Origin of the sequence: Brevibacterium sp. Mu109 (genome assembly GCF_900169375.1) — a bacterium.
Taxonomy (GTDB): Bacteria; Actinomycetota; Actinomycetes; order Actinomycetales; family Brevibacteriaceae; genus Brevibacterium; species Brevibacterium yomogidense_A.
Genome location: NZ_FXZF01000021.1, coordinates 1 through 57671, shown reverse-complemented (window position 1 = coordinate 57671; position 57671 = coordinate 1). Strand labels below are relative to the sequence as shown.

41 protein-coding genes and 1 riboswitch (1 of these 42 running past the window's edge) are annotated in these 57671 nt (G+C 69.4%); of the genes, 23 read left to right on the top strand and 18 right to left on the bottom strand.

The annotated features are described in order from the left end of the window. A protein-coding gene (locus BSP109_RS12745; RefSeq protein WP_101601119.1) for an NAD(P)H-dependent oxidoreductase crosses the window boundary here: on the top strand, positions 1-175 show its 3' end. 689 nt of this gene lie to the left of the window's left edge; the window shows 175 of its 864 coding nt (coding positions 690-864); its start codon lies beyond the left edge, outside the window; its stop codon occupies positions 173-175. A 117-nt stretch (positions 176-292) separates the two neighbouring features. On the opposite strand, the gene BSP109_RS12740 is transcribed toward BSP109_RS12745, so the two are convergent. Next, positions 293-1423, bottom strand: coding sequence for an NAD(P)-dependent alcohol dehydrogenase (locus tag BSP109_RS12740; RefSeq protein WP_101601117.1), 1131 nt, complete (start codon positions 1421-1423; stop codon positions 293-295). A 131-nt stretch (positions 1424-1554) separates the two neighbouring features. Continuing rightward, a riboswitch (SAM riboswitch) is annotated at positions 1555-1666 on the top strand. A gap of 30 nt (positions 1667-1696) precedes the next feature. Here BSP109_RS12740 and BSP109_RS12735 point away from each other — a divergent pair. The 4 genes from BSP109_RS12735 to BSP109_RS12720 all read left to right on the top strand — a co-directional run bounded on the left by BSP109_RS12735 (position 1697) and on the right by BSP109_RS12720 (position 6759). Beyond that, positions 1697-2509 carry a hypothetical protein gene (locus BSP109_RS12735; protein WP_101601115.1) on the top strand — a complete coding sequence of 271 codons (813 nt, stop codon included), beginning with the start codon at positions 1697-1699 and terminating at the stop codon, positions 2507-2509. A gap of 213 nt (positions 2510-2722) precedes the next feature. Next, positions 2723-3400, top strand: coding sequence for a TetR/AcrR family transcriptional regulator (locus tag BSP109_RS12730; protein WP_087003104.1), 678 nt, complete (start codon positions 2723-2725; stop codon positions 3398-3400). 241 nt (positions 3401-3641) lie between these two features. Beyond that, the gene (locus tag BSP109_RS12725; RefSeq protein WP_101601114.1) at positions 3642-5171 is read left to right on the top strand and encodes a hypothetical protein; all 1530 of its coding nucleotides are present in this window, start codon (positions 3642-3644) and stop codon (positions 5169-5171) included. Beyond that, on the top strand, positions 5146-6759 hold the full coding sequence (locus BSP109_RS12720) for a hypothetical protein (protein WP_101601112.1): 1614 nt from the start codon (positions 5146-5148) through the stop codon (positions 6757-6759). Before BSP109_RS12725 ends, BSP109_RS12720 begins: the two co-directional genes overlap by 26 nt. Positions 6760-6867: 108 nt before the next feature. On the opposite strand, the gene BSP109_RS12715 is transcribed toward BSP109_RS12720, so the two are convergent. Both BSP109_RS12715 and BSP109_RS12710 read right to left on the bottom strand, forming a co-directional pair. Then, complete coding sequence (locus BSP109_RS12715; RefSeq protein WP_101601110.1) at positions 6868-8106, bottom strand: acyl-CoA dehydrogenase family protein; 1239 nt, start codon at positions 8104-8106, stop codon at positions 6868-6870. A 125-nt stretch (positions 8107-8231) separates the two neighbouring features. Next, on the bottom strand, positions 8232-8816 hold the full coding sequence (locus BSP109_RS12710) for a TetR family transcriptional regulator (protein WP_101601108.1): 585 nt from the start codon (positions 8814-8816) through the stop codon (positions 8232-8234). Positions 8817-9199: 383 nt separating this feature from the next. On the opposite strand from BSP109_RS12710, the gene BSP109_RS12705 reads away from it, so the two are divergent. Together BSP109_RS12705 and BSP109_RS12700 are read left to right on the top strand one after the other, a co-directional pair. Next, positions 9200-10153 carry a cyclase family protein gene (locus BSP109_RS12705; RefSeq protein WP_087004197.1) on the top strand — a complete coding sequence of 318 codons (954 nt, stop codon included), beginning with the start codon at positions 9200-9202 and terminating at the stop codon, positions 10151-10153. Next, complete coding sequence (locus BSP109_RS12700; RefSeq protein WP_101601107.1) at positions 10150-11781, top strand: class I adenylate-forming enzyme family protein; 1632 nt, start codon at positions 10150-10152, stop codon at positions 11779-11781. Before BSP109_RS12705 ends, BSP109_RS12700 begins: the two co-directional genes overlap by 4 nt. A 186-nt stretch (positions 11782-11967) precedes the next feature. Here BSP109_RS12700 and BSP109_RS12695 read toward each other — a convergent pair whose 3' ends face one another. The 4 genes from BSP109_RS12695 to BSP109_RS12680 all read right to left on the bottom strand — a co-directional run bounded on the left by BSP109_RS12695 (position 11968) and on the right by BSP109_RS12680 (position 17714). Then, a complete protein-coding gene (locus BSP109_RS12695) occupies positions 11968-12453 on the bottom strand; it encodes an META domain-containing protein (RefSeq protein WP_101601105.1) in 486 nt (161 codons plus the stop codon). Between the two features lie 213 nt (positions 12454-12666). Further along, positions 12667-14682, bottom strand: a complete 2016-nt coding sequence (locus BSP109_RS12690; RefSeq protein ID WP_257944688.1) for a S1 family peptidase — start codon at positions 14680-14682, stop codon at positions 12667-12669. Positions 14683-14868: 186 nt separating this feature from the next. Next, positions 14869-16551: an AMP-binding protein gene (locus tag BSP109_RS12685; protein WP_101601102.1), complete on the bottom strand. Its 1683-nt coding sequence runs from the start codon at positions 16549-16551 to the stop codon at positions 14869-14871. Continuing rightward, on the bottom strand, positions 16548-17714 hold the full coding sequence (locus BSP109_RS12680) for a thiolase family protein (RefSeq protein ID WP_101601100.1): 1167 nt from the start codon (positions 17712-17714) through the stop codon (positions 16548-16550). Before BSP109_RS12680 ends, BSP109_RS12685 begins: the two co-directional genes overlap by 4 nt. Positions 17715-17912: 198 nt before the next feature. Here BSP109_RS12680 and BSP109_RS12675 point away from each other — a divergent pair, with 198 nt between their 5' ends. Both BSP109_RS12675 and BSP109_RS12670 read left to right on the top strand, forming a co-directional pair. After that, entirely contained in the window at positions 17913-19085 is a 1173-nt protein-coding gene (locus BSP109_RS12675) for an acyl-CoA dehydrogenase family protein (protein ID WP_101601098.1), read from the top strand. Between the two features lie 194 nt (positions 19086-19279). Further along, entirely contained in the window at positions 19280-20065 is a 786-nt protein-coding gene (locus tag BSP109_RS12670; protein WP_087003135.1) for a crotonase/enoyl-CoA hydratase family protein, read from the top strand. A 162-nt stretch (positions 20066-20227) separates the two neighbouring features. Here BSP109_RS12670 and BSP109_RS12665 read toward each other — a convergent pair whose 3' ends face one another. Next, on the bottom strand, positions 20228-21067 hold the full coding sequence (locus tag BSP109_RS12665; RefSeq protein WP_101601097.1) for an acyl-CoA thioesterase II: 840 nt from the start codon (positions 21065-21067) through the stop codon (positions 20228-20230). A gap of 183 nt (positions 21068-21250) precedes the next feature. Between BSP109_RS12665 and BSP109_RS12660 the strand changes: the two genes are divergently transcribed. From BSP109_RS12660 to BSP109_RS12630, 7 genes are all read left to right on the top strand, one after another. Beyond that, the gene (locus tag BSP109_RS12660) at positions 21251-22756 is read left to right on the top strand and encodes an acetyl-CoA hydrolase/transferase family protein (protein ID WP_101601135.1); all 1506 of its coding nucleotides are present in this window, start codon (positions 21251-21253) and stop codon (positions 22754-22756) included. Positions 22757-23000: 244 nt separating this feature from the next. Next, positions 23001-24836 carry a class I adenylate-forming enzyme family protein gene (locus BSP109_RS12655; protein WP_101601095.1) on the top strand — a complete coding sequence of 612 codons (1836 nt, stop codon included), beginning with the start codon at positions 23001-23003 and terminating at the stop codon, positions 24834-24836. Positions 24837-24982: 146 nt separating this feature from the next. Continuing rightward, the gene (locus tag BSP109_RS12650) at positions 24983-25309 is read left to right on the top strand and encodes a rhodanese-like domain-containing protein (protein WP_087003144.1); all 327 of its coding nucleotides are present in this window, start codon (positions 24983-24985) and stop codon (positions 25307-25309) included. A gap of 4 nt (positions 25310-25313) precedes the next feature. Next, positions 25314-26642: a hypothetical protein gene (locus BSP109_RS12645; RefSeq protein ID WP_101601093.1), complete on the top strand. Its 1329-nt coding sequence runs from the start codon at positions 25314-25316 to the stop codon at positions 26640-26642. Between the two features lie 75 nt (positions 26643-26717). Then, entirely contained in the window at positions 26718-28358 is a 1641-nt protein-coding gene (gene pgm, locus BSP109_RS12640) for a phosphoglucomutase (alpha-D-glucose-1,6-bisphosphate-dependent) (protein WP_101601091.1), read from the top strand. Positions 28359-28481: 123 nt separating this feature from the next. Beyond that, complete coding sequence (locus BSP109_RS12635; protein WP_101601090.1) at positions 28482-29738, top strand: MFS transporter; 1257 nt, start codon at positions 28482-28484, stop codon at positions 29736-29738. 235 nt (positions 29739-29973) lie between these two features. Continuing rightward, complete coding sequence (locus BSP109_RS12630) at positions 29974-31095, top strand: glycerate kinase (protein ID WP_101601089.1); 1122 nt, start codon at positions 29974-29976, stop codon at positions 31093-31095. A gap of 196 nt (positions 31096-31291) precedes the next feature. Here BSP109_RS12630 and BSP109_RS12625 read toward each other — a convergent pair whose 3' ends face one another. Next, positions 31292-31975 carry a copper resistance CopC family protein gene (locus BSP109_RS12625; RefSeq protein WP_257944687.1) on the bottom strand — a complete coding sequence of 228 codons (684 nt, stop codon included), beginning with the start codon at positions 31973-31975 and terminating at the stop codon, positions 31292-31294. A 122-nt stretch (positions 31976-32097) separates the two neighbouring features. Here BSP109_RS12625 and BSP109_RS12620 point away from each other — a divergent pair, with 122 nt between their 5' ends. Next, on the top strand, positions 32098-34077 hold the full coding sequence (locus BSP109_RS12620) for a M13 family metallopeptidase (protein WP_101601087.1): 1980 nt from the start codon (positions 32098-32100) through the stop codon (positions 34075-34077). Positions 34078-34188: 111 nt separating this feature from the next. Here BSP109_RS12620 and BSP109_RS12615 read toward each other — a convergent pair whose 3' ends face one another. The 3 genes from BSP109_RS12615 to BSP109_RS12600 form a co-directional block, all read right to left on the bottom strand. Continuing rightward, positions 34189-35643 carry a DUF1684 domain-containing protein gene (locus tag BSP109_RS12615; RefSeq protein ID WP_180959731.1) on the bottom strand — a complete coding sequence of 485 codons (1455 nt, stop codon included), beginning with the start codon at positions 35641-35643 and terminating at the stop codon, positions 34189-34191. 119 nt (positions 35644-35762) lie between these two features. Continuing rightward, on the bottom strand, positions 35763-37163 hold the full coding sequence (locus BSP109_RS17005; RefSeq protein ID WP_146001157.1) for an MFS transporter: 1401 nt from the start codon (positions 37161-37163) through the stop codon (positions 35763-35765). 188 nt (positions 37164-37351) lie between these two features. Beyond that, positions 37352-39349, bottom strand: a complete 1998-nt coding sequence (locus tag BSP109_RS12600) for an HNH endonuclease signature motif containing protein (RefSeq protein WP_101601084.1) — start codon at positions 39347-39349, stop codon at positions 37352-37354. A gap of 346 nt (positions 39350-39695) precedes the next feature. Between BSP109_RS12600 and BSP109_RS12595 the strand changes: the two genes are divergently transcribed. Next, positions 39696-41114, top strand: a complete 1419-nt coding sequence (locus BSP109_RS12595; RefSeq protein ID WP_101601082.1) for a M18 family aminopeptidase — start codon at positions 39696-39698, stop codon at positions 41112-41114. Between the two features lie 132 nt (positions 41115-41246). Here BSP109_RS12595 and trxA read toward each other — a convergent pair whose 3' ends face one another. Then, entirely contained in the window at positions 41247-41738 is a 492-nt protein-coding gene (gene trxA / locus BSP109_RS12590; protein ID WP_101601080.1) for a thioredoxin, read from the bottom strand. A 147-nt stretch (positions 41739-41885) separates the two neighbouring features. Further along, positions 41886-44144, bottom strand: a complete 2259-nt coding sequence (locus BSP109_RS12585; RefSeq protein ID WP_101601078.1) for a thioredoxin domain-containing protein — start codon at positions 44142-44144, stop codon at positions 41886-41888. 119 nt (positions 44145-44263) lie between these two features. Here BSP109_RS12585 and BSP109_RS12580 point away from each other — a divergent pair, with 119 nt between their 5' ends. Both BSP109_RS12580 and BSP109_RS12575 read left to right on the top strand, forming a co-directional pair. Continuing rightward, positions 44264-45841, top strand: a complete 1578-nt coding sequence (locus BSP109_RS12580) for a CPBP family intramembrane glutamic endopeptidase (protein WP_257944686.1) — start codon at positions 44264-44266, stop codon at positions 45839-45841. 152 nt (positions 45842-45993) lie between these two features. Then, complete coding sequence (locus tag BSP109_RS12575; RefSeq protein ID WP_087003167.1) at positions 45994-46797, top strand: family 1 encapsulin nanocompartment shell protein; 804 nt, start codon at positions 45994-45996, stop codon at positions 46795-46797. Positions 46798-46993: 196 nt separating this feature from the next. On the opposite strand, the gene BSP109_RS12570 is transcribed toward BSP109_RS12575, so the two are convergent. Then, on the bottom strand, positions 46994-47875 hold the full coding sequence (locus tag BSP109_RS12570; RefSeq protein WP_218777881.1) for a class I SAM-dependent methyltransferase: 882 nt from the start codon (positions 47873-47875) through the stop codon (positions 46994-46996). A 75-nt stretch (positions 47876-47950) separates the two neighbouring features. Further along, positions 47951-48733, bottom strand: a complete 783-nt coding sequence (locus BSP109_RS12565) for a class I SAM-dependent methyltransferase (protein ID WP_087003170.1) — start codon at positions 48731-48733, stop codon at positions 47951-47953. Between the two features lie 520 nt (positions 48734-49253). Between BSP109_RS12565 and BSP109_RS12560 the strand changes: the two genes are divergently transcribed. Next, positions 49254-50741 (top strand): ATP-binding cassette domain-containing protein, encoded by a 1488-nt coding sequence (locus BSP109_RS12560; protein WP_374700164.1) that lies wholly within the window; start codon positions 49254-49256, stop codon positions 50739-50741. On the opposite strand, the gene BSP109_RS12555 is transcribed toward BSP109_RS12560, so the two are convergent. Both BSP109_RS12555 and BSP109_RS12550 read right to left on the bottom strand, forming a co-directional pair. Further along, positions 50733-52745 (bottom strand): ABC transporter ATP-binding protein, encoded by a 2013-nt coding sequence (locus tag BSP109_RS12555; RefSeq protein ID WP_101601076.1) that lies wholly within the window; start codon positions 52743-52745, stop codon positions 50733-50735. The two genes, BSP109_RS12560 and BSP109_RS12555, sit on opposite strands and share 9 nt — an antisense overlap. Then, a complete protein-coding gene (locus BSP109_RS12550) occupies positions 52742-54559 on the bottom strand; it encodes an ABC transporter ATP-binding protein (protein WP_101601075.1) in 1818 nt (605 codons plus the stop codon). The genes BSP109_RS12555 and BSP109_RS12550 overlap by 4 nt, the downstream gene beginning before the upstream one ends. A 121-nt stretch (positions 54560-54680) precedes the next feature. Between BSP109_RS12550 and BSP109_RS12545 the strand changes: the two genes are divergently transcribed. Together BSP109_RS12545 and BSP109_RS12540 are read left to right on the top strand one after the other, a co-directional pair. After that, positions 54681-55877 carry a PLP-dependent aminotransferase family protein gene (locus tag BSP109_RS12545; protein WP_257944684.1) on the top strand — a complete coding sequence of 399 codons (1197 nt, stop codon included), beginning with the start codon at positions 54681-54683 and terminating at the stop codon, positions 55875-55877. An 87-nt stretch (positions 55878-55964) separates the two neighbouring features. Further along, the gene (locus BSP109_RS12540; RefSeq protein WP_101601071.1) at positions 55965-57425 is read left to right on the top strand and encodes a sodium:alanine symporter family protein; all 1461 of its coding nucleotides are present in this window, start codon (positions 55965-55967) and stop codon (positions 57423-57425) included. Positions 57426-57671: the final 246 nt, after the last annotated feature.

Sequence of the window (57671 nt, the reverse complement as noted above, 5' to 3'; positions counted from 1 at the left end):
CGACTACGACGAGGAGCTCGTCCTCAGACCGGCACTCGCACCCGATCATTCGGGACTCGCAGTCCACTCCACGCGTCAGCCCGGCACAGACGAGGCGGGACCTGCACGATCAGAACCCACCCCGTCAGAACTCACCCCGTCAGAGTTCGCCTCGTCGGGCCTGCGAGTCGGGTGACGCTGCTGTCCTGCCGCGAGGGACGCCTCTACGGTTCGAGGGCCGGGCGCACACGCCCGGCCCTCGAACCTTCAGCCCGTCCCTCGCGGAAGAGTGGAGCGAGACGGGCCGCTCACGTCAGCCGACCCGGGCCTCGACGGACGTCGCCTCAGCACTATCCGCCTCAGAGCCGACCGCCTCAGCACCCTTCGCGCTGTCGAACGTCGACGTGTCGATGACGAAGCGGAAGAGCACGTCACCCGCCACCACGCGGTCGTAGGCCGCGTCCACATCGTCGACGCCCACCTTCTCGATCCACGAGCCCAGTCCGTGCTCGGCACAGAAGTCGAGCATCTCCTGCGTCTCGCGGATGCCGCCGATGTTGGAACCGGTGAGCACCTTCCCGCCGTTGATCAGCGCGCCGAAGCCCACTGGCTGCTTCTCCGGCGGCAGTCCGACGACCGCCATGACGCCGCGCGGGCGCAGCAGACCGAGGTACTTGTCGAGGGGGATGTCCGCGCTGATCGTGTTGAGGATGAAGTCGAACTCGCCGCGGTGGGTGCGGAAGAAGTCCTCCTCCGTCGTCGCGAGCACGCGTGAGGCGCCCAGCTTCAGCGCGGTCTCCTCCTTCTTGAGGGTGCGGCTCAGCACGGTCACGTCCGCGCCCTTCGCCGCAGAGATCTGGACGCCCATGTGGCCCAGACCGCCCAGGCCCAGCACAGCGACCTTCGTGCCTTCGCCCACGCCCCAGCGGGCGATCGGCGAGTAGGTCGTGATGCCGGCGCACAGCAGCGGCGCCGCACGGTCGAAGTCCAGCGCGTCGGGAATGCGCAGGACGAACCGGTCGTCGACGACGACCTTCTGCGCATAGCCGCCCTGTGTGATGGAGCCGTCGACGTCGACGGAGTTGTACGTGCCCACCTTCTGGCCCTTGCCGCCGGTGCACTCCTGCTCCTCGCCGTCGGTGCACGCCGCGCACTCGCCGCACGAGTTGACGAGGCAACCCACGCCCACGCGGTCGCCGACTGCGTAGTCCGTGACCTCCGAGCCCACCGCCTCGACGAAGCCTGCGATCTCGTGGCCCACCGCGAGCGGGAAGTGCGCCTCGCCCCACTCGTTGCGGATCGTGTGGATGTCGCTGTGGCAGATCCCGGCGGCCCTGATGTCGATGAGGACGTCGCGGGGACCGACATCGCGACGCTCGAGGTCCGCCACGCGGAACGGCTGGTCGGGACCGGTCTTCTGCAGTGCCTTGACGGTGATGGTCACAGTTCCTCCTGGGGTGGGACATATGCGTCCCCGACAGTATGTCAGCGGGACGCCGGGCGGCTCGGCCGTGTGACGGACGGTGACCCGGCCTCGGCCTCCGTGTCCGCTCCCCTCCTTATACTCTGAAACACGTTCCAGAGATGCGGTCGAAGGCCTGGCTGACCGCGCGGCAACCCGATGATCGGCCGGGTGCCCCCAGGCGGAGAACGGGCCCGCGGTGCCCCCCGCGGGCAAGATTCGATGCGAGGCTCAGCCTCGGGGAAGCAGGACCCCATGTCCTCACCATCCACTCACGACCATTCGAACCCCACCACGGATCCCTGGGAGGGGTTCACCCACGACGAGGCCCTCGCGTGGGCACGGGTCACCCTCCGGTACCTGCCGCGGCCGTCCGGAGCGGGGATCCTCGGCATCAGGTCGTCCAGCCTCACCGCGGGCCGGGTCCCGCCATCCGCCGAGCAGGCCGGCAGAGCCAGGATCGCGGTCGCCCTGGGATTCACGCCCGCGACCTTCGCCGCATGGATCGTGTCGCTGCGGTGGGTGCCGGCCACGCGGTACGCGGCGCACCCGCACAACCACACGGTCGAGCACCCGTTGAGCCAGCCGGGACACACCTTCGACGCCGAGGTCTGCGCCGGCTGGCCGTTCCTCCTCACCCGGGGCCTGTCGCCCGAAGCCGCGACGCACTACGCGCTCCTGCGCGCGGAGGAGCGCGGATTCGACCCGACGGCGTCGGACGCATACGACACGGCGCGCGTGTACGCCGCACGCTACGACGCGGTCCTGGCCCGGCGCCGCGCGCGCTACGGGCTCGATCCGCACACGGACCCGAAGCGCTGGAGCAATGCGGATTCGCGCGAGCGGGACCGGCGCCGCCGATCGGTCGACGAATCGTCGCAGACCTTCCGCGAGCGCTCGATCCGTGACCGCGCGGAGGCCGAGGCCGCACATACCCTGCTCGAAGTCCGCGACGGCTTCGACAGCGCGCAGCGCAGGTGGGCGGATGCGCGAAGGCGGGCGGACGAGCTGCGGGACGCCGTGGAGAACGGCGGCGTGCGGGGCGAGAACCGCCGACGAAGGTGGTGACGCCCCGACGACGCGCCGTGAATCACAGTCGGCAGGGCACCTCATCCATGCCACCCGCTCAGAATTTCGGGTAGTGTCTCAATATGTTCTTACCGAACGATCACTCAGATCGGTGAGACCGCAGACCATAGCTCGTCCGAAGAGCCCACGCGCGGCAGTGTCGCCGTCACGTGGAAGCGCTTCCGACAGCGGATGACGAAAGAGGAGTTCGACGTGGCGACCACCAACGGACGCGCTGAGATCCTGCGCGCCGCGCGGATCACCTTCGCACGGCACGGATTCGACGGTGCGTCGATCCGCGACATCGCGCAGGAGGCGGGGCTCAGCCTTTCCGCACTGTACTACTACTTCCCGTCGAAGCAGGATGCACTGCACGAGCTCATCCACAACGCCTTCACGTGGTTCAGCGAGCGGGCGCGTGCCACCGTCGACGCAGCGGGGTCGGATCCGATCGACCGGCTCACCGTGCTGGTCCGCTTCACGGTTCGCTACCGGTCGATGTACCGCCAGATCAGCCGTGTGATCCTGCGGGACACCGAGCGCCTGAACCCTGAGAGCTTCGGGACGATCCGCGAACTCCAGAAGGAGTCCCGCAACATCTTCGCCGACGTCGTCGAAGAGGGCCGGGCCTCCGGCGTCTTCGCAGTCGAGAGCTCTGAGACCGCGTCGCGCGCGATCCTGTCGATCATCAACGCGATCCCCCTGTGGTTCTCCACGGACGGCGACATGACCGTCGACGACCTGGAGCGGGAGTACACGCGCTTCAGCCTGCGCCTGCTGGCCCATGACCCGGACGACGCAGAGCTCGAGCGCCTGCTCGCCCTCCCCCTCGAGGACATCGCGGACTTCAGCGGCCGACTCGACGGCACCGCGGCCCCCATCAAGCGCTGACGCTGATGCTGAGGCGGGCGTCCGCCTCAGCACGGCGGGTCCACGACCAGCTCACGACCGACGCGCAGCCAGCTCACCGCTGGCCTGAACCCGGCCCCCGTCCGCGGTCGTGCCTGATCCGCCACACATGTGCGGCTTCGGGCACGACGGCGTCATCGTCGGCGGCCCCCGCCTCACGCAAACTGGTCATATGACCAGCACGCGCACACCCCGCCGCCGAGGCCCCTGTCCGGTCCGAGACATGCCTGCCGGTCTCCGCGCCCCCGCGCTCCTGAGCGGCCTCGCCCTCGTGCTCACCGTCACCGCCTGCGGCGAGGTCGGATCCGAGCCGGAGGTCGACTACGAGGCCTTCGCCGAATCCGTCGCCGAACTCCCGGCCGTCGAGTCGGTCGACACCGACGGGGACGGGGAAGCGTTCACCGCCGAGATCTCCGCTGAGGCCGACGAGGCCGCGCTCCGGACGACAGGCCGTCGCATCATGCGGCTGCTCGGAGACGCCGGAGTCGGCTATGACGCCTCGCCCCTCACGATCGTCAGCGGACCGTACACCCTCGAGGGCGCGTACGGCTACAGCGATCCGGACACGGGCACATACCGATCGGACCGCCTGGACCTGACGGATCTGCCGCACCTCCATGCGCTGCCGGACGTCGCATCGGGGATCCTGCGCAACGGCACTGCGACCGTCACCCTCGCGGAGGGGGCGGACCTGCGCACCTGGGTCGAGGATGCCGTCACCCGGGACGGGCACACACGCGTGCACGCCTATCCCGCGGAGGAGGACTCACAGGAGACGGAGGGCCCCGACGACACCCCTGGGGCAGACGGAGGAACGGACGCGCAGACAGCCGCCGGCTCCGCTGCCGGCAGCTCGGCGGTCGACCGCAGGTGGGTCCCCGCGGACTCCGACGACCTCGAGGAATCATTCAGGTTCCACCTGGGCTCCGAGGCGAACACCGAGGCCGTCCAGAAGCTGTTCACAGCTGCAGACGCCGCGGACGCGACGGTCGTCACGGCGGAGGTCTACACCGAGGGAGACGTCGACGCCGACCTGGAGCTCCAGTCGCTCGACGCGCTCGAACAGCTCGATGACGTGTTCACCGACGAGTACGACGCACTGACCGGCTTCACGTTCCACACGGGCGACGGGCTCCGTCTGGACTACGGCTCGTCCGTCGAGAGCCACTACAGCCCGAGCGCTCCCTCGATCGACGACGTCCTGTCCGCCCACGAGCAGATCGAAGACCTGGGCGCTTCGCTGACCTCGGTGTCCGCGGGACTGCGGGAGGCTGAGGTGGAAGCACCCGACACCGGTGTCCTCCGGGACGTCGCGGACGCAGTGTCCTCGTCGTCGTGGCCGCTGGAGCCCACGGAGCGCGTCTCGCTGCACCACCCGGACTCACCGGATGCGGACTCCTCCCTCGCTGCTGAGTGGTGGGGCGAACGCGTGGACGTCCTCGCATCGCTGTGGGACGCGGGCTTCATCGACGCGACGGAGCGCGGCGAATCGGCCACCGATGTCACGATCCATCGCGGCCAGGGACCGGACTTCACGACCGCTGCAGGTCGCGACGCCCTCATCGCAGCGCTCCGCGGCGCCGACTGGCAGGCCAACGCACGCATCACCCTTGAGGACTCCCAGCACCTCACGTTCGAGTCGACAGCCGACGGCAAGGCGCTGAACCCGCACAACCCCCAGGGCGACGCCTCCGCCGAGCTGTCCGAATGGGCACAGGAGTTCGTCGATGCCTGGGACGCGACGGCAGGCTGAGCGCATGCAGGCCCGCCGCTCCCCCGCCATCGTCGCCTCGATCGCTGCGCTGCTGCTTGTCGCGACGGGCTGCGGCCTCGCAGACGATCGTCCCGCCTCCGACTACGGGACCGCCGCCGAGGCCCTGCGCGCCCTGCCTGCCGTCGCCTCGGTCGACGGCCCGCACCTGCCCACGGACGAAGCGCATGGCGCGGACGACACCACCGCTACCGCCTTCACCGTCGCCCTCGACGAGGAGGCCGATGCGGCCGCGCTCCGCTCGACGGGGGACGACGCCTTCGCGCTCGTCAACGACCACCGCTATCCCGACGGCCCACCGCACGTGACGATCTCGAGCGGCCCCTTCACCGGTGAGGTTCCCGTTGACACCAGCACGAGCTGCAACTGCGTCCCCGAATCGGAGAACATCGACCTGAGTCTCCTCCCGCGCCTCCTCACGCTTCCGGATGTGAGTGCCGGCAGCCTCGGCGAGATCGGCGGCACGACGCAGATCGAACTGGACGACGGCACCGACGTGCACGCATGGGCCCAGGAGGCGGCAGACACCGCCGCAGAGACTGCAGAGGATAGCGGGGTCGTGCAGGTCGAGGCTGCGCCCGCGGACGATGGCGGCCCACGCTATCGGCTGGACCTCGGTGCCGTCGCAGTGTCCGAGGCGGCGCGCACACTCCATCGGGCCGCAGCAGACACCGGTACCGAGGTCGTCAGAGCTGAGATCACCGTCGAGCATCCCGACAGCAAGCACCCCGACGCGGACGTTTCAGACTCTGTCGATTCCGGCGACGCCGCGAGTGAGACGACCGGCACCACCGCGGACGAGAACGACTCCGACCCGGCCGCCGAGCACCCGCCTGTCGTCACGGAGGGCACGCTCACGGTCGCAGAGGACGCAGACGCGGTCCCCGCCCACCGAACGCTCCTCGAGCACTTCGATGACCAGACGATCGGCACGTTCACCGTCGAGGCCGACTCGGGACTCTCGATCGACGGTCTCGGCGACTCCGGCGACCTGGACGATGTGGCGGACGCGCTGGCCGCACTCGCGGATGCAGAGGTGGCGACGGCCTCGGCGGATGCCGTGGATGACACGCTCACCGCCCACGCGGCCGACGCGGACGGACTGCGCGCGGCTGCACGGCTCGTCTCCTCGCCGGACTGGCCGCTGGAATCCGACGCAGACGTCACCGTGAAGCACACCAGCGGAGCGGGGACCGGCTCCGTCTTCCGCGCCGCAGACTGGCCGGACCACATCGAGCTCGTCGCAGGACTCTGGGAGGCCGGCTTCACCTCCGTCGACGTCGAGGAGATCTCGCACGCGGCGGACCTGCGGATCCGCCTCGGCCGATCGACGGGACCCGACCCGCGCAGCGACGACGGTCGCACCGCCCTCGTGAGCGCACTGCGCACCGCAGGGTGGGACGGCACCGCAGAGATCATCTTCGTCGATGACGACCATCTGGCCTTCACATCCACCGCAGACGGGACCGCACAGGAGGCCGCGAACAGGCTCGCCGGCGCCGACCGCACGCCTCGCGGATGGGAACGGGAGTTCCTCGACGCGTGGGACGCGAGCGCGACAGCCGGCTGAGGCGCCGAGGCGTGGGTCGTCTCCCCCGCCTCGGCGCCTCTGACTCAGCGCAGCTCGCGCTCAGATCACCTCGTGGTCAGCGCAGTTCTTGGTCAGCGAAGCGCTCAGTCAGCGCAGTTCGCGCTTGGCGAGCGTGCGCAGGTGCACTTCGTCCGGGCCGTCGAAGATCCGCATCGCGCGGTGCCAGCCGTACATCGCGGCCAGCGGCACGTCGTCGCTCACACCCGCACCGCCGTGGACCTGGATGGCACGATCGATGACCTGCAGAGTGGCACGCGGGACGGCGACCTTCGCGGCAGAGATGAGCCCGGCAGCCGCCTTGTTGCCATGCATGTCGATGGTGCGAGCCGCGTGCTGGCACAGCAGTCGCGCCTGATCGATCGCGATGCGCGATTCGGCGATGTCCTGCTGGACCCCGCCCTGCTCCGCGAGCGGCTTGCCGAACGCGATCCGGTTCTGCGACCGGTCGACGAGCAGCGACAGCGCCCGCTCCGCCGCGCCCAGCGCACGCATGCAGTGGTGGATGCGACCCGGGCCCAGGCGCGCCTGGGCGAGCGCGAAGCCGGAGCCCTCCTCGTCCAAGAGGTTCGCCGCGGGCACGCGGACGTCGTTGAACTCGACCTCGCAGTGGCCGTGCTGGTCGTGGTGGCCCATGACCGGAAGATCGCGCACGACTGTCACACCGGGAGTGTCCATCGGCACGAGGATCATCGACTGCTGCTTGTGCTTCTCCGCATCCACATCGGTCTTGCCCATGACGATCATGATCTTGCAGCGCGGGTCCTTCGCCCCGGACGTCCACCACTTCCGGCCGGAGATGACGTACTCGTCGCCCTCGCGGCGGATCGTCGTCTCGATGTTCGTGGCATCCGAGCTCGCGACCGCCGGTTCCGTCATCGCGAACGCGGAGCGGATCTCACCGTTCAGCAGCGGCTGCAGCCACTGCTTGCTCTGGTCCTCCGTCGCGAACATGTGGAGCAGCTCCATGTTGCCGGTGTCCGGCGCCTGGCCGTTCGTGGCCTCCGGAGCCAGGTGGAGGCTCCACCCGGTGATCTCCGCGAGCCCCGCGTAGTCGAGCTGGCTGATTCCCGATTCGGACGGCAGGAAGAGGTTCCACAGTCCGCGCGACTTGGCCTCCGCCTTGAGGGTCTCCACGACGGGCGGCACGGACCCGTCGCGCGGGTCGCGCTCGGCCCGGTATGCGTCGTACTCGGCCTCCGCCGGGAACACGCTGGCATGCATGAAGTCGACGAGCTCCTCACGCAGCTCGAGTGCACGCGCCGAGGGGCGCAGGTCCAGGGAGTCGACGTCCGGTCTCACGGGCATCGCCTTCAGCTGATCGGTCATGATCTCTCCATTCTGTGTACGGCTGTCTGTGTACGAGTTCTTCGGTGCACGGCTGTCCGAGTACAGCTGTGTCTGGCTTGTCTGCTGTGTCTGGCGCGACTGCGGTGCCCGGTGCGGTCGCTGGTTCATCGACCCGACTCGACGGTCGCCGCCGCGAGTCGCACGTATCTCTCCGCCATCTGCTCCGGGGTGAGCTCGCCGTCCGGGCGGTACCAGGACGGGACCGATGTGCCCATCGTGATGAGCGCTCTCACGGCGTCTGCCGGATACGGAGTGGCGAACGCTCCGTCTTCGACGCCCCGCATGACGACGTCGCGGAACATCGCTTCCTGCTCGTCCCGCAGCGCGACGATCAGACGGCGACCGTGCGCATCGAGGCTGCGGATCTCCGATGCGCCGACGAGCGCCTCCGCCCTCCGTTCGGTGTGGAAGAGGAGCCACGCGTGCATCAGTGCGCTCAGCTGCTCATCCGGTCGGGGCCCTGCGCGGAGCACTGCGCTGCGGGTGAGGGCGAGCCCATCGCTGAGCACGCGCACCATGATGTCCTGCAGCATCTGCTGCTTCGAGGGGAAATGGCTGTAGATCGAGGCGACTGTCAGGTCTGCTCCCCGGGCGATGTCGCGCATGGTCGTCCCGTGGTAGCCGAGGCGCTCGAACCGATCCACGGCGGCGTCCAGGATCGCGTCCCTGGTCGACCTCGTCCGTGCCATCGTCTGCTCCTTCGCACTGCTGGCCGCAGCATTCGCCGATTCGCCCACGGCACCGGCTGATCGACACGCTACGCACCGAACGCTTGTTCGTCAACGACCAGCCTGCAGCCCTGAGAGAGCACCGTGCACACCCAGTCGTCCTGACAGCTGGCCATTCTCTCCAGCAGCTGCCCCACAGGCACCCATTCCGCACAGCGGCCATGACCCCGAACGTGCGTTCGCCTCGAAAGCCCGCGCACCCCTTGACACCCCGCCAGGCGACGGCAATGCTGGCGGCACCGGCCAACGACGACCGGCACGCCCCGCGCACCTGATCATCCTCGCGGCCCCCACGGCGGATCCGCATCGCGCAGGCGTGAACCCTCCCGAAAGGCGTGACGATCATGTCCGATGCTCCGGATCTCAACGACCTCCTCGCAGACGCCCCGAAGAACTGGGGACGCTGGGGTGACGACGATGAGGTGGGCTCCCTCAACTTCCTGACGAACGACCAGGTCCTGCGCGGCGTCCGCAGCATCCGCGGCGGCGAGGTCCACACGCTCCAGCGCCTCATCGGCGATCCGAAGGGCGATCCGGTCTGGCCGTCACGGCTCCCCGCCGAGCGCGAGATGGTCATCGACGAATCCGCGTGGGACGGCGACGACGCCCCCGCCTTCCCCGGCGGCCTCCACTACGCGGACGACAAGCTCGTCGCGTTCCTGCAGGGGTCCACGCAGTACGACGCGCTGGGCCACGTCTGGTACGGCGGACAGATCTGGAACGGCTACGACGCGCGCACGACGATCGGCGGCCTGGACAAGGCCAGTGTCGAGCCGATCGCCCAGCGCGGCGTCGTGGGACGCGGTGTCCTCATCGACATGGCGCGGCACTTCGGCGTCGAGGCGATCGAGTCCAAGCGCACCTTCGACCACACCGACCTGCTCGCCGCCGCCGAGGCTCAGGGCGTGACCATCGAGAAGCACGACATCCTGCTCATCCGCACGAACCACCTGCAGCTGTTCTTCGAGCAGGGCGACGCGTTCTATGAGGACTTCTGCGAGCCGGGGCTCCAGTACAGCCCGGAGCTCGTGACGTGGTTCCATGAGATGGAGATCCCCAACCTCGTCACGGACACGATCGCGAACGAGGTGACGACCGACCCGGACACCGGTGTGGCGCTCACGCTCCACAACGCGCTCATGCGCAACCTCGGCATCGCGCTCACGGAGATCTGCGACCTGGAGGAGCTGGCCGCCGCGTGCGCTGCGGACGGCCGCTGGGACTTCCTCTACGTCGCGGCACCGCTGAAGATCCACCGGGCGACGGGGTCGCCGGTCAATCCGGTGGCCATCCGATGAAGGCGCTGACGGAATCACTCACACCGGCCTCTCCCACGATGCTCGACGCGTGGGAGCACCGGGTGGGGGAATCCGCGGACCAGCCGTTCCTGCATCCATTCGGCGAGACGCTGAGCTTCGGCGAGGTCGACGAACAGGCGGCTACGCTCGCTGCATCGCTGGCCGGCCACGGCATCGGCGTCGGAGACCGGGTCGCTCTGTACACGCAGAACGATCCGCTCTTCGCGGTCGGTGTCATCGCGGCGTGGAAGCTCGGGGCCGTGGGCGTTCCCATCAACCCGATGAACACCGCCCGCGAACTGCGCTATCACCTGCAGGATTCCGGCGCGAAGGCACTCGTGACCCTGACGACCCTGTGGGACGACGTCGCCGCCGAGGCCGTCCCGGACTCCTCCGTCGGCGTCACGGTGATCGGCGGCTTCCTCCGCTGGCAGCCTGACGGCGACGGGATCCGGGTCGAGGCCGTGGCAGCGGACGTGGGAGCGGCTCGACCTGCTCCCGAGGGCACGGTTCTGCTGTCCCTCGACGACCTTCCTCGAGGGGAGGCGGCCGCGGACCGGCCGGGGACCTCGGCGTCGGATCCGGCATTGCTGACGTACACATCGGGCACGACGGGCAACCCCAAGGGCGCGATCAACACGCACGGCAACATCGCGTTCAATGCGGAGACGTATGTGCAGATGGGCGGGCTCGAGCCGGGCCAGCCGATCCTGGCCGTCGCGCCGCTCTTCCACATCACGGGGTCGGTGGGGCATCTGGCGTACGGCATCCGAGCCGGGTGTCCGCTCGTCCTGAGCCACCGATTCCACCCTGTCGCAGTGATCGAGTCCATCCGGCAGTGGCACCCCGTGTTCACCATCGGCGCGATCACCGCGCTCATGGCGATCGCGGACTCGCCGGAGCTGCGGGACGGTGACCTCGACAGCCTGGAGGTCATCTACACGGGCGGCGCCCCGGTGGCCCCGTCGCTGTCCGATCGACTGGAGAAGGTGTACGGCTCCTACATCCACAGCGCGTACGGGATGAGCGAGACAGCGTCGCCGATCACGGTCGGGCCGGTCGGTGAGCGGTCACCGGTCGACCCGGACTCGGGCTCACTGTCCGTGGGACGCGCCGTGTACGACACGGAGCTGCGGATCGTCGACGACGCCGGTGCAGACCTGCCGGACGGAGAGTACGGGGAGATCTGGGCGCGCGGACCGCAGATCACCCCGGGCTACTGGCAGAACGACGCGGCCACGGCCGCGGAGATCACGGATGGCGGCTTCCTCCATACGGGCGATGTCGCGTTCCGGGACGCCGAGGGGTGGATCTACCTCGTCGACCGGAAGAAGGACATGATCAACGCGGCGGGGTACAAGGTGTGGCCGCGGGAGGTTGAGGGGGTCCTCTACGATCATGCGGCGGTGTCCGAGGCCGCGGTCGTCGGGGTCGCGGACGATTACCGGGGCGAGACGGTCGCCGCATACGTCACCGTCAAGACGGGCCAGTCCGTCACGGAGGAGGAGCTCGTGGCGCACTGCCGCGAGCAGCTGGCCGCCTATAAGATCCCGCGCAGCATCGGGATCCTCGACGAGATGCCGAAGACCGCCACCGGCAAGATCATGCGCAGAGCGCTGCGGGACTAGGCGAGAGGCACCGCGCGGGGCACAGCGCGGGTGGGCCTTCCGCTGGGCGGCTATGGCCGACGCCGACCCGGTGCGGGGCCGACCCGTTGCGGGGCCGACCCGTTGCGGGTCGGAAAACCGTTGGAGACGGCTGTGGGCCGGAAGGATGAGGATCCTTCCGGCCCACAGCCGTCTGTCGCGCTGGGTTCAGCTGTCGGAATCCTCTGCTTCGTCGATCGAGGCTCCCGCGCTGCCGGTCGGAGTCGGGGTGGCGGCGCCTCCCTCATCACGCGTCAGCACGCCGAGCTCGTCGCCCTCGTCGTCCTGGATGTGCATCGTGTCCCCGTCGACCACGACCACGGTCACTCCGCTGAGCCACGTGTCGACTCCGGGGCAGCCCTTGAGCGTGCCGGCGCCCCGGTCGATCTCTGCGGTGTCGCCATCGATGCGGAACTCCCCCTGGAGTCCGTTGCACCCGTCGGATCCGCCCATCGTGCCGCCGCCTTCGTCGACCTCGGTGAACTCGAGGAACGCGTCGTCAGGGTCCTCTGCGACCCAGCGACCTTCGAAGACAGGATCCGCGGCGGGAGCGTCCGTTGTGGGGTCCTCCCCGGGGCCTCCGTTCGTCCCGCATCCGGTGAGCGCGAGTGCGGTGAAAGCGGTGAGTGCTGCCAGGCGGATCGGTACCTTCATGGGTCCCTCCGTGGGGTAAGGGGTCGGGCTGACTCATGCTAACGGGCGAGGCTGAGGGGCACCCGAATGCCGCTCGACCTGCCGTTTCATGGCGGTGAGGTGCGTCGGCTCTGTCCGGCGATGACGAAGGGGCACTCGCGTGTGCGAGTGCCCCTTCACCAACCGTCAGTGCCCCGTCTCAGGAAGTCGGAGCGCCTCCGGGCTCAGCTGTGCTCAGGCCCTGCGGCGACGAGCCACGTAGACCAGTGCGCCGCCCAGGGCGACCAGTCCGGCTGCGCCTGCAGCCAGCGGAGCGGTGGTCGAACCGGTGCGCGGCAGGTCGTCCCCGCCCTCACCGTTGTCGCCGTCATCCTGGCCGCCGTCGCCGCCGTCTTCACCGACGACCTCGAACGAGCTCTCGAGCGTCTCGCCCTCAGCCGTCACGATGACCTCGTAGTCACCGATGTAGGCCTCGGCCGGTGCGGTCGGCAGGCCCCAGACGCGGGACGACGCGTTGCCGTCTTCGTCAGCGGTCACCGTGACCGACTTGGCCGGTGCATCGTCGGAGTCCTCAGCCGGCGCCTCTTCCGAGCCCGCGTTGGCGGATGCGGAATCGGTCGACGCGTAGGTGTCGAACGTGACGTCCGAACCGGGCTCCACTCCTGTGACGGAGTAGGTGACGCCGCGGTCCTCGTCGATGGCCTGGTCTTCGTCCTCGGCGAGGAACTGCTCAGCAGCGATCTCGCGCGGGTCGACGGTCAGCTCAGCGTCCTCGTCCGCCTCTTCCGTCTCAGACGGGGTCGGCGCCGGGGTCGTGGGCTCGTCGGTAGCAGTCTCCGTGGGCTCCGGGGAGTCCGTGTCCGTCGGAGTCGGTGCCGGCGTGGTCGGGTCCTCGGTGGGCTCGTCCGTCGGCTCCTCGGTCGGCTCGTCCGTCGGGTCCTCGGTGGGCTCCTCGGTCGGCTCCTCAGTGGGCTCGTCCGTCGGGTCCTCGGTGGGCTCCTCGGTCGGGTCCTCGGTCGGCTCCTCAGTGGGCTCGTCCGTCGGGTCCTCGGTGGGCTCCTCGGTCGGGTCCTCGGTGGGCTCCTCGGTCGGCTCGTCGCCGGCGGTCTTGACCTCGTAGCCCTGCGGCATGTGGTTGAGGGCCTCATCAAGCTCAGCGACCCAGATCCAGTCGCCCTCGCCGGTAGCCGGGTCGTAGTTCGAGCCGGAGGTCACGCCGACCGCCTGGTCGCCCATCATGACGGCGCCACCGGAGTCGCCCGGGATGCCCAAGGCCTGGGCTGCGAATCCGTGGACGACCGCGATGTCTCCGGTCACCGGGTCCCCGATGAGAGAGTATCCGTCAACGATGTCACCGATAACGCCATCGTTCTTACCGCCGATGGTGCCTTCCTGCATGGCCGAGGTCCGACCCGAGCGCCACATCGGCTCGCCGACGTCGTCCATCGAGACGTCGCTGACGCCAGCGACGGGCTTCGTCGATGCTGACAGATCGTCGCCCGAAGCGGTCGTCCAGTCGGTGACCTCGGCGTGCGTCGTGATCGAGTCGTCGTTGAGCGTGATGATGCCGAAGTCCATCGTCGACGCGGGATCGTACGACTCAGGATCGTTCCAGTCCGCCGGAGGATTGTCCGGATCGATGAGCGTGTCCGCCCATGCAGAGTACGTGAACGTACCGACCGTCTCAGTCGTGAGCCAGTCGAAGGTGAGCTCACCGGTGTAGTCGCCCGTGCCGGCGTTCGACGTCGACGGGCGCTCGAGGTAGACGTCGTTGCCCTCCTCGGAGCAGTGCCCTGCCGTGATGAGCGCGTCCTCGCCATCGGGGCCGGTGGCGGGGAACCCGATCGAGCACAGCCCGGCGGCCTGCTGAGAGCCCGGCTCGTGGACGACGTATCCCGCGCCGCCGACGACGTCCTCCGAGTTCACCGTGGAGTAGCCGTTCGCGATCTCGGAAACGACGGGCTCGCTGCCTGTCTTCGCCTTGGCGAATGCCGTGACCGCCTCGAGTGCATCGTCGTCTGCGTCGACGCCCGAGCCCTCGACCACCTGCACGGCGATATCGCCTTCGGCGTTGTATCCGACGGCTGCGACGCCGGCATCGGACGTCAGCGCGGCGGTCGCCGCGACACCCAGATCCTTCGGCACGTCATTGCTTGCCATGGCGGGGACCGTGAGGGCCACTCCGCCGAGTCCGATGGCAACGGCCGCGCTCAGCGCGACGAACCGCTTGCCCGTCTCAGGATTCTTCATACTGTTCTTCCTCTGATCTCTCATGACATCGAGTCGAAAATCTCCGACATCGCACAGCTGAACTACACGACGCTCAGTGGACACTGTGCCAAAGATCGCGGCTGCGTAACACTTCTGACCATTTTGGTCACCGAATGATCACAACGTTCGCGTTGCCCACATCACATGCACTCGCCCTGCGCGCGGTCAGGCGAGGGACGCCGCCAGCTGCTCCTGCATCGCCTTCTTGTCCGGCTTCCCGATCTTCGTGACGGGGACGCTCTCGACGAACATCACGTCCTTCGGGGTCTGGACACTCCCCTTCTCCTCCCGGACGAAGGCCCGGATCTCTTCGCCGAGATCGGCCGCAGCCGATCCGCGGTCCCCGGCAGGGACCTCGGCGGCGGTGTCGTCCGGTGCTGCAGGCTCGTCCCGCAGCACGACTGCGGCGACGACCCGCTCTCCCCAGTCCGCGTCGGGGATCCCCACGACACACGCCTGGGCGACGGCGGGGTGCTCGAGCATGCGGGCCTCGACCTCGGCGGGGTACACGTTGAGCCCACCGGTGATGATCATGTCCTTCTTACGGCCCACGATGCTGAGGAATCCGTGCTCGTCGAGACGGCCCAGGTCACCCGTGTGCAGGCGTCCGTCGCGCAGCGTCTCCGCCGTGAGCTCCGGGTTCTGCCAGTAGCGGGTCATGACGATGGGACCGGACACGCACACCTCGCCGACCTCACCGATCGCCACCTCACGATCCTCGTCATCCCGGATCGTCAGGTCCGCGCAGGATGTCGCCCGGCCGGCGGATGCGAGCCTGCCCGGCACAGTCGGATCATGGTCCTCCTTCCGCAGGACGGTGATGAGGTTGGGCGCCTCCGACTGGCCGTAGAGCTGCAGGAACACCTGCCCGATCCGGGTCAGCGCCTCCTGCATCCGCGACGGGTCCATGAGGGACGCGCCGTAGACGACGGTCTCCAGCGACGACAGCCGGTCCAGCTGCTCCTGCGGCAGGTCGAGGAGCCGGTAGATCATCGTCGGCACGAGGAACGTCGACGAGATCCGGTGCTCCGCGACTGCATCGACGAACGCCTGCGGCGAGAACTTGTCCAGCATGACCATCGAGCCGCCCTGCAGCAGGATCGGCAGGGCCATCGCACCCGAGGCGTGGGACATCGGCGTCGTCACGAGGAACCGGTTGTCGGCCGGCCACTCCCAGTCGATCACCGTGAAGAGCGCATTCGTCACCATCGTCCGGTGCGAGCGCACGATCCCCTTGGGCGTTCCGGTCGTCCCGCCGGAGAATCCGAGCGACGCGTCCGATTCCGGGTCCACACGCACGGGCCGGTCGAGGACGGAGAAGCCGGAGACGGCCTCGGCGCCCTGCGCCTGCGATGCCGGATCGAGGATCTCGACGGGGATGACGGTGAGGCCGGGGACGGTCTCCGCGAGTTCGCGCGCCATGTCGTCGAACCGCCCCTGCTCATAGAGCAGGTACTGCACCTGCGAGAGCTCGAGCGACTGGCGATGGTCGCGGATGCCGTTCTCCGGATGGAGCGGACTCACCCGCAGCCCTTCGAGGTAGATCGCCGACGTCGAGAAGAACGTCTCCGGCCGGCTGCTGCCCAGCAGCGCGCCGTAGTCGCCGGGCTTCGCCCCCGCCGCACGGAGCGAGTCGCGGATGGCCTGGACCCGGGCCGCCGACTGCGCGTAGGTGAGCGTGCGGTCGCCGTCGACGAACGCGGTGCGCCGATCGAAGCGGGTGAAGGCCGAGTAGAGGAGCTCGCCCATCGTACGGGTCGCCGGCTGCGGTGACGGCACCGCCGCCGAGGCAGGGGTCGCCGAGGCCGAGGTCGCTGCGGTCTGCTGCGTAGGAGTGTTCGCGGTCATCGGATCAGCTCCAGGATCGTGGCGTTGGCCTGGCCGCCGGCCTCGCACATGGTCTGCAGGCCGTACTGCGTGTCGGTCGCGCGCATGTGGTGGATGAGGTCGGTCATGATGCGGGCACCGGACGCACCGAGCGGGTGACCGTACGCGATCGCTCCGCCGTTCGGGTTCACTCGGTCGGCGCCGACGCCGAACTCCTGCATCCATGCCAGCGGGACGGAGGCGAAGGCTTCGTTGACCTCGAAGATGCCGATGTCGGCAGCGGACAGGCCGGACTTCTTCAAAGCCTTCTCCGTCGCCGGGATGGGCGCGGTGAGCATGATGACCGGATCCGTGGCGGCGAGCGCAGCCGTGTGAACCCGGGCGATGGGGGTGAGCCCCAGGTCGCGGGCGCGCTCCGGCGTCATCACGAGGAGTGCGGAGGCACCGTCGGAGATCTGCGAGGAGTTGCCGGCCGTGACGACACCGTCCTCCTTGAAGACCGTCGGGAGGGTGCCGAGCTTCTCGAGCGTGCCGCCGGGGCGGATGCCCTCGTCCCTGCGGAAGTCCTGCGACTCTCCCTCCTTGGTGAGTCCGGAGATGGGGAGGATCTGCTCGGAGAGGACCCCGGCCTCGGTCGCGGCGAGTGCGCGCGCATGCGATTCGAGCGCCAGCTCATCGAGCTGCGTGCGCGTGAGGTTCCAGCGCTCCGCGACCATCTCCGCACCCTCGCCCTGGCTGAAGCCCTCACGGCCGTAGCGCTCCGCGATGGAGGGGCCGAAGGCCTTGCCCGGCCCGTTGTTCCGCTGGGAGCCCATGGGCACGCGCGTCATCGACTCGACGCCTCCGGCGATGACGATGTCGCTGTGGCCTGCGATGACGGAGGCGACGGCGAAGGTGAGTGCCTGCTGGGACGATCCGCACGCACGGTCGACGGTCGTCCCCGCGACGGTCTCCGGGAAGCCGGCCGCCAGAGCCGCCCACCGGCCGACGTTCGAACTCTGCTCCCCCACCTGGGTCACGCAGCCGAAGACCACGTCCTCGATCAGCGCGGGGTCGATCCCGTTCCGCTCCACGAGTCCGCGCAGCACGTGCGCCCCGAGGTCGACGGGATGGACGTCGCGCAGGGCTCCGCCCCTCCTGCCCACTGCTGTACGCGCCGCATCGACGATCACTGCTTCCGGCATCGACTCACTCCTTCGTGGGACTCCACTGTCCGTGCAGTCAGTAACTCTGTCAGTCCGCAGACCCTGTCAGTCCGCAGTCCAGTTGCACCGCTTTCGTGCACCCTATAGCGTGAAAACAATCTTAACGATTGTTCGATACCTCCGGAAAAGCCGTCCACATCTCAGTCAACCCCACCACAGTCAACGGAGACCCCTTCCATGCGCAGAACCGTCTACACCGAGGACCACGAGTCCTTCCGCGCCCTGGCTCGCGAGTTCGTCGAGCGCGAGCTGGCGCCCAAGTTCCAGGAGTACGAGGACGCCGGTCGGATCGACAAGGCCGTGTTCGCGAAGATGGGCGAACTGGGGCTCATCGGCCTGCAGATCCCGGAGGAGTTCGGGGGCGGCGGGCAGACCGACACCTTCAAGTACAACGCGATCCTCACGGAGGAGACCGCGCGGGCCTGCACCAGCCTGGGCTCGCTGCGCGTCCACCAGGACGTCGTGACCCCCTACATCCTCGAGTACGCGACTCACGAGCAGAAGGGCCGCTGGCTGCCGGGGATGGCGAACGGCACCCTCATGGCCGCGATCGCGATGACGGAACCGGGCACGGGCTCGGACCTCACCGGCATCCGCACGCGCGCGGAGCAGCGCGAGGACGGCGCCTGGGTGCTCAACGGGTCGAAGACGTTCATCTCCGGCGGTGCGAATGCGGACCTCGTGCTCGTCATCGCGCGCACCAGCGCGTACGACCCGGACGACCGCCGCGGAGGCCTCACGATCTTCGTCGTCCCGACCGACTCCCCCGGCTTCGAGGTGGGCCGGGGCCTGCAGAAGATCGGCATCAAGAGCCAGGACACGGTGGAGCTGCACTTCACCGACCTCGTCGTGGCCGACGCCGACATCCTGGGCGAGCCGGGGCGCGCGTTCGAGTACATGTCACACAACCTCGCGCAGGAGCGACTGACGATCGCGGTGAACGCTGTGTCGACCGCGCAGGCGGCTATCCGCCTGGCATCCGAGTACGCGCAGGAGCGGAAGTCGTTCGGCCAGCCCCTGTCCTCGTTCCAGAACACGAAGTTCGTGCTGGCGGAGTGCTCGACGGAGACGACGGCCGCGCAGGCGATGCTCGATCAGGCACTCGAGGCGCACGACGCGGGCGAGCTGAGCCCGGCCGACGCCGCGCGGGTGAAGCTGTTCACCACCGAGGTCCAGGGCCGGGTCATCGACAACTGCCTGCAGGTGCACGGCGGCTACGGCTACATCCTCGAGTACCCGATCGCCCGCCTCTACACGGACGCACGGGTCACCCGCATCTACGGCGGCACGTCGGAGGTCATGAAGACGATCATCGCCAAGGACATGGGGCTGTCAGCACGCCGGTCGTGAGCCGGCGGGGCTCTGACAGTCGAACCGGGCCCGAGGTCCGGGCCGGGTCCCGGCTCCGGTCTGGGTTCGGCTGGTCCGGGTCCGACTGACTCCCCGGCCCGGACCTCGGGCCTGCAATACTGAACATCCGTGCAGGACCTCGACGAGGTCGGCACCGCACACCCACTCGAAGCATTCGAAGCAAAGGAGCACGCATGTCGGAGAACACCGAGTCGCAGACCGCAGAGGTCCTCACCGAGGTCCAGGGCAATGTCCTCGTCATCACCCTGAACCGGCCGGAGGCGAAGAACGCCGCCACGCAGAACATGGCGCAGATGATGGCCCAGATCCTCGATGACTTCGATGCGAACGATGATCTGTTCGTCGCTGTCATCACGGGTGCGGGGAAGACCTTCTGCGCAGGCATGGACCTCAAGGGGTTCCTCCGCGGCGAGCGCCCGTCCATCGACGGACGCGGCTTCCTGTCGCTCACGGAGGCGCCGCCCAAGAAGCCGCTCATCGCAGCAGTCGAGGGCTACGCGCTGGCCGGAGGGTTCGAGACGATGCTCGCGTGCGATCTGGTCGTCGCGGCGGACACAGCGAAGTTCGGCACGCCCGAGGTGAAGCGCGGCCTGGTGGCCGCCGCCGGCGGTGTGACGGTCCTGCCGCAGCGCACGCACCGCGCGGTCGCGATGGAGATGGCGCTCACGGGCAACATGTACGGCGCGGAGTTCGGCCAGAAGCACGGTTTCGTCAACACGATCGTCGAGGACGGCAAGGCACTCGACGGCGCCCTGGAGCTGGCACAGACGATCGCCGCGAACGGACCCCTCGCGGTCAAGGTGTCGAAGCAGGTCATCGTCGAGTCGCAGGACTGGACGCAGGACGAGGTCTGGCAGAAGCAGGCACCGCTGGTCGCCGACGTCTTCGCGTCGGAGGACGCCAAGGAGGGCTCCCGCGCCTTCGCGGAGAAGCGCGCACCTCAGTGGACGGGGAAGTGACCTGACCTGCCGCTGACGCTCAGTGCGGACGCTCAGTCGCCGCCGACGCACAGGTCAGCCCGCCGCGGCCCCGCCTGCCCCTTCCGGGCGGCGGGGCCGCCGCGATTCAGCCCTGGCAGCGCTGGGTCACGTTCAGCTGGATCGCATTCAGCTGGCGCGGATTCAGCGGGGACGCCGCTGCCTGATCAGCCCGTCCTGGACGAAGGTGGCCAGCCGCTGACCATCGCGCGAGTACATCGCCGCATGCGACAGCCCGCGCCCACCGCCCGCCCACTCCGACCGCTGATCGATGAACACCCACTCCCCCGGGGTGGGGTCGGCGTGGAAATGGACGGAATGGGTGAGCGTTGCACGCGGGATGTCCGGCGCACCCAGCATGACCCCATGGGGCACCAGCGAGGCGGCCAGCAGCGCGAGGTCGCTGACGTATGTGACGAGGCACCTCCCCCGCCAGGGCTCTCCGTTCCCTGCCTGAGGCAACCGCATCCACAGCTGCTGGCGACCGCGATCGGGCGCGGGGTCGATCAGGTTCTCCTCGACGTAGCGCAGATCGAGGAACGACCACTCAGTCCGCCATGGACCGGAGTCCAGTGAGCTGTGCCGGTCCATGACGTCGACGAGCGGCGGCACCTCCTCCGGAGGAGCAGCCAGCGGCATCGGTGCCTCGTGCGCGAAGCCGTATTCCTCTGTCTGGAACGAAGCCGTCAGACGGAAGATCTCGCGGTGCCCCTGATGTGCTCGTACCGCGCGCATATCCATGGACCGCCCATCGCGCACCCGCTCGACCGTGAACCGAGTCGGACCGTCCGTGTCCCCCGCCGACAGGAAGAAGCCCTGCGCGGACACCGGCGAACGCGAGTCGTCGACAGTGCGGCACGCGGCGGCGAGTGCTTGCCCCATCGTGTGACCGCCGAATGCCTTCGGGAGGATCGTCCCGAGTCGGGGCTGCCCTTCGAACACGTCGGCTTCCACCTCCGACACATTCAGCAGAGCATCGATCATGTGCGCGGTCCTTCCGTATGGTCCAGGGCCAAGGTCGACGAGGCCGAAGCGGGATGCGGCTCGCACCCAGCGCCCACCGTACACAGGCCTGCAACGGATCGTCGTGCATCACCACCCACCGCCCGGCAGACCCTCCCACCAGGGGCTTTCAGATTCCTGAGCATCGACTGAGACAATGTGCGCATGAATCGAATCACCAATCCGACCCTCGCGGCAAAGGTCACCACAGCTGACCGCGCCGCGGAGCATATCCGCCCCGGAGACACCGTGGGCATGAGCGGTTTCACCGGCGCCGGCCACCCGAAGGCCGTCCCCGGAGCGCTCGCCGAACGCATCGACGCCGCGCACACAGCGGGAGAGGACTTCCGCATCAACCTCCTCACCGGCGCCTCCACCGGCGAAGAGGTCGACGGCGCACTCGCCCGCGTGAACGGCATCGCGAAGCGCGCTCCGTTCGTGTCCGACCCGGACCTGCGGAAGCAGATCAACGCGGGCGACGTCGAATACACGGACACCCACCTGTCGCACCTCGCACAGCAGGTGTGGTTCGGGTTCCACGGCAACCTCGACGTCGCCGTGGTCGAAGTCGCAGCGATCCTGCCCAACGGCCTGCTGGTCCCCGGCAGCTCGGTGGGCAACAACAAGACGTGGCTCGACCTCGCGGACAAAGTCATCCTCGAGGTCAATGACTGGCACCCGCGCGAATACGAAGGGTTCCACGACGTCTACTACGGCACGAAGCTGCCCCCGCACCGCCGCCCGATCGAGATCCTCGATCCGCTCCAGCGCATCGGCGATCCCTACCTGCGCGTCGATCCTGACAAAGTCGTCGCCGTCGTCCACACGAACGCACCGGATCGCGACAACACGTTCGCAGCACCGGACGACGCGTCCGAGGCGATGGCCGACCACCTCATCGACTTCCTCCGCCACGAGGTCTCCGCCGGACGCATGCCGAAGAGCCTCCTGCCGCTGCAGTCCGGCGTCGGCAACGTCGCGAACGCGGTGCTCGCCGGACTTGCGAACTCAGAGTTCGAGCACCTCACCTCGTACACGGAGGTCATCCAGGACAACCTGCTGAGGCTCCTGGACTCCGGGAAGCTCGATTCGATCTCCGCCACGTCGTTCTCCCTCACCCGTGAGGTCGCGGAGGAGTTCAACCGGAACATCGAGTCCTACAAGGGCCGCATCCTCCTGCGCCCCCAGGAGATGTCGAACCACCCGGAGATCGTCCGCCGCCTGGGCGTCATCGCGATCAACGGAATGGTGGAGACGGACATCTACGGCCACGTGAACTCCACGGAGATCAACGGCTCGAAGATGATCAACGGGATCGGCGGCTCCGGCGACTTCGCCCGCAACGCCTTCCTCAACTTCTTCGTCTCCCCGTCGACTGCGAAGAACGGAGCGCTGTCCGCGATCGTGCCGATGGTGCCCCACGTCGACCACACGGAGCACGACGTCCACGTGATCGTCACGGAGCAGGGCGTCGCGGATCTGCGCGCCACGGCCCCGAACGAGCGGGCGAAGCGCATCATCGACAAGTGCGCCCACCCGGACTTCCGCGACCGTCTGCACGATTACCACGATCGTGCGTACGCACAGAACACCACCGCCCGCCACGCCCCGCACCTCCTCGAGGAGGCACTCAGCTGGCACCAGCGGGCCGCGACGGACGGACGCATGTAGTGCACAGACGCATGTAGCGCCCGGGCTGCGGCAGACCGCCGCATGCGACGAAGCCTCTCGCGCGGGTGCGCTCTCGCCGCCAGCAGCTTTCGCTCCGTTTTCCGCCCCCGCGCATTCGCCGCCATCCGCATCCACCCCCTCGTCTTGAACGAACGATCAGACAGTTCTATGCTCCGACAGTGAGTGCACGGCCCTGCACCGTGTCTGCGCGACGACCGCGCCACCAGTTCACTACGGAGGATCGATGACGACCACGGACCACGGAACCGCTGACCACGACGCGCAGACGGGTTACTTCCCCGCCGGCATGCCGCGGCAGCTCGACTACACCCCCGCGGCGGTTCCGGAGATCCTCCTGTCCTCGGCGAAGCGCTATCCCGACCGCCTCGCCTTCATCGACGGGGAAGACACCATCACCTTCGCGGAGCTCCTCGCCCGGGCCTCGCGCCTCGCGCAACGGCTCGCCGCCGATGGCGCCGGACCGGGCCGGGTCGTCGCGATCCAGCTGCCGAACACCCTCGACTTCCCCATCGCCTACTTCGGCGCGCTGCTCACCGGGTCCGCTGTCACCCTTGTGAACCCCCTCCAGCCGGCGCCCGCGCTGGCCCGCCAGCTCACGGACGCGCAGGCCCACCTCCTCATCACCCACCCGGCGCACCTCGCCGCCGCACTCGAGACCGCCGACGACCTCGACCTCACCCGCATCCTCATCACCGGCGTCACCTGGGCGGGTCCGGCGACGGACGAGGAGCTCACCGCTGCCCGCGAGGCCGTCGACGACGCCTCCCAGCCCCGGTTCGCCTCGTTCGCCGCCGCGATCGCGGCTCCCGCCGCAGCATCCACCGCCGCCGAGGTCGCGGTCGCCGAACGATCGGACGCCGCCGCGCTATCCGCCTCGGTCGATGCCTCGGACGCCGCCTCCTCCTTCGCCCCCGTCCTCGCCGGTTCCGACGAGGTCGCCCACTACCAGTTCACGGGCGGCACGACGGGCCGCTCGAAGGCCGTGCGCGTCCTCCACCGCAACGTGATCGACAACGTCACGCAGGTCGCCGCATGGCGACTGCACGTCCGCATCGTGCGGGACGCGGACGGAGACCTCGACCTCGTCCCGATCGAGACTCTCGGCGAACCGCTCCTGCGCCGGGGCGCGGGCGTCGCGATCCAGGTGCCGCCGCTGTTCCACGCGCAGGGCATCGCGAGCATCGCACTCTTCACCCTGGGCGGCGTCACGACCGTCTTGACGGGCCGCTTCCGCCCGGACACCTTCATCGACCTGTGCGACCGCTGGCAGGCGGAGTACACGTCCGGCAACCCGCCCATGTACCTCGCACTCGCGGCGCACGCGGCCAAAACCGGCCAGACCGCGCCGACCATCCGAGCCGCCATGTCCGGTGCGGCGCCGCTCGACGCGACGTCGCTGGGCAAGATCACCGAGGTCATGCCGAACGCGATCGTCGGCGAGGGGTACGGCCTCACCGAGGGCACCTGCGTCGTCACCGCCTCGGACATCACCGTCGGCGGCACCCGCAAGCCGGGCACAGTCGGCGTTCCGATCGCGGACACGCAGCTGGAGATCCGCTCCGCAGACGGCACCGAGGTCCTCCCCTCCGGCAGCGAGGGAGAGCTCTGGGTCCGCGGCCCCCAGGTCACCGCCGGCTACGCCGATGCTCCGGAGCTGACGGCGGCGCAGTTCGTCGACGGCTGGCTGCGCACGGGCGACGTCGCCTCCATCGACTCCGAGGGCTTCGTCCGCATCCACGACCGCGCGAAGGACATGCTCCTCTACAAGGGGTACAACGTGTACCCCCGCGAGCTCGAGGACATCCTCAGCGCGCACCCGAACGTCGCGCAGGCCGCGGTCGTCGGTCGCCCCGACGCAGACGTGGGCGAGGTCCCGATCGCCTTCATCGTGCATCGTCCTGACACTGCCCAGACTGACGGCGACGCCAAGGCGCTCATGGACTGGTTCGCCGGTCAGGTGCTGCCCTACCAGAAGGTCCGCGAAGTCCACTTCGTCGACGCACTCCCCACCTCGACCGCAGGGAAGGTGCTGAAGACGGAGCTGCGCGCACGCCTGTGACCGGGTCGGAGCAGTGACTGACGCACTCCTCTGACTGACGACGGCACCGCCCTGCTTCACCAGAGCGGTGCCGTCGTCCGCCGGTCGTTCCGGATCCGTCACACCTCCATACGATCCTCGACGGATCCGACTCGTAGACTTCTCCCATGGACAATCCACGCGCATCAGTTGACGAGATCCCCGAGGGCGCTCCGATCCTCGACGTCCGCGAGGACGACGAATGGGCGGCCGGCCACATCGAGGGAGCACTGCACATCCCGCTGGCGGATCTGCCGGCACGCTACGGCGAGGTGCCGCTCGACGAGGACGTCTACGTCGTGTGCCGCACCGGCGGCCGGTCGCGCCAGGCCGTCATGTGGCTCAACGACAACGGCTTCGACGCGATCGACGTCACCGGCGGCATGGGAGCCTGGAACCTGGACAACGGCAAGCCGATCGTCGCCGAGGGCGACGACGAGCCGTGGGTGAAGTGACCCGGTGACGACTCTCCGCACGATGCGGGGGCGGGCTGCGGCCGTCCTCGCCGCCTCGGCGCTCGTGGCCCTCACCGCCTGCTCACAGGACACCGACGCCGAGGCCGGGGCCACCACCCCGGCGCCCGACGCCTCCACAGCCCACGCCACCGATGAGGCCGCCACCGCGGCGGCGGATGATGACGACGCGGCCGGCGATGACTTCGCCGCCGCCATCACGCGCGAGCTCGACATCGACTTCGGTTCCGCGCCGTACGACCGGATCCCCGCCTGCCACCACGACGGCCCCGTCACCGTGGACGGCGGACGGGCGACGTTCGCACCGTCGAACCCCTCGCCGGAGCTCACAGACATGGGCGCCGAGGTCGAACTCACGATCACCGGCGGGGCCGGATACGTCGAGATCGGACCGGACGGCCGCAGCTACGCGGCCGTGCCGTTCTCGTGCTCGGCGGTGGGCGGCGACGCACCGGACGGGGCCGAGGCCCTCCTCGACTCCGGCGAACTGTTCGTCGGCGGCACCCAGGACGCCCTTCAGGTCATGGGGCTGGTCACCGCGGGCGATCCGATCACGGACGAAGCGGACGGTGACGAGGCAGAGGAGACCAGCGCCTCGGCGGTCGACCTCCTGACCCACGAACCCGCAGGCATGGGCGTGGCCCACCTCCACTCGAGCCTGCGCAACGGCGACGGCTACCGCTACTACGTGCGGCAGCAGCGCGACGGCGACACGGACGAGCCCAGCGGGATCGGCTGGAAGAACGTCGCGTGGGACAGCGAGTCCGGATCCGTCCGGCAGATCGACCACGTCGAGGACTTCATGGACTCCGTGCCGCGACCGGACGAGACGCTCGTCGTGGGCGTCGACGGCGACGACGGTGTCCTGCCCGGCCAGGAGGACCTCTCCGACCATGAGGCCTTCGACGCGATCACAGCGTTCCTGGGCGAGCCGGACGCCGAATCCTCGGAGTTCGCCGAGGAGGGCGCGCACCGTGGCTACCGCTCCGAGACGAGGACGTGGGGCACGTTCGAGGCCACCTACTACTCCCCCGCCGACGGGGAGCCGGACTGGGTCGGCACGTGCCTCGCGTGGGAGGCCGAACTGGGCGAGATGCCGGACACCGTGACGCTCGCGGCGCCGATGCGGATGGGCATGTCGCTGGCCGAGTATCCGTACGTCGGTTCGACGGAGGCCGACCACGTGGAGGACGGGGAGGCGCCCTCGCTCGTCACCGCGGACGACGGCCGATACACCGTCGACGTGATGGGCGGAACCCGCATGGACGGCATGCTCACGAAGGTGGCCTCCGGCACCGGCTGCGCGCGCGGATGAGCAGTCGGATGGGCAGAAGGGGCCACTATGCGAGAATCCGACCCCAGATCCATACCGTTTGTGCATAGTGAGGGCATGCAGAATCGAGCAGGCCAGCCAGCGGAGGAGCGCGACCTCGTCGACATCCCGGAGCTCCTGGACGCGTATCACGACCTCGTCCCGGACCCGGTGGATGCCGCCCAGCGCGTGAGTTTCGGGACGTCCGGTCATCGGGGCTCGAGCCTCACGAGGTCCTTCAACGAGGCGCACATCGCCGCAACGACGCAGGCGATCGTCGACTACCGCCGCGCGCAGGGGCACACAGGACCGATCTTCGTCGGACGCGATACGCACGCCCTGTCGGAGCCTGCGTTCCTCACGACGATGGAGGTGCTCGCCGCGAACGCGGTGCCGGCCATGATCGATGACCGGGACGGGTACACACCCACTCCCGTCATCTCCCACGCGATCCTCGCCCACAACCGGGAGCACGCGGCGGCGCAGGGGCTGGCCGACGGGATCGTCATCACGCCCAGCCACAACCCGCCGACGGACGGCGGTTTCAAGTACAACCCACCCCACGGCGGCCCCGCCGGCACGGATGCGACCGACTGGATCCAGCAGCGTGCGAACACCCTGCTCGAACAGGGGTGGGAGACGATCGAGCGGACACCGTTCCAGCGCGCGTTCCACCTCGAGAACACCACGAACTTCAACTTCATGGACGCCTACGTGTCCGACCTGGAATCGGTCATCGACATGGACGCGATCCGCTCGGCGGGGATCACGATCGGCGCCGACCCCATGGGCGGTGCAGCCGTCGACTACTGGGTGGGCATCAGTGATCTGTTCGACCTGGACCTCACGGTCGTGAACCCGGAGGTCGACCCCGCGTTCGCGTTCATGACGCTGGACTGGGACGAGAAGATCCGGATGGACTGCTCGTCTCCCTACGCGATGGCGTCCCTCGTCGCGTCCCGCGATTCCTTCGACATCGCCACCGGGAACGACGCCGACGCGGACCGCCACGGCATCGTCACCCCCGACGCGGGTCTCATGTACCCCAACCACTACCTGGCCGTCGCGATCGACTACCTGCTGGGGCACCGCCCCGACTGGCCGAGCGATGCCCGGATCGGCAAGACGCTGGTGAGCTCCGTGCTCATCGACCGCGTCGTCGCGGCCCACGGCCGCGAGCTCTACGAGGTGCCGGTCGGCTTCAAATGGTTCGTCGATGGGCTGCAGTCCGGCACCGTGGCGTTCGGTGGGGAGGAGTCCGCGGGCGCGTCGTTCCTGCGCCGTGACGGCAGCGTGTGGTCGACGGACAAGGACGGGATCATCCTGGCCCTCCTCGCGGCGGAGATGCTGGCAGTGACCGGGAAGACGCCCTCGCAGCGCTTCGCGGAACTCGCGGCAGAGCACGGGATGACGTCCTACGCGCGCACCGATGCGCCGGCCACCCCTCAGCAGAAGGCGGCGCTGAAGCGGCTGAACGCGAAGAACGTCACGGAGTCGATGCTCGCGGGTGATCCCATCACCGACGTGCGGTCCGAGGCACCGGGCAACGACGCCGCGATCGGCGGGATCAAGGTGAGCACGGACCACGCGTGGTTCGCCGCCCGCCCCTCCGGCACCGAGGACGTCTACAAGATCTACGCGGAGTCGCTCCGCGGCCCGGACCACCTCGCGCAGGTGCAGCGGGAGGCGCGCGCGCTCGTGGACTCCGTCCTCGGCTGAGCGGATCCGACGGCTCCGACCGCCGAGGTGCCGGTCGGCTGGTCGGTGACCGGCACCTCGGCGGCGGCTGGCTCAGTCTGCAGCTGAGCCCCCGCGTCCGTCCGCGACCGTAGGATCACCCCTATGCTGCGGACGTACTCGGAGATCTTCGCCCTGCCGGGGGCGCTGAAGTTCACGCTCGCCGGTCTGGTCGCCAGGATGCCGATCGCCATCCTGGGGCTCGGGATCGTCCTCTTCATCCAGGGCGAGACGGGGTCGTACGAGCTCGCGGGGCTCGTCACGAGCGTCTTCATGGTCGTGCAGGCGGTCACGAACCCCGTCATCGCGAGGCTCGTGGACGCCCACGGACAGTCGCGCGTGATGGTGCCGATCGTGTGCGTGCACCTGGTGGGGATCGTCGGCCTGCTCGCGGCGGTGCTCCTGGACTGGTGGTTCGGGTTCGTCTTCCTGCTGGCGGGGATCGTGGGAGCCAGCGTGGGCAGCCTCGGGTCGCTGGTGCGCGCGCGGTGGAACGCACTCGTGCGGAACTCCCGGCAGCTCGACACCGCGTTCAGCTGGGAGGCGGTCGCGGACGAGTTCCTCTTCGTGTCCGGACCCGTCGTCGTCACGGCGCTCGCGACTCTGTGGTTCGCGCCGGCCGGCGTCCTGCTGTCCGGAGTGGCCACGGCGGTGGGGGCACTGCTCTTCTACCCGCAGAAGGCGACGGAACCCGCGCCGCGGGGCCGCACCGTCGGAGGCGGTGGGCGCGTGCTCACCCACCCGGGGATCCTCGCAGCGATCGTGTGCCAGATCTTCCTGGGCGTGCTGTTCGGGGCGATCGATGTGACCGCGGTGGGGTTCGGGGACGAGCAGGGGGCGAAGGCGTTCGCCGGGATCGCGCTGAGCGCACTGGCAGCGGGATCCCTGGTCGCAGGAACGATCTACGGATCGTACGACTGGCAGATGCCGGTGCGGTACCGCTTCCCCCTCATGCTCACCGTGCTCACCGCGGGCGCGTGGCTCCTGCTGCTGGCGAACGACATGGTGGTCTTCGCGGCGCTGCTCTTCGTGGTGGGGGTCGGGATCGCTCCCAGCCTCATCGCGGTCAGCTCCGTCATCCAGACGCTCGCACCCGCGGAGCGGCTCACGGAGTCACTCGCGTGGATCTCCACGGCGCTGGGGTTCGGGGTGGCGATCGGGTCCGCTCTGGCCGGCACCGTCATCGACCGGATGGGCGCGCACGAGGCCATCTGGATCATCGCGATCTGCGCGTCGCTCGGGCTCATCGTCGCCGTCATCGGGCTGCCGGGCATGGACCCTGCGCGGACGCCGGCGCTGCGCAGGCCGCGCCGCCAGACGATCGACACGGAGTCCCTGCCCGTCGTGGATCCGAACGGGTGACGCGACCGGGTGACGCAGCCGAGTGACGCAGCCGGGTGACGCCGTCGCGAACATGCTCTCACCTGCGGGAAGACACGTGTTCACCGGTCGGCTACACTGATTCCACCGTGGCGGTCAGACTGAAACATGTGTGGCCGCCACGGCTCAGTTCTCCGGCATGTGGGCGCGTGTTCCGTGACCAGACGGGCACTGTTTCCCGACCAGACCGACCGTGTGCCGCGACTAGGCTGAGAGCATGCATATCCTGCTCGCCTGCGACAAGTTCAAGGGAACCCTCACGTCCGCTCAGGTCGCTGCGGAACTCACTCCGCCGCTGACCGCCGCCGGCCACACCGTGGCCTCCGTGCCGATTGCTGATGGCGGAGACGGCACCGTCGCCGCCGCCCTGGCAGCGGGCTTCGAACAGCGCACGGCCACGGTCGCCGGCCCGCTGGGGCATCCCGTCGAGGCGACGTGGGCGCAGTCCGGCCGGACGGCGATCGTCGAACTCGCGGAGGCGTCGGGCATCGCGCTCGTCTCCCCCACGCGGGACACCGCTCTCAACGCCGGGACGCACGGGACGGGCGAGGTCGTCGCCGCCGCATTGGACGCCGGCTGCTCGAAGATCGTGCTCGCGGTGGGCGGTTCGTCGTCGACGGACGGCGGTGCGGGGATGCTCGCCGCGCTGGGAGCCCAGTTCCTCAACGATTCGGGTCAATCCGTCCCCACCGGGGGTCTGGGCTTGCTCGAGGTCGCCCAGGTCGACCTCACCGGTCTGGACGATCGCCTGCGCGACGTCGAGGTCGTGCTGGCGAGCGACGTCGACAACCCGCTGCTCGGTGAGACCGGGGCGGCCGCCGTCTACGGGCCGCAGAAGGGCGCCTCCGACACCGAGGTCGCTCTCCTGGACCGCGCGCTCACGCACCTGCGCGACCGGTTCGCCGATGCTGGCGGAGCCGACGCCGAGGCGATCGCACGGATCGCGCTCACCCCGGGTGCCGGCGCGGCGGGCGGCACCGGATTCGGAGCGCTGGCCGGGCTCGGCGCCCAGGTCCGCCCCGGCGCCGACTACATCATGGAGCTCGTCGGATTCGAGGACGCGTTCTCCTCCGCTGAGCTGGTCATCACGGGTGAGGGGCGCTTCGACGTCCAGACCCTGAGTGGGAAGGGTCCCGGCGCTGTGATCGACCGTGGGCGCGAGGCCGGGGTGCCTGTGTGGGTGGTGTGCGGCGCTGCCGAGATCACCTCGGAGGAAGCCCCGGGCGTCTCCGGGATCGTCGAACTGCGGTCGCTCGCGCCTGAGGAGACGTGCATGACCAGTCCCGCCGCAGTGGTGCGGCAGGCGGGCGAGCGCCTCGCGGAGCTGCTCCGGGCGTAGGACACGGAGCTGCCCCGAGCATAGGGCACCCCCGCACACGACGAGGCGCCCCGCACGTGCTGTGCGGGGCGCCTCGTCGTCGGACTGTCTCGATCGTCGGGCTGCTTCGACCGTCGGACTGGCTCGTCATCGGGCCGACTCATCGTGAATCCGGTTCGTAGCCGGACTGACTCGTCCGCCCTTCAGTGGGAGTCGCTCACTTCGTGTCGGGCTTCTCCGGCGTCTCGGGGTTCTCCGGGTTGCCGGGAGTACCCGGCAGGCCCTTCTGCTTGCGGGTCAGCAACAGGATCACGAGCACCACGACCGCGAGGCCGCCCACGACGAGCAGGATCATCATCGGCGTCGACATGCCGCCGGAGTCCGCATCCTCACTCAGTGCGCCCTGGTCCTGTGCGCCGTCCTCCGGCTGGTCGACAGCGGCGCCGCCCAGCTCTGCGGGGCCGTCGCCGCCCTCACCCTCGGCCGCGCCCTCGTCAGCGCCGCCTTCCTCACCGGCGCCCACGGCATCGGTCAGGGTGAAGTCGAACTCGCCGGAGATCGGGTGGCCGTCCGAGGACACGACGCGCCACTGCACCGTGTAGTCACCGGGGGTCATGTTGTCCGGCAGCGCGGAGGAGACCGTGGTTCCCTCGACGGTCACCTCGCCGGCGGAGATGTCCTCGTCGCCGTCCTGGAGGACCTGGATCTCCGTCCCGACGTCCTGGATCTCTCCGCTGAAGTCGAGTTCGAGCCATTCCGGCTGTTCGTCGAGTTCCGCGCCCTCCTCCGGGTTCGACCCGACGAGCTGATCATGGGCGTGCGCGGCCTGGCCGACCGTCAGGCCGAACACCATGAGCAGCGCCGCGATGACAGCGGTGAGCGTGCGAGAGCGCAGAGTCACGAGACCTCCTGTGGATGTGCATAGGGTCCCGGCGGTGCGATGTCACACCCGGGACCCTTCCGATTATCCGTGATGAGTCTGGGAACTTCATCTTCCCGCGCCCGGGCTTCTAGTGTGGGGGTATGACCACCGAGCAGAGCACTGCGTCCGCTGACGCCCCCCAGATCCCCACGGACATCCGCCCGCAGGACGACCTCTACCTCCACGTCAACGGTGAGTGGATCGCGTCGCACACCATTCCCGATGACCGGTCCGCAGACGGTGTCATCCGCGGACTCTTCGACATCGCCGAGGAGAAGGTGCGGGACATCATCACCCACGCCGCGGAGAACACCGGATCGGATGCCGCCGCCGAGGAGGCGCGGAAGGTCGCAGACCTCTTCGCCTCGTTCATGGACGAGGACCGGGTCGAGGAGCTGGGCGTCCAGCCGCTGGAGGACGACTTCGCGGCACTGGAGGCGGCCGGCGACCACGACGAGCTCGTGCGCGTCCTCGGCCGGCTGGAGCGCTCGGGCAGCCCCGGAGCACTCGCGGCGTACGTGTCCGCGGACGCGAAGGACCCGGAGCACTACGTCCTCTACGTCCATCAGGACGGGATCGGCCTGCCCGACGAGTCCTACTACCGGGAGGACCAGCACGCGGAGGTCCGTGAGCTCTACGTCGCGCACCTCGCCCGCATGGCGACCCTCACCGGCATCGATGCACGCACCGGACGGGATGCGGCTGACATCGCGCAGACCGTGCTCGACCTCGAGACGAGGTTCGCGCGCGACCACTGGGACGTCGTGGAGACGCGCGACGCGCAGAAGACCTACAACCGCATGACGATCGATGAGGCCGCGCAGCTGGCCGATGGCTTCGACGTCCGCGGATGGCTCACCGAGGTCGGTGCCGGCGACGCGTCCCACGTGATCGTGGGCGAGCCCAGCTTCCTCGAGGGTCTGGGCACGGTGTGGGCGGAGGCCTCGCTGGATGACCTCAAGGTGTGGGCCATGCTGGGCACCGCCCACGCATTCGCCGCGTACCTGAACAGCGACGTGGTGGAGGCGAACTTCGACTTCTACGGTCGGTCGCTGTCCGGCACCCCGCAGCTGCGCGAGCGGTGGAAGCGGGGCGTGAGCCTCGTGGAATCGCTGCTGGGAGAAGCAGTGGGCCGGATCTACGTCGCGCAGGAGTTCCCGCCGTCGTCCAAGGAGGCGATCAGCGAGCTGGTCGACGCGCTCATCCAGGCGTACGACTCGTCGATCCGCACGCTCGACTGGATGGGTGAGGAGACGAAGGAGCGCGCGCTCGAGAAGCTCGGGCTGTTCACGCCGAAGGTCGGCTACCCCGATGTGTGGCGCGAGTACACGTCCGAGATCCGCGCCGACGACCTCGTGGGCAACGTGCGCCGAGCGACCGAGGCTGAGCATGAGCGCCAGGTGAAGCGGATCGGCCAGACCATCGATCGCACCGAATGGCTCATGACCCCGCAGACGGTCAACGCGTACTTCCACCCGGTGATGAACGAGATCGTGTTCCCCGCGGCCATCCTGCAGCCGCCGTTCTTCGACCCGGAGGCGTCCGACGCACAGAATCTGGGAGCGATCGGTGCGGTCATCGGGCACGAGATCGGCCATGGCTTCGACGATCAGGGGTCGCGCTACGACGGGCACGGGACGCTCAGCGACTGGTGGACCGAGGAGGACCGGGCACGATTCGAGGAGCAGACCGGATCGCTCATCGCCCAGTTCGATGTGCTCGTGCCCCGCGGCATGGCCGACGAAGACACGGTGAACGGCGCGCTGACGATCGGCGAGAACATCGGCGACCTGGGCGGTCTCTCGATCGCGTGGAAGGCGCTCCACCTCCGGGCCGCCGAGCGCGGCGTCGAGGTGACCGAGGACGACGGGCGAGCGTTCTTCGAGTCGTGGGCCCGCGCGTGGCGGACCGTGATGCGGGACGAGGAGCGTCGCCGCCGCCTGACGATCGACCCGCATTCGCCGGAGGAGTTCCGCTGCAACCAGATCGTCAAGAACATGGACGCGTTCGCCCAGGTGTACGGCACCCAGGAGGGCGACGGCATGTGGATGGCGCCGGAGGAGCGGGTCTCCATCTGGTGACGGCACGGAGCAGTCGGTGAGACGGAGCCGTCGGTGACACCGAGGAGCCGGTGAAACCGAGCAGCCGCCTCCGGCGGGTCTGAGGACCTCGCCCGAGGCGGCTGTTCCGTGTCAGCCTCGGGTGATGACGAGGCGGGTGAAGCGATCGATGAGGTCGGTCCACACCCGTCGCCGGGTGTCCGTGTCGTCGCCGATCTCTGCGGCGAGGGCCTCGATGTCGATGATGCCCATGTCGGCCTCGGGGCACATCGTGACGCAGCCGCGCAGCATCCGGTCCTCGGCGACGTCCGCGCTCACGACGACGGGCATCGGGCTGGTGTCGAAGGACGTGTGCTGACCGGTCGAGCCCATCTGCTCCCGAGCGGCGTCGAACACGATCTCCGCCCCCGAGGTCCCGATGCCGATGACCGGGGTCCCCACGGCGAGCGCGTCGCCGGCGAACTCGCGTACCGCCGCCACCGAAGCGTCATCGGCGTGCCCGTCGATGTCCTTCATGCCGAAGACGATGAACGCGGAGGCTGCCATCGGCCCGGGAACGGTCGTGCTGCGGCGGAGACGGTGCCGGAACAGCTCGGTGCCGGAGTCCTCGAGCCAGTCGAGGACCTCGGGCAGGGGAAAGCCGTCGGACATGGCGATCAGACCCACCGGGTGGCTCACGCCGTCCTCGGAGATCGTGCGCGTGGGCGACTGCTCCCCCGCCCGCACGGCGACGGAGAGGATGTTCTCGCGGACCGGTGCCGGGCAGGTCGCCCACGGCATGAACGCGAAGGGATAGACGACGGTGCGGTTGAAATCGAGGGTCACGACACCGTCCGGATCCGGCAGGCCGACGCTCAGCGTGCGCCACATGGGGGTGGTGTCGCCGTTCGTGCGGTCCTGGAAATCCACTGTGAGACCGGTCTGCAGGCTGCCGGTCGCCGTGAGCGTGTGGGTGGCGCCGCCGAACTCGAAGGTGAGGGTGCCGAGCGTCTGCTGGTCCATCTCCAGCCCCGGCAGCGCAGTCGCGATACGGCGGGAGCGGGGCTCCGAATACGGCACGAACACGCCGGGCACCACTGCGGATCGCTTGAGCGGGAACGCGGGGATGTCCACGAAGTTCGACAGGAGCGCGGACTTCGAATCGCGCACGCGGACACCGATCCGACCGTCCCGGTTGATCGCTTCGTACGCGGTGTGATCGGCCACGAGCCAGGAGAGGGCGGCATCCTTCGCGAGGCGGATCCACGGCGTTCCGGACCGGTCCGTCCCGAGCGTCGTGCGCAGGGCACCGTTCGCGTGCGAGTCAGCGTCGCCTCGGGCAGGGGCCACGGTGTCTGGGCCGCCGACGGCGTCCTGCGCGCCTTCCGCCTCCAGCGCGGCACGGGTGGGCCCGGCACTGCGGCCGGTGCCGATCCGGAAGCGGATCGTGTCGCCGTCCAGGTCGAAGCTTCCCGGGGCGCCCTCCCAGGTGTTCTCTCCCTGCTGCAGCCAGTGGAGACCTGTGATGCTGAGGAAGCCGAACGGGGTGGCGAGAGCGGCAAGGCGGTCGTCATGCCACGCCTGCCATTCTGAGGTGAACTGTTCCAAGGGTTCCTCGGATCGTCGGGTGCGTACGCTCGGACGCCGACGGTCGGCCGGCGGCATCGCCCGATGCCACGGCTCGGCGGCATCGGTGGCCATACTAGGACACTTCGATGATCACACGCTCATGACGGGCTGACCGCCGACCGCAGACGCGGTCTGGGGCGCGAGACCAGTTGGAAGGCCAGGCCGAGCACCACGAGCAGGGCGCCCGACAGTGCCGGCCCCCACAGACCGGCGGCGAGGCCGACGCTGTCCAGGACTGTTCCGCTCAGTGCGGAGGCCGCGGACTGGCCGACGACCACGCCGGTGCTCATCATCGCCATGACGGTCGTGAGGCGGCCGACCGGGGACTGATCGGAGGCGATCGCGAAGAGGGTGACCAGGCTGGGCCCGATGCCCGCTCCCATGATGAGCAGCGCGATGACGAAGACGGTGAGCGTCTCCGCCTGCGTGTAGAGGAGGCAGCCCGCCAGTGACAGGGTCGAGAAGACCAGCCAGCGGGCCCGCAGCTGGAACGCCTCCGGGAGCAGGACGACCGACAGCGCACACACTGCGGAGCCGACTCCCATGACCCCGTAGAGGATTCCCGTGGCGTCGGCGTTGTCGAGCGTCTCCATGAACGCGGTGAGGCTGGTGAGGGTCGACCCGAAGAACAGGCCGATGCAGGTCATGCCGCCCACCGGCAGGAGCACCGCGGCGCGGAAGAGCATCGAGACCGGATCCGGTGTCCGGGTCGCATGGGACGAGGCAGCAGCTGTGTCTGCGGCAGCCGGGTCTACGGTCGGGTCTACGGTAGCCGGGTCTGCGGAAGTCGGGTCTGCGGAAGTCGGGTCTGCGGAAGTCGGGTCCAAGGCAGGCGGGGCTGCGGGGGAGGCTTCCGCGGCACCTGCTGTTCCGGCGGCGCGCTTGCCGGTGCGGCCCTGCGCGTAGTCGGCGGAACGGTGGAGGGCGAAGGCGATGATCCCGACTCCTGTGAGGAGTGCCGCTCCCACCACCGGCGAGACAGTCCCCCACGCCACAGCAGAGACGCCGACGATGACGGGCCCGAAGACGAACATGAGTTCGTCGGTCATGGACTCGTACGAGAGGACCGCCGAGGTGGAGCGGCTCCGCGAGGCCGCCGGAACGTCGGAGTCGATGGCGAGCAGCCAGCGGGAGCGAACCATCGACGATGCTTGCGGAGCCGTGAGGCCGATGAGGATGCCCATGGTGAAGATGACGGAGGAGGCCGCCTCGCCGACGAGTGCCCATGCGAGACCCAGCAGTGCGGCCGCGTTGGCGACGCCGAGGACGAGCAGGATGGGGCGCTGCCCCCAGCGGTCGGCGGCGGCGCCCATGAGGGGGCCGGAGATCGCTGTGCCGAGCCCCACCAGCGCGGCTGTGATGCCCGCCTCCGCGTAGGAACCGCGCAGCGCAGACACCGCTGTCATGACAGCGACGACCGACATCGCGAACGGGAGTTTCGCGACGAGGGCGATGGGGAGGTAGCCCCATCCGAGGAGGCGGATCAGAGAAGCGAACACGACAGTCAAGGGTAGCCGTCGTGGAGCGGAAAGGCCCGACGACGTCGCTCAGATCGCGGTCGCGCACGTGATCTCGGACTCGTGCGCGCCGTCCATGAGTGAAGGCACAGTTGGAGGCCACTCTTGAGAACCACGGTTGAAGGCCACGGTTGAATGTCACGGCCGATCGTCACAGCTGCGAGCCCGCGTCATGCGCCGAGCGGCAGTTCGGGCGGAAGTCCGAGCAGCGCGACCCGGAACCGCGAGTGGAACACGGGGCGCTGGCGGGGGTCGATCGCCTGCGGCGGTCTCCACGCGGGGAATCCGCGGAGGAAGAGCGATTCCCACCCGGTCCGTTCGAACCAGCGATGGTGGAACGGGCAGACCAGGGTGAGGTTGTCGATCTCGGTCTTCCCTCCGCGCGAGTACGCGAGGATGTGGTGGGCCTCGCACCATTCGGCGGGGGCGTCGCAGTCGGGGAAGGTGCATCCCTGGTCACGGGCTGATAGCACTGCCATCTGCGTGCGGGTGGCGAAGCGACCGTGAGACCTCACCTCGAGCGACCTGCCGACTCCGTCCGTGACGTGGACGAACATCTGTGCGGCATTCGACCACGCTTCGAGTCCTCCAAGAGTGGTCGGCGCTCCGGCATGCGTGGTCAGCACCCCACCTGGCCGGACGAGGTCTTCCGCTCGAGCGGTGACGACGAGGGCGTGGTCCGCACCATGGAGGACGCGTTCACGCGCAACGCTGCGCAGCAGGAACGCGAACCTGTCGTGCCGGGCAAGGCCAGGCATTCCACCTTGCGAAAGGCTGATCCGAAGCCCAGTTCGCGTGCCGTCCTCGAACACTCCGTCTGCGGTGACCGGAGTCTGCGGGGACTGCAACGGCATGTCAGTACCGGGGTCGTTCAGAGGTGATGAGCTGGAATCCGGCGGGTCAGCAGAACCCGCAGGGCCGGTGGCATCAGGTGGTCGACTGGGTTCTGGCGGCGGGCTGGGTTCAGGCGGCGGGTTCGTGGGCACTCGTCCGAGCACCTTCTCCCAGATCACGCTCGCCGCGACACCGGATTCCGACGACCTCGCCTCTGCGAGGAGCTTCTGCACCTCCGCGGAGACGCGCTCGCTCAGGTGCACCGGCCAGCCCGTCTCGTCGAGATAGAAGAGTGGTTCGTCCTCCAAGAACGTTCCGACCTTTCCACCCACGCTGATCGTCGCGTCTGCTTGGACAGTGATCCGGGTGTCTTCCCACATCACTTCAAGCGGGATCTGCGGCACTTCCTCGTCGGGATCGGTGTGCTCACCGGATTCTTCCGCACCACTACTCCTACCCTCCGGCACTGGAGGGGCCGAGTAGTCGAAGGCGTCATCGACCGCTGGGGCCGCAGAGGCGGCTGGGGTGCCGTCACCGCCAGTCGCACCTTCTCCGCCCGCCGCACCTTCTCCGCCCGCCGTTGCCTCATTGCACGCCGCATGGGGGCGGACCGCCACCGGGACGTCCGCATCCTTCATCCGGCCGTAGAGGAGCGCCTGCAGCGTCGTACCGGTAGGGCAGTCCAGCAGCCCCTTCAGTCTCCAGTCACCATTGCGCTGCTGAGACAGGTCGACGTGGTACTTCTGCGGTTCGGTCTCGAAGCGCGGCAGCTTCCCGTCCGGATCGATGTTCTGGATGATCCGCTGACTGAGCTTGGGAAAGTCCTTGAGCGACACCGTCGGGGCCAGCTCCACCAGCGTCTTCTCGACAGTGTCCGCATACTTCGCCCGGATCGTCGGCGGAAGATCGTCGACCGCGTCGCAGAGAGCCTTCGCCTCATCCGCGGAGATGCGCCCGTCCGCGAACTCCTCCGCTATAGACGGACGCACAGCTTCCTGCTGTTCGCCGACTGCAGAGATCCTGCCTGCGAGGTTGTCGCTGAGGCGGGTCCGCCGGCGCGCTTCTCCCGGCGTGATCCTGAACTCCCCCGCGAGCAGACTGGCCGTGGTCCGGTATCCATGTGCGGAGGAGTCGCCGATCCGCTGGTAGTGGGCGAGCATGTCCGTACTCATCGACTCGATGAGTCGGCGCGTCGCTTCGAGAGCGCGAATCGCAGCCAGCGCTTCCTGCGCACCCAGCGATCGGTGACCGGACGAAGCCGCGCGCACGTCCGCGGCAGTGTCGAGGAACTCGACAAGATGAGGCGCCCGGGCTTCGAGCAGCTCCCGATCCATGTCTGAGAAGGGACTGCGGAACCGCGGCTCCTCAACCCCATCGTCGCTTTCCCTGCTGGTATCCACACCCCACCCCCTTCGCTGGTGCTGCTTCTGCTGATCACGCCTCGTCGCGGTGCATCTCAAGAAGTCAGTTCTATGTAGATATAGAACAGTCTATTCGATTTCACCTCTTTGTTCTAGTACTTATTCGATTTTTCTTCCGCAGCAGCCCGGCGCCCCTCGTCCCGCCACCGCATAGGCTGGCCGCATGACCGATACGACTCCGCATGGAAGCACCCCCGGACCTCAGGACGATCCCGCGCTCCGACCATCAGCGCTCCGACCATCAGCACATCGGCCCTCAATGCACGGCCGGGCAGCGACGAGCCCTGGCCCCAGCCGCACCGGCTCGGCCGTCGACGCCGCTCTGGCTGCGGACCTCTCGTCGTTCGTCATGCGGTCTCCGTCGTCGTACCACGCGGCCTACGCGGTGCGTGAGCGCCTCGTGGACCACGGCTTCGAAGAGCTCGACGAAGGTGACCGGTGGTCCCTGGAGCCGGGCGGCAGGTACGTCGTGGTCCGCGACGGCGCAGTCATCGCCTTCGCAGTGCCCGACCCAGCCACGGCACCAGACGCGACCCCGGCCTCTTCCGAGGCCTCGGCCCCGCGCTCAGCCGCAGACCCCGCCCTCGCCTCGGTCCCGTTCCACGTCGTCGGCGCGCACACCGACTCCCCCGGCTTCAAGCTCAAGCCCCAGCCGGACTTCGTGGCGGAGGGCGCGCTCCAGGTCGGGGTGGAGATCTACGGTGGGCCGTTGCTCAACTCATGGCTCGACCGCGAGCTCTGCTTCGCTGGACGTCTGGTGCTGCGCGACGGCACGACCGTCCTCGCGCAGACGGGCCCGATCGCACGCATCCCCCAGCTCGCGATCCACCTGGACCGGAAGGCCAACGAAGGCCTCGCACTCGACCGGCAGCGGCACACCCAGCCGGTGATCGGTCTGGCCGACATGGTGGAGGCCGGGGGCCTCGGCGATCCGGACGCGGCAGGCTCGCACGTGCTGGGCCTCCTCGCGGAATCCGCCGGAGTCGACCTCGTCGACGTCGACGGATTCGATGTCCTCACCTTCCCCGTGCAGGAGCCCGCCGTGTTCGGAGCGCACAGCGAGTTCCTCGCGTCCCCGCGCCTGGACAACCTCGCGTCCGTGTGGGCGGGTACGAGCGCTCTCGAGGACGTCGACCCCACACAGCTCACGGGCATCGCCGTGCTCGCCGCGTTCGACCATGAGGAAGTGGGCTCGGAGACGCGCTCAGGCGCCAGCGGACCCTTCCTCGACGTCGTCCTCGAACGGGTCACCACAGGACTGGGAGGCCAGCGCGACGACCACCTGCAGGCGCTCTCCGCGTCCGTGTGCGTCTCCTCCGACGCGGGCCACGCGGTGCACCCGAACTATCCGGGCCACCACGACCCGGTCAACCGGCCGAGGCTGGGCGGAGGTCCACTGCTCAAGATCAACGCGCAGCAGCGCTATTCCACCGATGCCGTCGGCACCGCGGTGTGGGCGCGCGCGTGCCGCGACGCGGGGGTGGGGTTCCAGGAGTTCGTCTCGAACAACACGATCCCGTGCGGATCGACGATCGGCCCCCTCACCGCGACCCGCCTGGGGATGACCACGGTGGATGTGGGGCCGGCGCTGTGGTCGATGCACTCGGCGCGCGAGATGTGCGCGGTGTCCGATCTGGCGGACCTGCGGGCGGCACTGGGGGCCTACTTCGCCGGGTGATGAGGCGAGCCGATCAGGTGCGCCCGGCCAGACGAGCTAAATGGGTGACGTGAATAGACGAGACGCCTCTACCGGGTGATGCGATCACCCGGTAGAGGCGTCTGACGTCGTGGTCCTCAGAGGTCTGGGACCTCAGAAGTCCGTGGGCGAGGTCCCGGGTGCGCCAGCGGACCGGTGCTGGTCCTGTGCCTGGTTGCCGGAGTCCTGGCTGCTGGGGTCCTGGCCACCGGGTGCCTGACCCGCAGCCTCCTGCTCGGCCATCTTCGCCTTCTGCTCCTCGACCTGCTTGTGCACGTCCTCCATGTCGAGGTTCCGCACGCCGTCGATGAGCTCCTCCAGCTGCGGCGCGGCGAGTGCCCCCGCCTGGCTGAAGACGCCCACGCCCTGGCGGAACACCATGAGCGTGGGGATGGAGGTGATCCCGAACGCGCCCGCGAGCTGCTGTTCGGCTTCCGTGTCGACCTTCCCGAACACGATGTCCTCGTGCTTCGCGGAGGCCGCTTCGTACACGGGGGCGAAGTTGCGGCAGGGTCCGCACCAGTCCGCCCAGAAGTCGAGGATGACGATGTCATTGTCCCCAACGGTCGACTGCAGGTTGTCCGATGTGACCGTGGTTGTACTCATGCGTCCACGCTATCGGATGCGGCTGAACACGACGTGAGGGCGTCTCCTTCGAACACCACTGGCCCCCAGCCCCACTGACCCACCGGCCTCGCTGACCTCACTGGCCTCACTGGCCTCACTGGCCCCAACCTCACCGACCCACGAGCCTCACTGCGCCGCGTCGAGCTCCGCCTCCGCCAGCAGCCAGCCCAGCGCCCTCGTCGCCTGCTGCAGAGCCGGCAGCGTCGACGCGAGGAGTCGGCGGCGGAGGTCCGCGAGCTCGTCAGCGCTCACCTCGCGGCCGTCGGGACCTACGATCGGGGACGCCGAGTCCGCGCTGCCATCACCGACCGCCAGCCTCAGTGCCTCGATGAGGGCCGAACGACCGGAGGGCGCCGAGCTGTCCAACGGGTCCGACCCCCTCGCCGGCACGATCCCGTCGCCGTGAGCATCCAGCAGGCTGGCGCCCTCCCAGCGGCCGCCGGACCGTGCGGTGAACTGCGCTCCAGCCACCGAGTCGTCGGCTGACTCGCCACCGGCCGCGCCCGAGGTGCCCGCCGGCTTCCCTGCCCGCTCGCCGTCCCGCTGCGGGAAGACCACGAAGCGCAGTGCTTCGCTGAGCGCCGTCGCGAACGCCTCCTCGTCGCCGACCGCGTGCGCGGCGACGGCCAGCTGCGCCGCATCGGCGAGCCCCGCAGCTCCAGGGCCGCCCTCGCCCTCCGTGCTGCTGCGCAGCAGCGACCCGTGCTGATCCGCCAGCACGTCACGATTCGCCGACTCGTCACGATCCGCCGCCTCGTCACGATCCGCCGCCTCGTCACGATCCGCCGGCTCGGCACGATTCGTCGTCGCCAACGCGTCGAACGCGCGCTTCGCAGCCGCGGTCCATTCGTCGACCTCGAAGACTCGACCGGCGTCCATGAGCGCGGCGATCGCGAGGCCGTTCCACTCGGTCACGAGCTTCTCGTCGCGATTCGGCAGCGCGCGCCCGGACCTCCGCTCGGCCAGCTGTCGCCGAGCCTCGCGGGCCTCGGCCGTCGCCCACGGCGCCTCTGCACCACCCGGCGCGTCCACCGGATCGGAGCCCGTGACAGCAGCACCGGTGACAGCAGAGCCAGCGTCAGCAGCGTCCTCAGCGGCGCTCTCCGCCGCAGACCGACCGCCCCCGGGCCCATCTGCGTCTTCAGCACCTTCAACACGATCGGCCGCTTCAGCACGATCGGCACCGTCAGCACGATCGGCCCCGTCTGCCTCGCCGTGCACCCATTCGGCGACCGCCGGGAGTCCGACGGCGAAGGGGCGCCCAGGAGCGGCGGCATCGACGGGGCCCAGCGCCACGAACGGCTCCGGGACCGAACTCCCCGCCTCCAGGTAGTACGCACCCTCCGTCCGTCGCCCGTCATCGTCCACCGAATCGGCGTCGAGCCCGGATGCGAAGCCCCCGCCCGGCAGCTCGAGCCGCTCCAGGAGGAAGCGGGCGGTGTCGTGGACCTCGCGCGCGGCGAGCGCGGTGTACCGGGATGAGGCACCTCGGCCCCGTTCTGTGACGTACCAGTGCGTGGCGGCCCTGAGGTGCAGCGCATTGTCGAAGAGCATCTTCTCGAAATGCGGGATGTGCCACTGTGCATCGACGCTGTAGCGCGCGATGCCGCCGTCGACCTGGTCCCGCATCCCTCCCGACGAGATCCCGGCGAACGTGCGGCGGACCGCCGCGAGCTCGGGACCCGAGGGGACCTCGGGCGTGGAGGAGCGGTCATGCCGCCGGAGCAGCTGGACGAGGCTCATCGTCGGCGGGAACTTCGGCAGTGAGCCGAAGCCGCCCCATCTCTGATCCTCCGCAGCGAGGAGGTTCTCCGCAGCCGCAGTGAGCGAGTCATCGTCGACCTCCGGGACGGGTGAGTCGGCCGGCAGCCCCATCGACAGATCCGGCAGGCGGACCAGCGACGAGGCGAGCTGGCTCGCGATCGATTCCGCACGCTCTCGCTCATCGGCCCAGGTCCGGGCGATCGTCGTGACCACCTGACTGAAGCTGGGCATCCCGCCGCTGGGCTCCGGAGGGAAGTACGTGCCGGCGAAGAACGGCCGGGCATCCGGCGTCGTGAACACGTTCAGCGGCCAGCCGCCCTGGCCCCGCATCGCGAGCAGCGCGTCCATGTAGAAGGCGTCGACCGCGGGCAGCTCCTCGCGGTCGAGCTTGATCGCCACCACCGATTCGCCGAGCAGGCGCCCGACCGCCGGATCCGAGAACGACTCCGCCGCCATGACGTGGCACCAGTGGCACGTCGAGTAGCCGATGCTCACCAGCACGGGGACGTCCCTGTCCCGCGCCTCGACGAATGCGTCCCTGCCCCACGGGCGCCACTGAACGGGATTCTCCGCGTGCGCACGCAGATACGGACTGGTGGACGAGGCGAGCAGATTCGTCATATCCCCACCGTCTCATCCGCCGCCGCCCGTGCACAGGCCGCGCACGACCTTCGCACACCGCACCCAGGCGGCTCACGAGCTCTGTACCCAGGAGTCGACGTCGAACGTATGGTGGAGGGGTGACAGACAACGTCTCTCCCCCACCCGAACCGAACGAGCCGCCGCGGGAGCCGACGCCGCCACAGGCTCCGGGGCCTCAGCCGGGCCCGTACGTGTACTCCCCGCAGACGGGCGAGCAGCCACAGGTGCCGCCGCCCGGAGCCCCCCCGCAGGCCACGTCCCCGAGCTCTCCGAGCGCTCCGCCCCTCGCCCCCGCGAGCGACCCCTCGGCATACGGCTTGCCGCCGAGCGGCGCCTACCCTCCCGGCGCGTACCCTCCCGGCTCAGCCCCGCCTGGCGCCCACCACCACGGCCCCGCTCACCCCGGTGCTGCGCATTCTCCCGCCAGCACCTACCCCGGCGCGTACGGCGCGCCCGTCGACACCCGGGACCCGCACACCCCGGCTCCGGGCCTGCCGTTCGGCTCCAGCTACCGCACTCCTCGCGCTCGGTGGTGGAAGGGCGCGATCAGCATCGTCGTCGTGATCGCAGCGATGCTGGTCTTCTCGCTGGTCCTGAGCCTGATCGCCGTCGCCGTCGACATGATTCTGGGGATGCAGGACGTCCAGGCCCTCACCGAGGGCACCATCGCGATGACCCCGGCGATCCTCGCGGCGACGAACCTCAGCCTCGTCGCCGGCGCCGGCGTGGCGATGCTCGCGCACCGCTGGATCAACGGTGTGAAGATCGGGTACTTCCACTCGGTCGCACCCGGCATGCGGTGGCGCTGGCTGCTGATCTCCTTCGCGATCGTCGCCCCGGTCTACCTGCTGTTCGCCGCCTCGAGCTTCCTCGACCCCGCCTATCAGTCGCTCACGTTCTCCGGCACCACGCTGGCGTTCCTGCTGATCATCATCCTCACGACGCCTCTGCAGGCCGCCGCCGAGGAGTACATGTTCCGCGGGGTCGTCCAGCGCTCCGTCGGCGGCTGGTTCCGCTCGAACCGCTGGGGCTTCATCGTCGGCACCGCGGTCAGCGCGACGGTCTTCTCCGCCGCCCACTTCGCCGGCGACATCTGGCTCATCGTCTACTACCTGCTGTTCGGCGTCCTCCTGTCGATCCTCACCCAGCGCACCGGCGGACTCGAATCCGCCATCGCGATCCACACGGCGAACAACCTGTTCCTGCTGATCGTCGCGTCTCTGGCGGGCCAGATGGATGCAGGGTTCGACCGATCGGCCGGCACCGGCGGCCCCGTCATGCTGGTACCGCTCGCCATCCTGGCCGTCATCGTCCTGGGGCTCTCCTGGTTCGCGAAGCGCCGGAGGCTCACGCTCGTCACGGGCGGGGACGGCACTGCTGCAGGCACCGCCGCCGAGGCTGCACCGGCGTCCGTGGACCGGCCCGGTCCCGGAGTCGGGCCGGTCCACGGTGCCGCCTTCGCCTCGGGCGCGGGCATCGCCCCAGCACAGCCCGCCACCGGGCCCATCCCGGTCACCACCGGTGACCCGAGGGCCGGTTCGGAGTCGCTCACGTCGGAGTCGCTCACGCAGGACCCGGCAGCGGCCGGCCCGGGTCACGCCGGCGCCACGACCGGACCGATCCCCACCGATATCGGACGCATCCCACCGCAGACCGGCCGCGAGCCAGGTGAGTGAGTCCATACTCACTGGTGGACGGACGACGCAGCCAGTAAACTGGAACCACTCAAGAAAGCGACACTGTCAGTGCTACTGAACGGTCGGGGCTGCCGCACGCAGCTCCACGCTCCACGGCGGCCCGCCGTGGCCACCCCTGAGGAGGGACGATCATGAACAACCTTCATCGCGAACTCGCACCGATCTCCGACGCCGCCTGGGCCGATCTGGAAGACGAGGTGAAGCAGACGTTCCGCCGCCACATCGCCGGCCGGCGCTTCGTCGAGATGCCCGAACCGCGGGGCTACGAGTTCTCGTCGCTCACGACGGGGCGCGTCTCCGAGGTCACCACGGACATCGACGGAGTCCGCGGCCGCAGCCGCGTGGCCCTGCCCGTCGTCGAACTGCGCGCGCCGTTCTCCGTCAGCCGCGACGAGATCGACGCGGTCGCACGCGGTTCGGTCGACGCCGACTGGGATCCGGCCAAGGACGCCGCGATGCGCCTGGCCAAGGCCGAGGACAACGCGGTGCTCAACGGCTCGGGCGACGGCGTCGGACTGTCCGGCATCATCTCCGCCAGCCCCCACAAGCCCATCCAGCTGCAGTCGGACATCAAGGACCTCACGTCCGCGGTGGCCGAGGCCATCACGAACCTCCGCCTCGACGGCGTGGGCGGCCCGTACAACCTGCTGCTGTCCGCAGAGCTGTACACGCAGCTCGCGGAATCCGCCGATGAGGGCAACCCGATCTCCGCGCACATCCAGCGCATCCTCAACGAGGGCCGCGTGATCTGGGCACCCGCGATCGACGGCGCGATCGTCGTCTCGCAGCGCGGCGGCGACTACGAGCTCCACCTGGGGCAGGACGTGTCGATCGGCTACGACTCGCACGACGGGGAGAAGGTCAACCTCTACCTGGAGGAGTCATTCACCTTCCGCGTGGCGAGCTCCGAGGCCGCCGTGCACCTCATGCCCTGATCTCCAGCACGATGCCCTGACCTCACGGCACCTCACGGCCTGACGTGGCTGGCTGGCGTGGCTGGCGTTGGGCAGGAGCATCCAAGGAAAGGGGGCGGGGACGCAGCAGTGAGGCGACCCCGCCCCCTTCGGCATGCCAGGGCCTGCGTGTCTCTCCGGCGCCCCCACACGACGCCGGGGCCGAGGCCGGACCGAGTCAGTCCGTCAGCTCGCCCAGGAGGACGTGGGTGGAGTTCGGGAACGTATAGCGCCCGTCCACGGCGTACTCGTGGAAGATCCGCTCGAGGTCTGCGATGAGCGGCTCGCGGGCGGGATCGCCCTCCTTGGGCGCGTAGGACGTGGAGAGGTGGCGTTCGCGGAACGTCTCCCACCCGATCTCCTCGTCGTTGTCGAACGCGAAGCGCTGGAAGTGGGGCCCGCCGTAGAACTCCTCGAGGTCTTCGTCCGTGATCTCCTCCCCGAGCGTGAGCGCGACGAAGCCGCCCACGCGCGCACGGAACGCCTCTGCGACGGCCTGAACCGACGCCTCGCTGCGCCGTCGGAAGTTCCAGATGAGCGCGACCTGACCGCCGGGGCGCAGGATCCGCCGGCACTCGGCGCGGAACGAGGGGATGTCGAACCAGTGGAAGGCCTGGGCGACGGTCACGAGGTCGACCGCCGCATCCGCCAGAGTCGTCGCTTCAGCAGGTGCCCCCACCACGGTGAGGCGCTCGTCGTCCGCCAGGCGCGCGACGAGCGCATCGCGCATGTCGTCATTCGGCTCGACCGCGGACACGTTCCAGCCGCGGGACAGGAGCTCCGCTGTGAGCTTCCCCGTCCCCGCCCCGATATCGGCCACGACGGGCGCACCGGCACGGCCGGCCTCGGGCACCTCGGCGGCGGTCGTGTCTGCCGCAGTCGAGTCAGCGCCAGTCGAGTCAGCGCTGGCTGGAGCAGCCTCGATCCGTTCTGCCGCAGCGGCCTCGACGCCGCCCATCCGCGCGGCCAGGAGGTCGAGCAGCTCTGTCGGGTACCCCGGTCGGCTGCGGGCGTAGACCTCACCCAGTCCGGTGAACTTGCCGGTGTTGTCCGTGGTCATGCTTCCCTTCCGTCGTGCCGGGGCCTCACTGCGCCGGCGTGGAGGCGGCGCCCGAGTGAGCGCGCCGCAGGGTGCTCAGACCCCTACGCCGCCCACGAACAGCCGGGTGGTGAGGGGGAAGCGCACCATGTCATCCTCGCGGTACTCGTCGAACAGTGCACGAAGGTCCGCGACGAGGGGCTCGTACGCCGGATCGTCCTCGCGGGGCGCGTAGGTGGCCGACAGATTGCGGCCCAGGAACTCGTCGATCGTGAGCATCTGGTCGTGGGGGAACTCGCGGTACTCGTACCCGTCGGGCTCGAAGAACGCGTCGAAGTCCGCGGCGCTCACGCGGTGGTCGCCGCTGAAACCGGGGAAGTCCCCGATGTGCCGGCGGAAGACGTCTGCCGTCGCGTGGGTGAACGCGCTGTCGCGGCGGCGGGAGTTCCACACGAGTGCGACCCTGCCCCCGGGGGACAGGATGCGGCGGCACTCCGCGCGGAACGCGGCCTGGTCGAACCAATGGAAGGACTGCCCGGCCGTCACGAGGGAGATGGAGGCGTCCGGCAGCTGCGTGTCCTCTGCGGTGGCGTGCACGGCGGTGAGGAGGCTGGTCGTCGCGGCCTTCGCCTCGAGGATGCCCAGCATGTCCCGGTTGGGCTCGACCGCGACGGTGCGGATGCCCTGGTAGACCAGCTCCTCGGACATCTTCCCGGTGCCGGCGCCGATGTCCGCGACCTGGTTGGAGGTCCCCAGCCGGAATGTGTCGGCCAGCCATCCCAGGCACTCTGCAGGGTAGCCCGGCCGGAACCTGTCATAGATCCTGGCCAGGCCGGTGAAGCGAGTCGTCGCGTCACGGGGCGCGGTGCTCACGTTCATGATCGGTCCTCCCTGGCGAGCCGGCACGCGGATGTCGTCGGCGGGAGCCGGCGTCGAGCGCGACGGACATGATCGGTCAGCGTCTCTGCCGATACGATTGCTTCATTCGAGAGTACCCAGGGAAACCCCTCCGTGAAGCCTGAACGCATGAGGGTTCGATCACACTGGAAAGGCCTCTGGACACCGCTTGTATCCTGGTGGGCATGAGACATACGGGCATCGCACACGTGAGGATCCGCAGCCGCCGCTGACGGCGGACGCGGACTCGACTCACCCCTTTCCTCCTCCGCCGTCGGACGCGCAATGTTCCGACCGGCGCCTTTCGCGCGCCCGTTCCCCGGAGGACCCCGTGCCCCGCACACCTTTCCCATCTATTCATTCGACCCCTGCTTCTGCCACGGAGGGGACTGTCCCCGAGAGGACTGTCCCGGAGGGCGCTGCGACAGCCGCGGCTCCCACCACCGGCGCCCCTCTCACCGAAGCCCCTCTCACCGGCGCTCCCGCGGGCGACCGCGCCCACATCCGCGCCCGTGGCATCACCCACTCCCCCGGCAGGCAGCCCCTGCTCACCGGCGTGGACGTCACCGTGTCCGCGTCGACGAAGCTCGCCGTCGTCGGCGAGAACGGCAGCGGCAAGACCACGCTGCTGCGCATCCTCACGGACCGGCTCACCCCCGACGGCGGCTCCATCGACCGTGCGGGCACGCTCGCGGTCGCGGACCAGGAGCTGCCCGCGTACCCGGACGTCACCGTGGGCGACCTCGCCGATGAGGCGATCGCACCGGCCCGGGCGGCGCTCGCCGCCCTCGACGACGCGGCCGCCGCGATGGCAGCCGATGCCGACGGCTCCGGGTCGGACGGCTCTGGCGGCTCCGGCGACGACTACTCCCGCGCGCTGGAGCTCTGCATCCTTCTCGACGCGTGGGATGCAGAGCGGCACGTCGGCATCGCTCTCGAGGCACTGGGGGCGGTCACGGACCGGACGCGGCAGCTCGCGAACCTGTCCGTCGGGCAGCGCTATCGCGTGCGCCTGGCCTGCGTGCTGGGCGCCCAGCCGGACCTGCTCGTGCTCGACGAGCCGACCAACCACCTCGACGCCGCCGGGCTGGACTTCCTCACCGCCACCCTGCGGTCGCGCACCGGCGGACTCCTCGTCGTGTCGCACGACGCGGCCCTGCTCGCCGACGTCGCCGATGAGTTCCTCGACCTCGACCCATCCGCGGACGGCGGCCCGCGCCTCTACGGCGGCGGCTGGGACGGCTGGCGCACCGGCCGTGCGCGGGACCGCGAGGCCTGGCAGGCCGCCTATGACGCGCAGCAGGCCGAGCACCGGCGCCTGCGGGAGTCCGTCGACCAGGCTCGTTCGCGACTGTCGACCGGCTGGCGGCCGGACAAGGGCGTGGACAAGCACGCCCGGCAGTCGCGGGCACCGGGCATCGTGCAGTCTCTCCACCGTCGCGAGGACGAGCTGCGTCGCCATGCGCTGACGGTGCCGCCGCCTCCACCGCGGCTGGCTGTGCCGACGGGGCGCACCCAGAAGGGCGCTCCCTTGCTGACCGCCGCCGAGGTTGCCGTCGCCGACCGCTCTTCCCATCCCGTCTCCGTCGGGCTGGCCGGCGGAGACCGCCTGCTGGTCGTGGGGCCGAACGGGGCCGGGAAGTCGACGCTGCTCGCGATGCTCTCCGGGGCACTCGAACCCGACCAGGGCTGGGTGCGCCGGCACGGCACTGTCACTGTGAGCCGCCTCGGTCAGGAGGACGAGATCGACGACGGGCATCGCTCCCCCGGTCAGCTGCGCAGACGGCGCCTCACCCAGGTGCTCGCGCAGGGGCCGGACGTGGTGCTGCTCGACGAGCCGACCAACCACCTGTCGATGTCGTTGGTCGACGACCTGCTTGAGGGACTCGAGGGAGCGAGCGCCGCAGTCGTCGTGGCGACGCACGATCGGCAGGTGCTGCGGCGGCTCGCGCACTGGCCGCGGGTGGAGCTGGGTGACGCGTCAGCCTGACCATGCCTCCCACAGGGCGGCGTAGCGGCCGCCCGCGGCGACGAGCTGGGCGTGCGGGCCCTCCTCGACGACCTGTCCGTGCTCCATCACGAGGACCCGGTCCGCCGCCTCCGCCTGGCTGAGCCGGTGCGCGATGACGAGCGCGCCCCGGCCCTCCAGCGCGGCCGCGGCGGCGGTCTCGAGGAGGTGTGCGCCCGTCGACCCCGCCTCGGCGGTCGCCTCGTCGAGGATCGCGATGTCCGGGTCCGCGAGCACCAGCCGGGCTAGCGCGATCGTCTGCTCCTGCAGCGGGGAGAGCCGCGCACCCCCGTCGCCCACCACGGTGTCGAGGCCGTGGGGCAGGGCGAACGCCCAGTCCGCGCCCACGCGGCGCAGTGCGTGCTCGATCGCCGCCGGGGGCGCATCGGGGACCGGCATCGCCACGTTGTCGCGGATCGTGCCGACGAAGGTGTGGACCTCCTGCGCGATCATCGCGACGTGTGCTCGGAGTCGGTGCTCGGGCAGGGTCGTGATCTCGTGTCCCGTGCGCGCAGCCGGCCCGTTCACGATCGCCGGCCGGTACTCGATCACTGACCCGCTTTCGTTCACCGGCCCGTCTTCGCTCACTGACGAGTCCTCAATCACCGGCCAGTCCTCGATCAGCTGCGCGGAGCCGCTTGACGGCGCGGCGAGCCCCGCCGCGATCTTCGCGAGCGTCGACTTCCCGGCACCGGTCGTGCCGACCACGGCCACCACTTCCCCCGGTGCGACCGTGAGATCGACTCCGCGCAGGACGTGGTTCTGCTCGCCGGGCAGGGCCACCTGGTCGTCGTAGGAGTACCAGAGGTCCCGCAGGACCAGGCCCGCGGACCGAGCTCCGCCGTCTGCGGCGGCGACGGGACCGTCTGACCCGGGCACGGCCTCGGCGGCGGTGTCTGTCGCATCTGTCGCGGTGTCTGTTGCGGCCGCCTCGCGGTCTCGCGAACCAGCCGCGTCGATGACGCCGACCATCCGGGTGAGGGAGGCGCCCGCCGACTGGATCTGGTCGAAGAGCCCCACCAGCGCGCCGATCGGGTTGAAGAGCCGGTGGAAGACCAGCGCCGCGGTCGTGACTGCGCCCGGAGTCGTCTCGTCGAACCACACCAGCGCGAAGCCGGTGAGGAGGAGCAGGGAGAGGACGACGGCCTCGGCGCGGTTGTTGCGGCTGAAGGCGCGGGTGAGGAAGCGGAAGACTCCGATGGAGAGGTCGCGGGCCTCCACGGAGGCGGAATCGATGCGGGCGAGCTCGATGTGCTCGGCGCGGTGGGCCCGCAGCGTCCGGGCTCCGGTGAGGCCGCCCAGCAGCCGGCCCGACCTGCGACCGATCGCTGCGCGCTCCTGCTGATAGAGCGGGGCCGAGCGCGGCAGGTACCACCGCAGCGTCAGCCCGTACATCGGCAGGGCGACCAGGCCCACGAGGCCCAGCCGCCAGTCCACCGCCGCCAGCCCGATGGCGGACACGACGACCACGAGGACGGACTCGACGACGAGCGGCAGGATCTGCGTCGACGTCTCGCTGACCCTGCGCGAATCGTCTGCGACGCGGGAGACCAGGTCGCCGGTGCCCGTGCGCTCCACGGTCTGCGCGTCGAGCGCCAGCGCGGCGCCCACGACGTCCGTGCGGAGTCCCGCCACGGCCGGCATCGCGACCCGCGCCAGCGCCCACGCCCCGATCCATGTGCCCACCGCCATGACGAGGCCCGCGACGGCGACGGCGATCGCGCTCGTCCAGACGACCTCGGGGCCGGCTCCTGCCGGAAGCGCGTCGACCAGTCGACCGATCGCCCACGGCCCCACGAGCCCGGCTGCCGCATTGGCGGTGCCGGCGACGAGGAGGACGACCAGCCAGCCGGCCCGTCCTCGCAAGTGGGGCAGTAAGCGGGCGAAAGCGCGGCGCCTGGTCGCGATGGGCAGGGTGGGGGTGTCCGGCCGGGTGGAGGAGTCCGGCGGGCTGGTGGCGTCCGGCACCGTGGAATCCGTACTCATCGGGCCACCGCCTCCCGGTAGGAATCACCGATGGTGCCGGCGGCGCCGAGCAGTCCGCTGTGCGTGCCAGTGACAGCCGGGGCGTCGGCAGGCACGTAGACGACGGCGTCCGCGGCGGCGAGGAACGCAGGCGAACCTGTCACGACGAGGGTCACGGCGTCGCACCGGAGGGTGGCGATGCCGGCGGCGATCCGCGCCTCTGTCACGGCGTCGACCGCCGTGGTGGGTTCGTGCAGGACCAGGATCCGCGACTGCGCGTGGAGCGACCGGGCCAGCGCGATCCGCTGCCGCTGTCCTCCCGACAGGTTGCCGCCCAGCTCCTGGATCCTGTGGTCAAGGCCGTCGGCGACCAGCCCCAGCAGTTCGTCCGCGCCCGAGGCCGCGAGCACATCCGCCGCCACGTCGCCGGAGGCTGGTGGGGCCGCCGGGGCAGTGCCGGGTGACGCAGTCATGTCCGTGCCGGATGACATCGTGATGTTCGACCGGATGGTTCCCTCGAACAGGTCGACGGCGTGGGGTGTCACGAGGAGGTGATCGGGCCCCAGCACGCGGCTCTGCGACGTGAGGGCTGTCAGGACGTCGTGGGCGAGCGCGTCCTCGTCGACTAGCACACAGAGGAGCGTCCCCGCGGGGACGTCGACGGCGGGGAGGGAGTCGCCGCTGACCGTCAGCCCCGATGCGTGAGCGGTCACGGCCAGGCGAGGTGCGCCGTGTGGGGGTGCTGCGTGCCCGGGCTCCGCCTGCGGGTGTGCAGCACGTGACGGTCCAGAGTGTGAGGGTCCATCGTGCGACGGTGCGGCGTGCGCGGGCTCGGTCGGGGCCTCGGCCGCGGAGTGGGTCTTCGGGTGGGTCTCTGCCAGATCCGTCAGCAGCGCCGCGATGCGCGACGCCGCGCCGTGGGACCGGGCGGTCAGCCCGACGATGTCGGCGAGCGCACGCATGGGCTCGGTGAGGAACGCAGTCATGCCGAGGATCGCGATGAGTGCCCCCGCACTCATCTGCCCGTCGAGCAGACGGAGGCCGGCGACGACGAGGACCACGGCGAGCACCGCGGACATCACGAGCGCGCCGACGCCGCTGAGCCATCCGGCGCGCTCCCCCGTCGCGACACCGGCGACGGCTGCGTCATCGGACGTCGTGCGGAAGCGGCGCAGCGCCCACTCTGCACCGCCGAGCGCCTTGAGGACCCGGAGTCCGCGCATGAGGTCCGCGGCGGAGTTCGCGGCGCGCGCCGTCGCCGCGAGCTGTGCACCGGCCTTCACGGACACCGCCCTGCCGGGCAGCGCCACGAGGACCAGTCCGATGGGCACGGCGATGAGCACCAGCAGCCCCGTGACGGCATCCGACAGGACGAGGAGGACGGCGGCGACGATCATGCCCAGCAGCGCGGCGACGCCGCGGCCCAGGTGAGCGAAGACTTCGGCAGCGAGATCGGCATCCGCCGAGGCGATCGACAGGACCTCACCGGACGCACGGTCCGGCGGCAGATCCGGTGACGTGAGCGCAGCGTGCGAGACCTCCACGCGCAGCGCGTGCGATTCATGCTCCCGGGCCGCATTGCACAGGCGGGCACCGAACCGGTAGCCGTAGCTCAGGACGGTGAAGAGCAGCGCGATGCCCGCGATGGACACGGCGAGCATCGGCAGGGAACGGGGGATGATCGCGATGTCGACGACCGCCCCGATCACCACCGGGACGAGCGCTTCGCACACCTGCCACACCGACAGTGAGGCGACGCCCGGGAGCAGCAATCGGAGCCTGCGGACGAGCGCGCGCGACAGCAGTGTCCTGCCGGACGAGGGTGGGGCGGGCATCCGACCATCCTAGGCTCAACCGATCCGCGCCGTCACAGGGCAGACGGCGCTCATACGAGTCCGATGAGACAGGCTGGCGCGCCCCCTTGCGGAGCCCTGATCCCGGAGTCACTATGTGACTATGGTCACGCGCGCTCACCACAACCCGATGCCCCCGCTCAATGCGTACGTGTCCTCCCTGGGCGGCTCCCCGATCCGCAGCCTGCTGTCGCTGGCCCAGGACCCTGACATCATCAGCTTCGGCGGCGGGGCACCGGCCAGTGAGAGCTTCGACGTCGAGGGGATCGGGAAGTCCTACCAGAGGGTGCTCGAGGAGCACGGTGCACGCGCACTGCAGTACTCGTCGACGGAGGGCGAACCGGAGCTGCGGCGGGCCGTGGCGGAGCGCATGACGTTCAACGGCCTCTACACGGAAGCGGACGACGTCCTCATCACCTCAGGCTCACAGCAGGGTCTGGGGCTGGTCGGTCAGGTCGTGCTCGATCCGGATTCCATCGTGCTGACGGAGAATCCGACGTTCGTGTCCGCGCTGCAGGCGTTCGCGCTGTCGCGCGCTCAGTTCCGCCCTGTGGACACGGACTCCGGTGGCCTCGTGCCGGAGGCCCTGGAGTCCGCCATCCTCCAGTACGCACCCCGCGCCGTGTACCTCATCCCCACGTTCCAGAACCCCACGGGCGTGACGATGCCGGAGTCCCGCCGCCGCGAGGTCGCCGACGTCCTCGCCCGGTACAACGTGTGGCTCATCGAGGACGACCCGTACTCGGAGCTGCGCTACGACGAGTGGACGATGACCCCCATCAGCGCGGACCCCCGCCTCGCCCACAAGTCCCTCTATCTGGGGACGCTGTCCAAGGTGATGGCGCCCGGTCTGCGGATCGGCTGGGTGCGCGGGCCCCAGGAAGCGCTCGAGACCCTCGCCACGACGAAGCAGGGCACGTCCCTCCAGACGTCGACCATCGATCAGCTCGCCGCAGTCGACTGGCTGGAGCACAACGACCTCGATGCCAAGCTCGTGCCCATCCGTGCCGAATACCGCAGGCGGCGCGACGCGATGGTCGAGGGCCTCGACGCGGTCCTGCCGGAGGGGTACACGCTCAACACCCCGATGGGCGGGATGTTCCTCTGGGCGACGCTTCCGGAGCCGTTCGACGCGAGCGAATCCGTCATGGACGCCGTGCGCGCCGGGGTGGTCTACATCCCCGGCATGCAGTTCTACGTGGCGGATCCGAAGCCATCGACGCTGCGGCTGAGCTTCGTGTCGAACTCCGTCGACGTCATCGCGCAGGGGCTGGAACGGCTGGGCACGGTCTTCCGCTGAGGTGGAGGGGCGGGATGACACACTGTCCCGAGAGGCCCGGCGACTGCCGCGGCCGCCACCCACACCCACTTCCGAAGGGATCTCGCCGTGGACGCGTTCCTCGACTTCATCATCAGCGTCGACGGCTTCCTGGGCTATGTGCTCGTCGCGGTCCTCATCCCGGTGGGCCTCTACCTGACGATCCGCACCGGGATCGTCCAGCTGCGCCTCCTGCCGGAGATGTTCCGCCTGATCCGGGAACCCGCCGGCCATGATGCGGACGGCACCAAGCAGATCTCGCCGTTCAGGGCGTTCTGCATCTCCGCCGCCTCCCGGGTCGGCACCGCGAACATCACGGGCGTCGCACTCGCCATCAGCATCGGCGGACCCGGCGCGATCTTCTGGATGTGGGTCACCGCGGTCGTGGGCGGCGCGACCGCCTTCGCGGAGTCCGCTCTGGGACAGCTCTACAAGGTGAAGGACGGGGCGTCGTTCCGCGGCGGACCCGCCTACTACATCACGAACGGCCTGAACGCCCCCGTCATCGGCGCGCTCTTCGCTGTGATCGTGGCTGTGGTCTACGGGATCGTCTTCAACACCGTGCAGTCGAACTCCATCACGGACGCGCTCGCAGCGAGCTTCGACGCGGAGGCCTCGGGCAGCGGCTTCGCGATCATCGTGGGCCTCATCATCGCGGTCGCCGCGGGGATCGTCTTCGTGGGAGGCGTCCACCGCATCTCTGCGATCGCGTCGGTGATCGTGCCGGTCATGGCGGTCCTCTACCTGATCCTCGGGATCATCGTCGTCATCCTGAACCTGGACGCCGTCCCCGGCATGCTCGCCACGATCGTCTCTGAGGCACTGGGCTTCCAGTCGATCGCGGGCGCGGCCCTGGGCACCATCATGATGGAGGGCATCCGCCGCGGGCTCTTCTCCAACGAGGCCGGCATCGGCTCCGTCCCCAACGCCGCGGCCGCCGCGTCCGCGTCGCACCCCGCGAAGCAGGGACTCGTGCAGTCACTGGGCGTCTACTTCGACACCCTGCTCGTCTGCTCGGTCACCGGATTCGTCGTCCTCCTTTCCAACCCCGAGTACGGGACTCCGCAGGGCTCGCAGCTCACCCAGACGGCGCTCGCCGATCAGGTCGGGCAGTGGGGCGTCCACTTCCTCAGCGTCGCGATCTTCTTCTTCGCCTTCAGCTCGATCCTGGGCAACTACTACTACGGACAGACCAACATCGAGTACCTCACGAACTCGAAGGCCGCGCTCAACGGGTACCGGCTCGTGGTCGTCGTGGCTGTGTTCCTCGGATCTGTCGTCGCACTCGATGCCGTGTGGACTGCCGCGAACATCGCGATGGCGATCATGGCGTTCATCAACCTCATCGCGGTCCTGCTGCTCAGCAGCACCGTCCTGCGGATCCTGCGCGACTACCTGCAGCAGCGGAAGGAGGGCGTCGAGCCCGTCTTCCACAAGGACCGGATGAGCGACCTCGACGGACTGGACGCCTGGGACGGCACGGACGAGGTGACGCAGACGGAGTTCTGGGAGCAGCGCAGCCAGCGCTGAGATGCGCAGCGGCTGGAGCACCGGAGACGGGGCCTCTTCCGGGTTATAGGCCAAAATGCGTGAACAGCACCACATCCTCTTGTGGTTTAAGTTTCAACGACATACACTGGTGTCATAGCGGCTCTTCAGAGTTGAGTGTGGGTTGAGGCATCCAGCCCGCCGGCGATTAGGAGCATGCGGAGTCGATAGTGATCGAAGTTGCGGAACCCGCGAGCGATACGCCGACCGAGCTCGATGAGCCCGTTG

What these genes read in the sequence shown, in the direction of transcription:
- BSP109_RS12735 (WP_101601115.1), top strand. Translation starts at nt 1,697, where the DNA reads ATGTCCTCACCATCCACTCACGACCATTCGAACCCCACCACGGATCCC.
- BSP109_RS12725 (WP_101601114.1), top strand. Translation starts at nt 3,642, where the DNA reads ATGCCTGCCGGTCTCCGCGCCCCCGCGCTCCTGAGCGGCCTCGCCCTC.
- BSP109_RS12720 (WP_101601112.1), top strand. Translation starts at nt 5,146, where the DNA reads ATGCCTGGGACGCGACGGCAGGCTGAGCGCATGCAGGCCCGCCGCTCC.
- BSP109_RS12715 (WP_101601110.1), bottom strand. Translation starts at nt 8,106, where the DNA reads ATGACCGATCAGCTGAAGGCGATGCCCGTGAGACCGGACGTCGACTCC.
- BSP109_RS12710 (WP_101601108.1), bottom strand. Translation starts at nt 8,816, where the DNA reads ATGGCACGGACGAGGTCGACCAGGGACGCGATCCTGGACGCCGCCGTG.
- BSP109_RS12705 (WP_087004197.1), top strand. Translation starts at nt 9,200, where the DNA reads ATGTCCGATGCTCCGGATCTCAACGACCTCCTCGCAGACGCCCCGAAG.
- BSP109_RS12700 (WP_101601107.1), top strand. Translation starts at nt 10,150, where the DNA reads ATGAAGGCGCTGACGGAATCACTCACACCGGCCTCTCCCACGATGCTC.
- BSP109_RS12695 (WP_101601105.1), bottom strand. Translation starts at nt 12,453, where the DNA reads ATGAAGGTACCGATCCGCCTGGCAGCACTCACCGCTTTCACCGCACTC.
- BSP109_RS12690 (WP_257944688.1), bottom strand. Translation starts at nt 14,682, where the DNA reads ATGAAGAATCCTGAGACGGGCAAGCGGTTCGTCGCGCTGAGCGCGGCC.
- BSP109_RS12685 (WP_101601102.1), bottom strand. Translation starts at nt 16,551, where the DNA reads ATGACCGCGAACACTCCTACGCAGCAGACCGCAGCGACCTCGGCCTCG.
- BSP109_RS12680 (WP_101601100.1), bottom strand. Translation starts at nt 17,714, where the DNA reads ATGCCGGAAGCAGTGATCGTCGATGCGGCGCGTACAGCAGTGGGCAGG.
- BSP109_RS12675 (WP_101601098.1), top strand. Translation starts at nt 17,913, where the DNA reads ATGCGCAGAACCGTCTACACCGAGGACCACGAGTCCTTCCGCGCCCTG.
- BSP109_RS12670 (WP_087003135.1), top strand. Translation starts at nt 19,280, where the DNA reads ATGTCGGAGAACACCGAGTCGCAGACCGCAGAGGTCCTCACCGAGGTC.
- BSP109_RS12665 (WP_101601097.1), bottom strand. Translation starts at nt 21,067, where the DNA reads ATGATCGATGCTCTGCTGAATGTGTCGGAGGTGGAAGCCGACGTGTTC.
- BSP109_RS12660 (WP_101601135.1), top strand. Translation starts at nt 21,251, where the DNA reads ATGAATCGAATCACCAATCCGACCCTCGCGGCAAAGGTCACCACAGCT.
- BSP109_RS12655 (WP_101601095.1), top strand. Translation starts at nt 23,001, where the DNA reads ATGACGACCACGGACCACGGAACCGCTGACCACGACGCGCAGACGGGT.
- BSP109_RS12650 (WP_087003144.1), top strand. Translation starts at nt 24,983, where the DNA reads ATGGACAATCCACGCGCATCAGTTGACGAGATCCCCGAGGGCGCTCCG.
- pgm (WP_101601091.1), top strand. Translation starts at nt 26,718, where the DNA reads ATGCAGAATCGAGCAGGCCAGCCAGCGGAGGAGCGCGACCTCGTCGAC.
- BSP109_RS12635 (WP_101601090.1), top strand. Translation starts at nt 28,482, where the DNA reads ATGCTGCGGACGTACTCGGAGATCTTCGCCCTGCCGGGGGCGCTGAAG.
- BSP109_RS12630 (WP_101601089.1), top strand. Translation starts at nt 29,974, where the DNA reads ATGCATATCCTGCTCGCCTGCGACAAGTTCAAGGGAACCCTCACGTCC.
- BSP109_RS12620 (WP_101601087.1), top strand. Translation starts at nt 32,098, where the DNA reads ATGACCACCGAGCAGAGCACTGCGTCCGCTGACGCCCCCCAGATCCCC.
- BSP109_RS12600 (WP_101601084.1), bottom strand. Translation starts at nt 39,349, where the DNA reads ATGGATCGGGAGCTGCTCGAAGCCCGGGCGCCTCATCTTGTCGAGTTC.
- BSP109_RS12595 (WP_101601082.1), top strand. Translation starts at nt 39,696, where the DNA reads ATGCACGGCCGGGCAGCGACGAGCCCTGGCCCCAGCCGCACCGGCTCG.
- trxA (WP_101601080.1), bottom strand. Translation starts at nt 41,738, where the DNA reads ATGAGTACAACCACGGTCACATCGGACAACCTGCAGTCGACCGTTGGG.
- BSP109_RS12585 (WP_101601078.1), bottom strand. Translation starts at nt 44,144, where the DNA reads ATGACGAATCTGCTCGCCTCGTCCACCAGTCCGTATCTGCGTGCGCAC.
- BSP109_RS12575 (WP_087003167.1), top strand. Translation starts at nt 45,994, where the DNA reads ATGAACAACCTTCATCGCGAACTCGCACCGATCTCCGACGCCGCCTGG.
- BSP109_RS12570 (WP_218777881.1), bottom strand. Translation starts at nt 47,875, where the DNA reads ATGACCACGGACAACACCGGCAAGTTCACCGGACTGGGTGAGGTCTAC.
- BSP109_RS12565 (WP_087003170.1), bottom strand. Translation starts at nt 48,733, where the DNA reads ATGAACGTGAGCACCGCGCCCCGTGACGCGACGACTCGCTTCACCGGC.
- BSP109_RS12555 (WP_101601076.1), bottom strand. Translation starts at nt 52,745, where the DNA reads ATGAGTACGGATTCCACGGTGCCGGACGCCACCAGCCCGCCGGACTCC.
- BSP109_RS12550 (WP_101601075.1), bottom strand. Translation starts at nt 54,559, where the DNA reads ATGCCCGCCCCACCCTCGTCCGGCAGGACACTGCTGTCGCGCGCGCTC.
- BSP109_RS12545 (WP_257944684.1), top strand. Translation starts at nt 54,681, where the DNA reads ATGGTCACGCGCGCTCACCACAACCCGATGCCCCCGCTCAATGCGTAC.